Here is a 56,379-nt window from a genome sequence, read left to right on the forward strand (position 1 = left end):
GCGGTCATCGAGTTCTGGTTGTCCGTGACCGGCGCGCCGGCCGCGGTCGTCAACGGCTTCTGGTTGTTCTCGGGCAAAACTCGCTCCTGTTCGGGATCATTCGTCGCGTGCGAGGCAGGCCGGGCACCTTCCCCAGAAGGTCACCTCGGCCTCGTCGAGGTCGAAACCCCACGAGTCCTGGACGTCGAGGCACGCAGCCTCGCCGACCGCACTGCTGACGTCGGTGACGGCGCCACAGGCGCGGCACACCAAGTGGTGGTGGTGATCGCCCACGCGGGTCTCGAACCGGGCGGGCGAACCCGCCGGTTCGATGCGACGGACCAGGCCCGCTTCGGTGAGCGCGCGCAGCACGTCGTAGACCGCCTGGGTCGACACCGAACCCAGATCGCGGCGAACGGCCGTCGCGATGGTGTCGGTGTCCGAGTGGGGGTTGTCCGCGACCATCGCCAGCACCGCGACCCGCGGGCGCGTCACCCGCAGCTCGGCTTCCCGCAGGAGAGCGGTGGCGTCGATGGCCGACATGGCACGAGCCAAGCAGCTTTTCTGGAATTAGTCAAATTTAGGCGAGGCGTGGCATGGCGCGCCGAACCGCTCGCGGCGCTAGGTGGCGACCACGGTCGGGGACCCTTGTTTTCGCAGATCATAGCGCCATATCAAGATCATCTCGGGGTTGCCTCAGGCGCGGGAGATCGTCACCGATCGTTCGCCGCGCGTCCACCGAACGGGTGGGCTGGGGCTCAGCGGGCCAGGTAGGCGCTGCGGGTCCACAGGTGGAACACCCCGTAAGACCGGTACGGCGACCACGCGTGCGCGCGCTCGCGGGCCTCGGCGGCGGTGGCCGCGCCGAGAGCTCGCCGCAGGACCAGATCGCCTGCCGGGCACGCGTCCCGATCCCCGAAGGCGCGCAACGCCAAGTAGTCCACCGTCCACGGTCCGACTCCGGGCAGCGCCAGCAGCGCGCGCCGCTGCCGCTCGACGTCGCCGTCCGGGTGCAGCGCCAAGCCGCCGGCGAACGCCTCCGCGAGCGCGTGCAGCGTCCGCGCCCGAGCCCCCGTGATGCCGACGGCGGCGCGCAGCTCGTCGACCGCGACCCCCGCCAGCGCGTCCGGAGCGGGGAACTCGACCAGCCCGCACGACCGCGGCGTGCCGTAGGCGGCGAGCAGCCGGGACGTGAAGGTGCGGGCGGCGGCCAGGCTGACCTGCTGGCCGAGCACCGTGCTCAGCGCCGCCTCGAACCCGTCCGCGTAGCCGACGATCCGCAGTCCCGGCCGGGCGCGGACCAGCGGCCGCAGCGTCGGATCGGCGGCGAGGACGGCGTCGACCCGCTCCACGTCGGCGTCCAGGTCCAGCCACCGCCGCGTGATCGCCACCGCCTCGTGCTCGCCGCCGTCGAAGTCCGCGGTCAGCTCCACGTGCTCGGCGGTGAGCCGCGCGGTGACCCGGGTGGAGCCGCCGGGCAGCCGCAGCAGCCGGGTGACGGTCCGGGCGTCCCGGTCGACCTGCTCGACGCCGGGCACGGCGTGCGCCGCGAGCGCGGCCATCGCGGGCTCCACCGCGAACGGGCCGCCCGTGGCGAGCCGCAGCGCGGTCACGGCCGCTGCCAGATCCCGGAGGAACCGCGGCGGTGGCTGCCGACCAAGTGGGTGTCGACGATGCCGACGGCCTCCATCAGCGCGAACATCGTGGTCGGCCCGACGAACCGGAAACCCTTGCGGCGCAACGCCTTCGACAGCGCCACCGACTCCGGTGAGGTGGTCGGGACCTCTTCGGGGGTGCGCGGGCGCGGAGTCGTCTCCGGCTGGAACGACCACACGAACTCCGCCAGCCCGCCCTCCGCGCGAAGGTCCGCGGTGGCGCGGGCGTTGCTGATCGTGGCGCGGATCTTGGCCTGGTTGCGCACGATTCCCGCGTCCGCGAGCAGCCGGGCGACGTCGTGCTCGGTGTAGGCGGCCACCGCATCCGGGTCGAAGTGGTCGAACGCCGCCCGGAACGCGGGGCGCTTGCGCAGGATCGTCGCCCACGACAAACCCGCCTGGAACCCCTCCAGCGAGACCCGCTCGAACATCGCCTGCTCGCCGCGCACCGGCAGGCCCCACTCGGTGTCGTAGTACTCCCGCAGCAGCGGGTCGCGCGCCGCCCACGGCGTGCGGGCCAGGCCGTCCTCGCCGATGATCACGCCGTTGTCCGCAGGTACGTCGATGGGACTCACGCCCTCCATGATCCGGGGTCAGCCCAGGCCGGTGACCCGCAGGGTGATGTTGATGCGCCCGCTGCTCAACCCGGTCTCCGGGTCCGCGGTGCCGGGGCGGACGGCAGGCACGCCGTGGAACGCCAGCCGCGACGGGCCGCCGAAGACGAACAGATCACCCGAGCCCAGTTCCACATCGGTGTAGGGCTGCCCGCGCGACTCCGGATTGCCGAAGCGGAACACGCAGGTGTCGCCGATGCTCAACGACACCACCGGTTCCCGCGACCGCTCGTCCTTGTCCTGGTGCATGCCCATCTTCGCGTGCTCGTCGTAGAAGTTGATCAGCGCGGTGTCCGGGTCGTAGGCGTCGGCCGGTTCACCGGCGGCGGCCAGCGCCGCGCGGCCGAGCTCACCGAGCCACTCCGGGAACGGGGCCACCCGCGTCCCGTCCACGTCGTCGGCGGTGCGGCTGTAGGCGTACGGGTACCAGTGCCAGCCCAAGCACACCGTGCGCACCGACATCCGGTGCCCGCTGGGCAACCGCGCCGCCCGCATCGGAACCGGGCCGCGCGCCCAACCCCGGCAGGCGTCCACCAGCTCCCGCTGCCGCCCGACGTCCAACCACCCCGGCACGTGCACCGCGCCAGGGGCGACGGTTCGCGTGGGCAGGGGGAACAGGGGTGAGCTCATCGGCTCGATTCTCCTCCCCGCAGCCTTCGTTGCACCCGACTGCGCCGCACTGGGGAGCACCGCAGTGCCCGCCGAGGCGGAACTCCGATGCGAGTGAACGGACCGCTTGTCCAACGGGATTGGTCGAACGGTCCGTTCACTCTCGCGAAGTTGCCGGGCGGGCGGTAGAACGGCCGATCATCCGTGCCGGATGCTCTGTTTGCCGGAGTCGGGCGACACTGCGAGTGATCGAACCAGTACGGTGCGTCCTGTTGCGTCGCCTGGCGGGCAGGCGTTCCACATCTCGTGAACTGGAGCAGCGGTGCAGGACTTGGTCCCCTTCCTGGGGTGCGGAGGCATGGGGCTGATGCTCTGGGGTGCTTGGTACGGGTTCTTCCGTCGGGGCAAGGGAGATCCGGCCGTGCCGCGGAACTTCTGGATCCGCTTCGGCGTCGGCTACGCGTTGTTCGCCCTCGCGCTCACCGTTGACCCCGCGATTCCACTCGCCGACGCGTTGATCGGCCTGGTGTTCTTGACCGGAGTCGGAGTGCTGGGCTGGGGCGTCGCCTTCGGAGCGCGGCGGGTGGGCAGGCGGGGCCGTGGTGCGGCTCGCGGTTCTTTGACGAGGGCCGGGGTGGGGATCGCGCTGATGGCCCTCTCGTTCGCGCTCGTCCCGTTCGTGTCGACGGACGAACCGGAGGGCGGCTCGCGGCAAGCAGCGGCGGCGCCCGCGACGCCACTGCCGGACTCGCCCGCGCCCGTGCCGATTCCGCCCGAGTCGTCCCCGGTCGCCCCGGCCGGTGCGCCGCGCGATGCGCAGCAGGCCGTGGTGGTGTCGGTCGACGACGGTGACGAGCTCCAGTTGGCGGCGCACGCGGCCGGAACGATCCTCCCGAGCACCGACGCGGTCCGCGTGCGCTTGCTGAACATCGAAGCGACCGATCCCGGCGAGTGCTCGCACCAGGAATCCGTGGACCACCTGCGGGAGCTGGCTCCAGTGGGAAGCACGGTGTGGGTCCGGCATGATCAGCGGCCGCAGGACCAGGAAGGCCGGTTCTTGCTCCATGTCTGGAACGACTCCGGGGTGTTCACGAACAAGTCGATGGTCGCGGACGGGTTCGCGCAGGCCCAGGCCGACCACCCGAACACGACGCGCTGGTCCGAGATCGCGGCCGAGCAGCACTCGGCGCAGGCCCGGAGCGTCGGTGTCTGGGCCGAATGCCCGTACTTCGGTGCACCGGAATCGGGGGACCCGAGTCCGAAACCGCGCCCGAACCCGGAACCTGACCCGCGGCCGAGCCCGGAACCGAGCCCGGCCGAAACCTCGGACTCGGATTCGGCCGACGAAAGCGGCAGCGCGTATTACCGGAACTGCACGGCGGCGAAGAACGCCGGTGTCGCCCCGCTGCACCGAGGTGAACCTGGATACGGCTCGCACCTCGACCGGGACGGCGACGGCACCGCCTGCGAGAGCTAGCGGTTCGCGCGCGTGCACGAAACCGGCGCTCAGCAGTGGTAGTGGTTCGGATTGCACGGTCCGCCGAGGTCCCGCCTTACGCGGGCGTCTCGCTGCTCGCCGTCCGCTTCGACAACGACGCTGTCCGCTGCACGCGCTGCCGGCTCCGCTGGTCTGGGACGGTGTGTCCGGGATGACGCTGCTCGGCGACGCGGCGCACCTCATGTCGCAGTTCGGTGGTTTCGGCGTGAACCTGGCGCTGCTCGATGCCGTGGAACTCGCCCGCGCGCTCGCTGGATCATCCACAGTGGACTCGCCGATCTTCCGCTGCGAGAAGATCATGATGGTCCGATCCGACCCGCTCGCAGGGGGGCAACGAGGCTCTTGTCGACTTGTTCGCGCCCGAAGAGTGCGACCTGTCCGACATCCCCGACTGTGCGGAGGAGGAGCGTTGCTACAAGGAGTCCGTGGCCGAATATCGCCGCGCCCACGTGGAATCCGCGCCGCGCCCGATCGACCAGCTCCGCGCGCTGCTGTCCTGGCCCGGCATCACGGGTGCAGGTGGGATCGCTGGCCGTCGTGGTCGAGGATGGTGAGGATCTCCGCCGGGCCGCCGTGGGCGCCGAAGGCGTGCGGGGTCATCGTGGAGAACTGGGCGGCCTGACCGGTTTCGACGAGGATGGTCCGTTCGCCGAGCACCAGCAGCACCGTGCCGGACAGCACGGTGAACCAGTCCTTGCCGGGGTGCACGCCGAGCTTCCCGGAGTCGGGCGCCGGTGCCGGTTCGGTGAGGCGCATCTTGGCGACGGTCATCCCGTGCGGGCCCGAATCCTTGCTGAGCAGCCAGGTCGTGGCACCCCGGTTCTCGTCGTGCACGGGCCGGATCACCACGTCCTCGTCGGTCGCCGATTCGACGAGCTGGTCGAGCGTCGTGCCCAGCGCGCGCGCCAGCGGCGCGAGCTGGTCGAGGCTGATGCGCCGGTGCCCGGTCTCGATGCGGCTGAGCGTGGAGGTGCTCAGGTAGCAGCGCGTGGCCAGCTCGTCGAGCGACAGGCCGCGGGCCGTGCGCAGGCTCTTGATCCGCTGGCGGACCAGGGCGTCCAGATCTCCGTCTTGCTTCATGCGCAAAATGGTATGCCATCGGAGCAAAGCGCGGCTAGCTTGGAGGCATGGCACACCACGAACACCAGCACTCCACCGCGGCCGACGACGCGACGCAGCTCGAGATGCTCGACCTCGACGCGGAAGTCCTGCACGAACACCTCGCCGAGATCACCGCCTCGCTGCGTGAGCTCGCCGCACCACCCGTCCGCCGCGTCCTCGACCTCGGCAGCGGATCCGGCACGGGCACCTTCGCCCTGCTCGACGGTTTCGAGGCGGCCACCGCGATCGCCGTGGACGCCTCCGAGCCGATGCTGGCCCACCTCGCCGAGAAGGCCGCCGCGCGCGGCGTGGGCGACCGGGTCCGCACCGTGCAGGCCGACCTCGACGAATCGTTCCCGCGGCTCGACGGCCCCATCGACCTGGCGTGGGCCTCCGCGTCGATGCACCACCTGTCCGACCCCGCCCGCGTCCTGTCCGAGGTCTTCGCCGCCTTGCGCCCCGGCGGACTGCTCGCGGTGGCGGAACTGGAAGGCTTCCCGCGCTTCCTGCCCGACGACCTCGGCTTCGGGCGGCCCGGCTTCGAACAGCGCTGCCACGACCTGCTCGCCGCGAAGCGCGCCGAACACCTCCCGCACATCAGCGCCGACTGGCGGACGCTGCTGGCCGAAGCCGGATTCACCGTGGCGGCGGACCGGACCTTCGACATCCACCTGTCTGCGCCGCTACCCGCCGCGACCGCCCGCTACGCCGAGGTCACGCTGCGCCGCATGCACCCGTTCCTCGCCGCCCGCCTCGACGCCGACGACGTGGCCACCCTCGACACCCTGCTCGCCGACGGCCCCGGCGGAGTCCTCCACCGCGACGACCTCGCGGTCCGCACCACCCGAACCTTCCTGGCAGCCACCCGCCCGTGAAGCCGCATCCCTCCGAGGCGAGGTGACCGCCGAAAGCGATGTGGGGTGAACGGACCGTTCGTCCAATCCCGTTGGGCGAACGGGCCGTTCACTCGGTCCCGGAGCAGAGGCAGGTGGGTGCCCCGTCCGACCCATCCGGCGGCGACCGAGTTCGTGGATGGAGTGAACGGACTGTTCGTCCGATCTGGTTGGGCGAACGGTCCGTTCACTCGTCGCTGGGTGCAGCGTGCTGGGTCGGTGGGGGTGCAGCTCGTGGTGTGAGGCGGGCGGGTTCGCGGCTCGGAGTGAACGGACCGTTTGCCCAATGCCGTTGGGCGGACGGTCCGTTCACTCAACGGCGGGTGGGCGGCGGCGTGCTGCGGGTGAGTTCGCGGCTGGGGTGAGCGGACCGTTCGTCCAGTCTCGTTGGGCTAACGGTCCGTTCACTCCTCCCCTGTGGTCGGCGGCCGGGACGTGGGTGGGCTTCGGGTTGCTTCGGGGTGGGGAAGCGCACTCGGGAGCATCCTCGGCGGTCGCGGGACGTCTTCAGGGGTGAGAAGCGAGTCGAGCTTGGAGGACGACATGACCACGAAGTTCCGCCGCATCGCCGCCGCCACCGCCGTCGCGGGTGCCGCGTTCGGCATCACCGCGCTGACCGCGGGCCCGGCCGTGGCGAACCCCAGCGACGCGCTGTGCACGAGCGACGACGTCAACGTCACGGTGACGAAGGACCCCGAGCACGCCGCCGGGCACGAGGCGTTCCTCGTCGACTACACCGCGGCGAGCCCGACGACGAACTGCAAGCTCCAGGGCGTCCCGGCCGGGGTGAGCTTCCACGGCGGTGAGGCTCCGATCCCGGGCGTGACGGTGAACCCGGAGTCGAGTCCCGCCGCGCCGGTGAACCTGACCGCGTCGAAGCCCGCGTTCTCGCGGTTCGTGCAGCAGACCGGGGCGCCGGCGAATCCGACCGTGCCGGCCTCCGTCGAGTTCGACCTGGAGAACGGGCACGTGGCCGCCGTGTGGCCCGCCGGGGAGTCGATCAAGGGCGACGTCCTGACCGCGACGCCGATCGCGCAGCGCTGAAACCGCAGGTGGCCGCGCGCTCACGACGAGCTCGATCACCTCGGGCACCCGGCGATGTCGCGGGGTGAACGGACCGTTCGTCCGATCCGATTGGACGAACGGTCCGTTCACCCCACGACGCGTTTCCGCCTGGAGGCAAGGGATAACGCGCGCGTTCAGCCCTTCGGCTCGGCGGGTTCGAACGTCACCGGCAGGTCGCGCAGGCCGCGGTTGCGGAACGACGGGCGCCAGCGCAGTTCGTCGGGGCGCGCCGCCGGCGCCAGGCCGGGCAGCCGCCGCAGCGCGGTCTCGAAACCGACTTCGGCCTCCATCCGGGCCAGCGGCGCGCCCAGGCAGAAGTGCGCGCCGTGGCCGAAGGCGAGGTGCGGGTTGTCCGCGCGGGTCAGGTCCAGCGCGTCCGGGTCGGCGAACACCTCCGGGTCGTGCTGCGCCGACACCAGCGACAGCAGCACGGTCGCGCCCGCGGGCACCGTCACCCCGCCGATCTCGACGTCGGTGATGGGGAATCGGCGGATCGCCGTCTGCGGCGGCGGGTCGAAGCGCAGCAGCTCGTCCACCGCGGACCGCAGCAGCTCCGGTTCGGTGCGCATCGCGGTGAGCTGGTCGGGATGCGACAGCAGGGCGGCGAAGCCGTTGCCCAGCAGGTTCACCGTGTTCTCGTAGCCCGCGAACAGCATCAGGAACGCGGCGGAGGTCAGTTCGTCGGCGGAGAGCCGGTCGTGCTGGGCGAGCAGCGAGCTGATGAAGTCCTCGCCGGGATCGGTGCGCTTGGCGGCGACGAGTTCCAGCAGGAACCGGTGCAGCGAGCGCAACGCTTCGCCCGCGGACTCGCGGGAGGTGGGCGCGAGCATCTCGTCGGTCCACGCGCGGAAATCGGGCCGGTCGGCCTGCGGGACGCCGAGCAGCTCGGAGATCACCAGGATCGGCAGCGGTCCCGCGTAGGACGCGATCAGGTCTGCGGCGCCCGCCGGGGTGATCGCGTCGAGGAGTTCGTCGGCGATCTGCTGCACGCGGGGGCGCAGGTGGTGCACGCGGAACGCCTGCGCGGTGATCCGCCGCAGCCGGGTGTGGTCCGGGGCGTCCATGTTGAGCAGGTTCGCGTCGAGCTCCGGGGGCAGCGAGAACCCCCGGTAGCCGTCCCGCGCGTGCGCTTTGTCCAGCGACAGCCGCGGATCGGCCAATCCGGCGCGCACGTCCTCGTAGCGGGTCACCAGCCACACCTCGGTGCCGTCGGGGGTGATCGCCCGGTGCACCGAGCCCTGTTCCCGGAGCCGCGCGTACGTCGCCAGCGGCGCGGTCACGAACTCACCGCCGAGCTCAACTGCTCCCATGCGGCGAATCTACGACACGTCCTCGCCCGCCCGGCGGCGACAAGCGGTCAGGCCCGGGAGTTCTCCAGAGCGCGCCGGACGAGGACGCGGGCGAGGTGGCGGCGGTAGTCGGCGGAGGCTGCGGGCTCGTCGGCGGGGGAGGTGCCGTCGGCCGCGCGCTCCGCGGCCTCGGCGAGCGGGGCACCGGCGGCCAGCGCGGTTTCGACGGCGGTGGCGCGCAGCGGCGTCGCGCCCATGTTCACCAGCGCCACCGCGTCCCCGGCGACGGCGACGCCGACCACGGCCCAGTCGATGGCGCGGCGGGTGAACTTCTGGAAGTCCCATCCGGCGGTCTGCTTCGGCACCCGGACCTCGGTGATGATCTCGCCCGGTTCCAGCGCGGTTTCGAAGAAGTCCACGAAGAACTCCGCGGCGGGAACGTCCCGCGTCCCGTCGGGTCCGCGCAGCACCAGCACCGCGTCCAGCGCCAGCACCACCGCGGGCAGGTCGGCCGCCGCGTCGCCGTGCGCGAGCGATCCGCCGAGGGTGCCGCGGTGGCGGACCTGCGGGTCACCGATGGTGCCAGCGGCGTGCGCCAGCAGCGGCACCGCGCGGGCCAGCAGCGCCGAGTTCGCCAGGTCGTGGTGCCGGGTCAGCGCGCCGATCCGCACTTCGGGCCCCGCGTCCTCGACGAACGCGAGTTCGCGCAGCGCGGTCACGTCGACGAGCAGTTCGGGCACGGCGAGGCGCAGTTTCATCAGCGGCAGCAACGAATGCCCGCCTGCCAGCAGCTTCGCGTCGTCGCCGTGCTCGGCGAGCAGCCGCAGCGCGTCGTCCACGGATTCCGCGCGGTGGTAGGTGAACGCGGCGGGGATCACCGGGCGGTCTCCTCGCGCGAGGCGGTGAGCACCGAATCGACGATGTTCTGGTAGCCGGTGCAGCGGCAGAGGTTGCCCTCCAGGCCGTCGCGCACTTCCCGCTCGGTCGGTGAGGGGTTCTCCTGCAACAGCGACACCGAGGCCAGCACCATGCCGGGCGTGCAGAATCCGCACTGCAGGCCGTGGCACTCCTGGAAGGCCCGCTGCACCGGGTGCAGCCGCTCGTCGGTGGAGAGCCCTTCGATGGTCGTGACGTCGTGCCCGTCGGCCTGCGCGGCCAGGACGGTGCAGGACTTCACCGACTCACCGTCGAGCAGCACCGTGCACGCGCCGCACGAAGTGGTGTCGCAACCGGTGTTCGTGCCGGTCAGTCCGCAGGTCTCGCGCAGGAAGTGCACGAGCAGGGTGCGGTCCTCGACCTCGTGCCGTTGCTCGGTGTCGTTGACGGTGATCGTGACTCGCAACCGGTGCTCCCTCGCGAAGACTGGCCGCCACCCTACCGGGAAAACGGCGGATTTGATCAATTTTTCGTCCGTTGGCCATGCGTCGGAACGGCCCCGGCACATGCCTATACTGGTTATGACAGTCCGAGTGTCGTGATCCGCTGCGAGGTGTTCGATGTCTGATCGCCCCGGTGTCGATCCCGTCCGTCGAGGGTGGACGTGTTCCCGCGACGTCGCGGCGGTGGACTCCACGACCGGGCCGCTGGACATGCGGCTGTTGAACACCAGGAGCCCCAGCGTGGCGCGCTGCTTCGACGCGCTGCTCGGCGGCAAGGACAACTACGCGGTGGATCGCGCCGTCGTCGACGCCGCCCTGGAGGTGTCCCCCGGGCTGGTCACCGCCACCGTGGACCACCGGGAATGGCTGATGCGGGTGGTCCGCTACCTGGCGCAGAACGTGGGCATCGACCAGTTCTTGGACATCGGTTCGGGCCTGCCCGCGCCGGAGAACACCCACCAGGTGGCGCAGCGGGCCAATCCGGACGCCGTCGTGGTGTACGTGGACCACGACCCGATGGTGCACTCGCACGGCCAGGCGCTGCTCGCGGACAACGACCACACGCACTTCGCCTTCGCCGACCTGACCCGCCCCGCGGAACTGCTGGCGATGCCCGCCATCGCGCGCAACATCGACCTGTCCCGGCCGGTGGCGTTGCTGCAGGGCGCGACGTTGCAGCACGTGTCGGACGGGCAGCGTCCGCACCGCGTGATGGCGGAGTACGTGGCCGCGTTGGCGCCGGGTTCGTACGTGGCGGTGAGCCACCTGCACCGTCCGGAGGAGGCCGCGCACGCCGAAACGGCCGCACGGCTGGAAAAGCTGATGCTCGCCGAGCTCGGCACCGGCTGGTTCCGGGACCGCGAGGAGATCACCGCGCTGTTCGACGGCACCGAGATCACCGAGCCGGGCCTGACGCGGGCCGCGGACTGGTGGCCGGACGGCCCGCGGCTGCGTTCGCTGGTGCCCGCGCAGAACCTGCTGCTGTGCGGAGTCGGCCGCAAGCCCTGATACCGGGAACGGGACGGTCGACGCGGGAGCCGCCTCGCGGGCTCGGGACGGACTCCACCGGCCGGTTTCGGGGATCTGGCAGGATTTCGTCGTGGCGACCGCAGCGCAGAGAGGCTGAACCGTGTTCGTTCTCGGCATCGACAGTTCGACCCAGTCCACCAAGGCCGTGGTCGCCGACGCGGAAACCGGCCGGATCGTGGCCGAGGGGAAAGCGCACCACCCGGCGGGAACCGAAGTGGACCCGTGGGCGTGGTGGACGGCGGCGCAGGAAGCCGTCGCGCACGCCGCCGCCGGCGCTCCCGGCAAGATCGAAGCGGTGTCCGTCGCGGGCCAGCAGCACGGCATGGTCGCGTTGGACGGCGCGGGGAACCCGGTGCGGGACGCGTTGCTGTGGAACGACACCCGCTCCGCGCCGCAGGCCCGCGCGCTGATCGACGCGCACGGCGCGGCGACGCTCGCCGAGCGCACCGGGCTGGTGCCGGTCGCGAGCTTCACCCTCACGAAACTGGCGTGGCTGGCGCAGAACGAACCGCACCACGCCGACCGCGTCGACCGGGTGCTGCTCCCGCACGACTGGTTGACCTGGCTGTTCGCCGGTCGCCCCGAACGGGCCTGCACCGACCGCGGCGACGCTTCCGGCACCGGCTACTACGCGCCCGCGACGGGACGGTGGCTGCCGGACCTGCTCCGCGAGGCCATGGGCGGCCGGACCCCGCGGTTGCCGGACGTGCTGGGACCGGCCGAATCCGCCGGTCGCGCCTCCGGATTCGCCCCGCTGGAGGGCGCGCTGCTCGGCGCGGGCACCGGCGACAACATGGCCGGTGCGCTGGGGATCGGCGCGGGACCGGGCGATGTGGTCGTGTCGCTGGGGACCTCGGGCACGGCGTTCGCCGTCGCCGACCATCCCTGCGCCGACCCGTCGGGCCTCGTCGCGGGATTCTGCGACGCCACCGGCCGGTACCTGCCGCTGGTGTGCACGCTCAACGCGGCCAGGGTGCTCAGCGGCACGGCGAGCATGCTCGGCACGGACCTCGCAGGGCTGGACCGGCTCGCCCTGGAGGCGGCACCGGGCGCGGGCGGGCTCTCCCTGCTGCCCTACTTGGAGGGCGAGCGGACCCCGGACCTGCCGGACGCCACCGGCACCCTCACCGGCCTCCGCGGCACCAACATGACCCCGGAGAACCTGGCGCGGGCCGCGGTCGAAGGCATGCTGTGCGGCCTCGCCGACGGCGTCGAGGCGCTGCGCGCCGTCGGCGTGGAGGTCCGCAGGGTGCTGCTGATCGGCGGCGCGAGCGAATCCGCCGCGGTGCGCGCGGTCGCCCCCTCGCTGTTCGGGGTCCCGGTGGAGATCCCGGAGGCCACCGAGTACGTCGCGCTCGGCGCGGCGAAGCAGGCCGCGTGGGCGATCTCCGGTTCGACCACCCCGCCGGACTGGGAACTGCGCTCCCAGCCGTGCCCGGCGGCGAACATCTACCAGGGCGAAGCGGTCCGCCACACCTACCGCACCGCCCGCGAACAGATCCACGGCTTCTGAGCAGCCCGCTGCCGCCCGAGAGGTGAACGCGCGCAGCTGGTCGTGCCCGCTCGCGCCTGCTGGATCGGATCTCCGCGATGAGCGGAGGTGCGCGGGCACAGCGCAGCGGTGGAAACCGGAGGATTCCCCGATGAACTGGAGCCGGACGGTGTCCGCGCAGAGGTCGGAGCGGTCTTCGGCGGCGCTGCGGTTGATAGCTTCGGAAGACGTCCGCTCGTGCTCCCGCGAGCGGCTCTGCGCCCGAGACTACGGAGGTCGGTCGGCATGACCACAGCAGTGATAGCCATCGGGATCGTGGTCTTCCTGGTGGTGATCTTGTTCGGTCGGAACCGTTCATCGGGTGGCGCCGGAGGTGGCTACAGCGGTGACAGCGGTAGTGGCGACGGGGGCGGTGGCTGCTGATCGTCCCGACAGCGACAGCGGCAGGCGCGTTCAGGTCGGCACCACCGGCAGCTGACCGAAGCGGGCTGCCGGGTGCCGTAGGTCGGATTTCCGCTGCGGGACAAGGAGAACGGCGGCGATTTCACCGAACGAGGTGATAGGTTGCCGGATCACTCGCGCGCAACGGGTATCGGGCTCCGGCGTGCGAATGGTGTGCACCGAGCCCGAGATGGTGGGGGAGTGATCGTCGTGATCTCGGCGGTAGCGTTCGTCGTGCTCGCACTCGCAGTGGTGATCAGCATGGTCGCCCGGCGCCGTCCCCCGCGCCGTGGCGGCGACACGGTCGCGCCGTTCATCGGAGCCGGCGGCGCCCACCACTCCACGCACGGCCACTCCGTGCACGGCGGAGGATTCGACGGGGGCGGCGTCAGCGGCGGTGTCGACGGCGGCGGCTGCGGTGGCGACAGCGGTGACGGTGGCGGCGGCTGCTGATCAGCCCGAGAGCAACAGCAGCAGGCCCGTTCCGGTCAGCAGCACCATCGCCACCACCACCGGCAGCTGACCGAGGCGGGCCGCGCGCGCGTCGAACGAGCGCAACGCCTGGTCGTGGGCGGCGGCGGTGCTCGCGAGGTGGCCGAGCACGATCGCGTTGATCTGCACCATCGCGACCGCGCCGGGGGAGAGCACCGAGTAGTCCGGCGCGTCGCCCGCCGACCCGAACAGGTCCAGCCCGGTGCCGAACGGATCACCGGCCAGGATGAACGGCTGCTGGCCCTCGATCACGAAGAACGAGAAGTAGTGCGCCACGCCGTAGCCCACGGCGATCGGCAGCAGCGTCGCGGCGAACCGGGCGGCCAACGGCTCCGAGCTGCCCGAGACGACCGCGCTCAGCCGCATCGAACCGAAGTACAGCACCGAGATCCCCGCGATCGACACCACCAGGCCGCCGGTCGCCACGAGCACGTCCGGCAGGGGCGTCGCGTTCAGCAGCGCCTGCCACCAGCTGGTGCGGGTGAGCCCGTCGAACGCGGTCGACCCGATCAGCACGCACGCCAACCCGGCAAGACCGGGCACCGGGTCGGGACGCACCAGGCCCGCCAGCGGATTGCGCAGGATCAGCCGCCCGTCCGAGCGGCGTCCCAGCGGCGCGCACCGGGCCAGCAGCGTCGAGTACACCTCGAAACCGTCGCCGCGCTCGAACCACGCGGGGCCGTAGCGGGCGGCGGCGGCCAGGTTCAGCAGCGCGTAGCCGAGGATCAGCGCGGCGACCAGTCGCGGATCGGCGCGGTTCGGCGCGACCAGCTCCAGCCACACGAAACCCAGCAGCCAGGCCGTCGCCACCCGGTAGCCGAGCCACCCCGGCACCGGTCGCGGATCGCGCCCCAGCCGCAGCGCGCTCAGCACGGTGCGCAGCGGGTTCACCGCTCGCCACACGGGTCCCAGCAGCACGCTCGCGGGGATCAGCCCGACCCAGAACGTCACGAACAACGCCCACGGCGCCAGGTTCGCGTTCGTCTCCGCCGGGCCGAAGAAGCCGACGGCCACCACGAAGACCGCGAGCAGCAGCACCACGATCCGGGCGGCACCGCGCAGCCGGGCGGAGTTCACCGCGGCGAACCGCACCGGTCGACCGGCCTCCGGGTCCAGCCACGGCTTCGACCACAGCGCGAGCAGCGCGACGAACGACACGGCGACCGCCAGCGCCCCGCCGACGACCGCGGCGGCGCCGTTGAGCGGCAGGTCGGTGCGGCCGCCGAGGCCGTGCGCGAGGAACTCGGTGCTCACCGCACTTCCAGGCTGGGCAGCGAGAGCCCTGACTCGTGCAGTTCGGCCTCGTACACGCCGGGGAGGTCGGCGGTGAACTCGACGACGCCGACCTCGCCGGGGGTCAGCGGCGCCGACTCGTCGTAGCCGTGGATGTGCAGCTCGTCGGGGCGGTCGCTGCGCACCTGGTACCGGACCTGGCCGCCGAGCGGGACCGACACCCGCTCCGTGCCGGTGCGGACCTGCCCGCCCGCGACCTCCGCGTCGACGACCACCGGCGGCGCGTCCGGCGCGGCGGGCTCGGGCGGGGGAGCGCCGCAACCCGCGAGCAGCAGGGCCGAGGCGGTGAGCGCGCATCCGATGAGCGGCGCCGTCGTTGTCATCGCAGTGGTCCTCCTGGTCACGCCGAATGTTTACAACAATCAATGTCACATTGAGGGATGACATTGTCCAGTTTCTGGTGTTCCATGGCCCGCATGAACCAGACCGCCGCCGAGTGGCACCGGGCGCTGCTGATGCAAGAGGTGCGGCCCACGGGAGGCGCCGCGCTCGACCAGATCTTCATCGCCTCCGGTGGCGCGACCGTGCTGACCCTGCTGCTCCTGCTGCTCGGCTACGCGCACCGCACCGGCCGCACCCGGCTCCTCGAACGAGCCGCCGCGCTGTCCCAGCGCGTGCTGCCGCGCGGGCTGCCCGGCTGGGTCGCGCTGCCGCAGATCGTCGCGATGATCTCGCTGCTCACGGCGCTGCTCGGGATGTACTGGGACATCTCGCTGCACATCACCCAGGGCCGGGACGAAGGCCCGCTGGCCAACATCGCGCACTACCCGATCCTCATCGGCCTGTTCGGCCTGTTCACCGCGGGCATGTTGGCCGTCGTGCTGCCCAAGGACGAACCCGTCGGCGGCGCGGCCGTGCGCATCACCCGCGACTGGTACGCCCCGGTCAGCGGACTGCTGCTGGCCGGAGCCGGGTTCTACGCGCTGCTCGGGTTCCCGCTCGACGACGTGTGGCACCGCATCTTCGGCCAGGACGTGACGCTGTGGGGGCCGACGCACCTGATGCTCATCGGCGGCGCCGGTCTGTCCCTGGTCGCCGTCGCGCTGCTCGAACGCGAAGGCAGGCTCGCCCGCTCCGACCTCGGTGAACCGGGCGCGCTGCCGCGGTTCGCGCACCGCGGCATGGCGATCGGCGGCCTGCTCGTCGGCCTTTCGGTGTTCCAAGCGGAGTTCGACTTCGGCGTGCAGCAGTTCCGCATGGTGCACCAGCCGTTCCTGATCGCCGTGGCCGTCGGCTGCGCGCTGGTCGTCGCGCGGTTGTGGGCCGGGCGCGGCGCGGCGCTGTTCGTCGTCGGGTTCTACGTGCTGGTGCGCGGCGGCGTCGCCGTGCTCGTGGGCCCGGTGCTCGGGGAGCAGTTCGCCACCATCCCGCTGCACGTCGTGGAAGCGCTCTGCGTCGAAGCCGCCGCGCTGCTGCTGGCCCGCCGCGCGCTGGCGCTCGGCGTGGTGTCCGGCCTGCTCATCGGCACCGTCGGGTACGCGTCCGAGTACGCGTGGACCCAGCTCGCCTTCCCGTTGCCGTGGACCCCGGACATGGCCCTCGAAGGCGCCGCCATGGCGGTGGCCGGCGGTGTCGCGGGCGGTGTGCTCGGCGCGCTGCTCGCCGGTGCGCTGCGCGGTGCGCTGCCGCGCCGCCAGGTCTCGGTGCCGCTGTTCGGCGGCGCGCTCGTGGTGATCGCGCTCGCCGTGACCAACGCGCTCGTCGGCACCGCGCCCCCGGTGCAGGCCACCGTCACGCTCACCGACGTGCGGGGCGGGCCGCAGGACCGCACCGGCCACGCCGTCGTGCGGATGAGCCCGGCAGGCACCGGGCAGGACTCCACCTGGCTCACCATGACCGGCTGGCAAGGCGGTGACCTGCACGTCGACCGGCTCACCCCGATCGGCCCGGACACCTACCGCACCAACGAGCCGATGCCGCTGCACGGCACCTGGAAGACCATGATCCGGTTCCACGAAGGCCGCGCGATGGTCGCCGTCCCGGTCTACATGCCCGCCGACGAGGCGCTGGGCGTGCCCGCGGTGACCGCGGACCCGCAGTTCACCCGCGACTCGCAACCGGAGTGGCAGGTGCTGCAGCGCGAGACGAAGCAGGACATCCCGTCCTGGCTGTGGGTGACCTGCTCGCTGGTGGTGCTGGCGTGCTCGCTGGCCCTGGTGCTGTCGCTGGGCTGGGGCGCGCAGCGGATCGGGCGCGTCGGAGCCGGTGCGCCGGAGCCGTCGCCGGAGCCGGAGAGGACGGCGACGTGATCCTCGCGCAGGCGCAGGTCCTGGCCAGCCACCCCATCATCACGGCGGTGCCGTTCTTCGTGCCCACCTTCGCGGTCGTCGGCGTCGTCGCGGTGATCGTCTACCGGGACCGCCGACGTTCCCGGGACGACGCCGACGACGACTGAGCCCGGTCACCGCGGGTGGGCGGAACCCGGCCCGAACCGCTCGCGAGTCGGGTGAAATCCGGGCTCGGTCGAGGGAAATCCTGGAAGTCGACCGTGTGGCTCTTGTCACAATTGTGGGCTCGGGGCACTCTCGGAGAGGTCGATGCGACGACCCGTACGAGAGGTGTTCGCCCATGTCTTCGACGACTGAACTGACCGACGTGCAGCGCGTACTGGGGCAGCTGCGCAGCAGCGTCGGCATGCTCCGATCGCGCTACGGAAACGCTGCGGCCGTGCGCCGCCTGAGCAACGATGTGGAACGGCTCGAGATCGACCTGGCCGAACTGTCCGCACTGCCAGCCCCGCGCCGGGAGATGAACCGCGGCGACACGGTGATGGTGCCGGACACGCCCTACGACCCGTCGTTGTGGCGCGACGCCGACGACGAAGGAGTCGGTGGCAGGCAGCAGCACTGATCGAACCGGCGCGGTGGCTCCGGCAACGCCGCCGCGGCCCGCGCCGGCACGAGTGGACGACCCAGCACCGGCAAGAACGATCGAGCCACCCAGGCCGAACCGGACACCGACAACGAGGTCACCCATGTCCGCACTCCCCGGTATCGATCCGTCCAGCGCCGAACCCGCCCACCCGCCCGGTCGTGCCGACCCGCGCACGCGGCGCACCGACCGGTGGTGGCTCGGACCGCTGATCACGGTGGTCGGCCTGGGGCTGTTCCTGATCTACGGCCTGATCCGCACGTTCATGAACACCGCCTACTGGGTGCCCGAGTACCACTACCTGGCGCCGTTCTACTCGCCGTGCCTGAGCGCGGCGTGCGTACCGGGGGCGAGCCACTGGGGGCAGTGGCTCCCCGCGATGGGGCCGTTCCTGCCGCCCCCGGTGATCGTGCTGCCGTTCGTGTTCGGGTTCCGGCTGACCTGCTACTACTACCGCAAGGCCTACTACCGCTCGTTCTGGGCGGCGCCGCCGGCGTGCGCGGTCGCCGAACCGCACCGCCGCTACACCGGCGAGACGCGGTTCCCGCTGGTGATGCAGAACGTGCACCGGTACTTCTTCTACGTCGCGCTGCTGGTCGCGGCCGTGCTCACCTACGACACCGTGATCGCGTTCCGCGGCGCCGACGGCGGTTTCGGCGTCGGGCTCGGCTCGCTGCTCATGGTGGTCAACGCGGTGCTGCTGTGGACGTACACGGTGTCCTGCCACTCGTGCAGGCACCTCATCGGCGGTCGCATCAACCACTTCTCCAAGCACCCCGTGCGCTACTGGCTGTGGACCAAGGTGAGCGCGCTCAACGCGCGGCACATGCAGCTCGCCTGGGCCTCGCTGCTGTCGGTCGCGCTGGTCGACCTGTACGTGCTGCTCATCGCGGCCGGAGCCTTCCCCGATCCCCGACTGTTCAACTGAAAGGCCCTCGATGCGGATCGAGCAGCACGACTACGACGTCATCGTGATCGGCGCGGGCGGCGCGGGCCTGCGCGCGGCCATCGAGACCCGGCAGCGCGGACTGCGCACGGCGGTGGTGTGCAAGTCGTTGTTCGGCAAGGCCCACACGGTGATGGCCGAAGGCGGCATCGCGGCCTCCATGGGCAACGCCAACCCGCACGACGACTGGCAGGTGCACTTCCGCGACACCATGCGCGGCGGGAAGTTCCTGAACAACTGGCGGATGGCGGAGCTGCACGCGCGGGAGGCCCCGCAGCGGGTGTGGGAGCTGGAGACCTACGGTGCGCTGTTCGACCGCACCGCCGACGGCCGGATCAGCCAGCGCAACTTCGGCGGCCACGAGTACCCGCGGCTCGCGCACGTCGGCGACCGCACCGGGCTGGAGCTCATCCGCACCCTGCAGCAGAAGATCGTCTCGTTGCAGCAGGCCGACTTCGCCGAGCACGGTGAGCACGAGGCCCGGCTGAAGGTGTTCCAGGAGTGCACCGTCACCGAACTGCTCAAGGACGCTCCGGACGGACGGATCGCCGGGGCGTTCGCCTATTGGCGGGAGAGCGGGCGCTACGTGCTGTTCCGGGCTCCGGTGGTGATCCTCGCGACCGGTGGCATCGGCAAGTCGTTCAAGGTCACGTCGAACTCCTGGGAGTACACCGGTGACGGCCACGCGCTGGCGCTGCGCGCGGGGGCCGCGCTGATCAACATGGAGTTCGTGCAGTTCCACCCGACCGGCATGGTGTGGCCGCCGAGCGTGAAGGGCATCCTCGTCACCGAGTCCGTGCGCGGCGACGGGGGAGTGCTGCGCGACTCCGGCGGGCGCCGGTTCATGTTCGACTACATCCCCGACGTGTTCAAGGACAACTACGCCGACACCGAGGACGAGGCGGACCGCTGGTACGCCGACCCCGAGGCCAACCGCAGACCGCCGGAACTGCTGCCCCGCGACGAGGTGGCCCGTGCGATCAACAGCGAGATCAAGGCGGGCCGCGGCTCCGAGCACGGCGGGGTGTTCCTGGACATCGCGACCCGGCTGACCCCGGACGAGATCACCCGGCGGTTGCCGTCGATGCACCACCAGTTCCGCGAACTGGCCGACGTGGACATCACCGGGGAGATGATGGAGGTCGGCCCCACCTGCCACTACGTGATGGGCGGGGTGGAGGTCGACCCGGACACCGCGGCCTCCGGGGTGCCGGGGCTGTTCGCGGCCGGTGAGGTCGCGGGCGGGATGCACGGGTCCAACCGGCTGGGCGGGAATTCGCTGTCGGACCTGCTCGTGTTCGGCAGGCGGGCCGGGCTGGGCGCCGCGGAATACCTGGCGGCCGGGCACGGGCCGGAACCCCGTCAGTCCGATGTGGACGATGCGGCCGAGCGCGCGGAGCAACCGTTCGCGCCCGCCGCGAACGCGGAGAACCCGTACGCGCTGCACTCCGAGCTGCAGCAGGTGATGAACGACCTCGTCGGCATCATCCGCGTCGGCGAGCAGATGCAGGACGCGTTGCGGCGCCTGGACGAACTGCGCGAACGCGCCCGGAACCTGGTGGTCGAGGGCAACCGGCAGTTCAACCCCGGCTGGCACCTCGCCCTGGACCTGCGGAACATGCTCCTGGTCAGCGAATGCGTGGCGCGGGCGGCGGTGCTGCGCACCGAGAGCCGCGGCGGCCACACCCGCGACGACCACCCGGGCATGGCTCCCACGTGGCGGCGCACCCTGCTGGCCTGCTCGCTGAGCAGGGACGGCGTCCGCGTCGACGAGCAGCGCCAGCTCCCGGTGCGCCCGGACCTGCTGGAGCTGTTCGCGGCCGAGGAACTGCGCAAGTACTTCACCGACGAGGAACTCGCCGCCGCGGCGGGCTGAGGAGGCCGACGATGAGTTACCTGGCGCATCTTCGCGTGTGGCACGGCGACGCCGACGGCGGCGAGCTGCGGGACCACGTCGTCGAGGCGGCCGAGGGCGAGGTGGTGCTCGACCTCGTGCACCGCCTGCAGGCCACCGAATGCCCCGACCTCGCGGTGCGGTGGAACTGCAAGGCCGGCAAGTGCGGCTCCTGCTCGGCGGAGATCAACGGCAAGCCGAAGCTGATGTGCATGACGCGGATGTCGACGTTCGCCACCGACGAGGTCATCACGGTGACGCCGATGCGCACCTTCCCGGTGATCAAGGACCTGGTGTGCGACGTGTCGTTCAACTACGTCAAAGCCCGCGAGGTGCCCGCGTTCGAGCCGCCCGCCGACCTCGAACCCGGCGAGTACCGCATGCAGCAGGTGGACGTGCAGCGCTCGCAGGAGTTCCGCAAGTGCATCGAATGCTTCCTGTGCCAGGACGTCTGCCACGTGATCCGCGATCACGAGGACAACAAGGAGGCGTTCTCCGGGCCGAGGTTCCTGATGCGGGTGGCGGAACTGGAGATGCACCCGCTGGACGCGCGCGGCGAGACCCGCGCGGACCGGCCTGACGAGGCGCGCGAGGAGCACGGGCTCGGGCTGTGCAACATCACCCGGTGCTGCACCGACGTGTGCCCGGAGCACATCCAGATCACCGACAACGCGCTCATCCCGTTGAAGGAACGCGCCGCCGATCGGTACTACGACCCGCTGCTGCGGCTGTTCCGGCGCAAGCGGGACTGAGGTCGGCCACCGCCCGGACCGGAAAGGGCCACCGCGCGGGCTCGGGCGGTTCCACCTGGCAGGCCGGTCCGGGCCGGGTCAAGGAGTCGCGCGCATCGTTTCAAATGGCGGGAATCATTTACCGTGCGTGCCGAAGCCGCATGCGCACTGTTACTCAAATAGGAAAATCGGCCATTTCGGGCTCCCTCGGGATTGCTCGGCCGGGCGCGGCCGATCGGCGCGCGTCGCCATGGCCTCGCGCTGGGGCGGAAATCACTCCGATTTCGGGCGGGCCGCTCGACGTTCGGGCCGGCGGCTCGGCAAGTGTCCATGTCGTACGGTGCGTGAGCTGGGGCATCGCCAGGTTTACCGGCACTTCCTCCACGTTTTTCCCGCACTTTCCCGTGTTGAACAGTCACCGCGCATTGCGGCCGTGTGAATGATGGCAAAGTCCCATTGCGTGCGTCATCACACTCCCGCTCGGATCGCTCCCAATTCTCGGGAAAACACCAGCTAAGGCCTGTCAAGATGCAGATCTTGGAAGGTGTCGACGCACGTCGCGAAGGGGTGGCGGGTTCTAGCCATGCCTTTGTTTCCAGCTGGGCCCGGTAGCTACGTTTTCGGCATCCGAGTCAATTAGAGCAATCGACTCCAGTGCCGGGCGGTGCGTCCGCCGGAAACGTGTCGGTTCGTGACGGAGGTAATCCCGTGAAGAAAATGCTGTTCGGTGCCGGCGCCGGTCTCTCCGCCGCGGCACTCGTGGTCGCAGCGGTTCCCGCACTCGCCGCCGCCCCGCAGGCCGACCTCGCCCCGCTGACCATGCACACGGCCAACGCCGCCGGTGCCGGTGACTCCTTCGTGGTGAACCTGAAGGACGGCGCCAACGCCGCCGACGTCGCCAAGGAACTGGGCGTGCAGACCGAGCACGTCTACAACAGCACCCTCAACGGCTTCTCGGCCTCGCTGAGCCCGCAGCAGCTGCACGACGTGCGCGCCAGCCAGGCCGTCGAAGGCGTGTCGCAGAGCTTCCGCATCCAGGTCGAGGCGCCGCACGCCGCCGCCGTCGGCTCCTGGGGCCTGGACCGGCTGGACCAGCCGGAGCTGCCGCTGGACGACACCTACGCCCCGGCGCAGACCGGTGCGGGCGTCACCGCGTACGTCATCGACACCGGCCTCGCCGTCGACCACCCCGACTTCGAAGGCCGCGCCAAGTTCGGCTTCGACGCCACCGGTGGCGACGGCGGCGACGTCCAGGGCCACGGCACGCACACCGCGGGCACCATCGCCTCCAAGACCTACGGCGTGGCCCCCGGTGCCGAGCTGGTCGGCGTGAAGGTCCTCGGCGACGACGGAAGCGGCACCAGCGCCGACATCATCGCCGGCATGGACTGGGTCGCCCAGAACGCCAACGGCCCGTCCGTGGCGAACATGTCGCTCGGCGGCAGCAAGGACCCGGCGCTGGACGAGGCCGCCACCGGCCTGGTCGACGCGGGCGTGTTCCTGGCCGTCGCGGCCGGCAACGAGTCGCAGGACGCGGAGAACGTCTCCCCGGCCAGCGCGGAGGGCGTGTTCACCACGGCGGCCTCCGACATCAGCGACACCTCGGCCGAGTTCACCAACTTCGGCGCGACCGTCGAGGGCTACGCCCCCGGCGTGGACATCACCTCGACCGTCCCCGGTGGCGGCACCGAGGCGATGGACGGCACCTCGATGGCCAGCCCGCACGTGGCCGGTGCCGGTGCGCTGTTCCTCGAAGCCAACCAGGGCGCGGCTCCGGCTGACGTGATCAAGGGCCTGCAGGGCGGCGCCTCGGTCGGCGTCGTCCAGGGCGCCCCGCAGGGCACCATCGCCGACCTGCTCCAGGTCGACGCGGGCTGACGCTCCGCAAGAAACCGGTGTGGCCGGGTATCGACCCGCGAGGCGATGCCCGGCCACCTTCTTGACCCTCTTCTTGATCGGTCAATGCCGACCGCCGATTCCCACGCGCGATGAGCGCGGACAGGTGGTCGTCCGTGGTGCCCCGCACCGCGTGGAACCACCTGATGCAGACATTGGTTCGCGGTCCTGGCACTGACCAGAGGAAGTGCGGCTGAGGTGTATCAACTCTTTCTGGCGTTCGACGGCTTCGTCCCGGCGCTGACGGTCCTGTTCCCGCTCGCGGTGCTCGTCGCCGCCGTGTCCGGCACGGTGCGCAGCAACAACCTCCGATCGGTCTCCCCGCTGCACGATCCGCTGATCGACGCGGTGCTCGTGTTCGCGGTGATGTTCACCGCCTACCTGGTGTTCTACCCGCAGCCCGAGATCGCGGAGCGGGTCCGGATGGAGATCGGCAACGACCTGTACACGGCGCTGCGGGCGGCTCCCGGCGATGTGCGGCCCTGGGTGCAGCTGGCCGGGAACCTGGTGCTGCTGCTGCCGATGGCGACCCTGGTGCCGCTGCGGGTCCGCTGGTTCGACAACCTCGGCAAGATCGTCATCGGCGGGCTGATGACGGCGCTGACGATCGAGACCGTGCAGTTCTTCTTCATCCCCGGCCGGGTCGCCTCCACCGACGACGTCGTGCTCAACACGCTCGGCGCGTCCATGGGCGGCCTCGTGGTGTGCGCCCGCTGGTGGCGCGCTCAGGGCCAGCTCCCCGGCCCCAACCACCGCAGCGTCGAGCCGGACGAGGCGCAGACGACGGTGTGGCGGATCATCGAGAAGATCGAGCAGGAGCGCGTTCCCGGCGTGCGGCGCCCGGACACCGCCACGGTGCGCGTCGCGACCCGGCAGAGCCGCGAGCGCAACGCGGTGCCGGTGCGCCGGCCCGGCGCCCCGCTCCCGGCCGAGGCGCGCGGAACCGCCGCGCGCCGCCCGGCGGTGGCGAACGTCCCGGCTCCCGCGAAGGCCCCGGCCCAGGACGGGCGCATCCCCGCGAACGCGGCACCGCGCGAGGGACGGGTGCCGTCCCCCGCCGCCATCGAGCGGGCTTTCCCGGCCGCGGCGAACGCCTCGGGCGGGCGGCCCCGCCAGGGCGTGCCCGCCGGTCGCACTCCCGCGCGGCGTTCCTGACACCGGTGGCCGGGTGACCCGCGCCCGGCCACCCGGCCACCGGCACCACCCGGCCGGACGCGCCCTCGGCCGGATGGGGCTCAGCGGCGCCGCGCCTACTTCCCGCGCGGCGCCTGCTTCGGAGTTCCCTGCAAGGCCTGGTTGCGGGCGCTGAACGAGCGTCCGAGGGCGGCCACCTCCCGCTCCATCTCCGGCATGATCTTGCGCAGCGACGGGGCCATGATCCGCGCGACCAGCTTCGAGGCGGGCAGGTTGCGCAGCCAGTGCATCAGCATCACCGGGCGCGGCACGTACACCCGGCGGGAGCGGCGCTCCACGGCGTCGGCGAACGCGATGGCGCACTTCTCCACGGTCGTGGTGGCGTGCATCGGCCACGGCAGGCGCTTGCGCATCTCCCGGAAGCTCGGCAGGTCCGCCTTCGCGTCGCGCACCAGGTCGGTGTCGATCCACGACGGGTGCGCGCTGCCGACCGCGACGCCGAGGTGGGCGACCTCGGAGCTCAGCGCGCTGGCCAGGGCCTCCGCGCCCGCCTTGCTCGCGGTGTAGGCGGCCATGCCGCCCATCGGGGCGAACGCCGACAGCGAGGACACGACCAGGACGTAGCCGCGCTGCTCGATCACGTGCGGCAGCGCGAGGCGCGCGGTGTGGAAGACGCCGTTGATGTTCACGTCGATCGTCTTGGTGAACGCGTGCGGGTCGCCGTTCTGCACGGTGCCGAACGGCGCGATGCCCGCGTTGGCGATCACCACGTCGATCCGGCCGTGCGCGGCGACGGTGCCGTCGATGGCGGCCTGGAGGGAGTCGGGGTCGGTGACGTCGGCCTCGAACCAGGTGTGGCCGTCGCCGAGTTCGGCGGTGACGGCTTTGAGCTCATCGGGTTCGAGCCCGGTCAGCGAGAGCCGGGCGCCGCGACGGGCGAGCTCCCTGGCGGTCTGCGCACCGATGCCGCGCGCGGCACCGGTGATCAGGACGACTTTGCCGGACATCGTTGACGGCATGCGCACTCCCGGAACGTGGATCAGCGTCACCTACTCCGAGGTAGGCTACCGGCAGTAGCTTACTTTCGGTAGGTCCAGGCGCGCGGACTCCGCTCAGCCTGTGGATGAACGCCGAACCTGTGGACGACTCCCGCGATTTCGCGAGAGATCGAACGCCCCCGGCCACGTCCCCTGCGCAGCCTCACCTGCGTCGATGCCGCTGCTGGCCGGACTCGTGCGGCGCTCCGGGTTCTCGCGAGATCGCGACGGGACGGACCAGGTTCAGAGCGGTTCAGAGGGCGGTGAGGTCGGCTCGCTCGACGTCGCGGCCGTCCAGGATCCGCTCCGCCAGCGAGCGCATCTGGGTCGCCGAACCCTCCTCCAACTCCGCCTGGGCCAATTGCTCCCCGCCGTCGTAGAGACCGGCCATGGCCTCCTTGAACGGCCCCGTGAACTCCGGGCCGCGGGCCTGCCGCAGCCGGTCCACCAGCTCCGCGCTCGGCATCCCCGGCACCCGGGACTCCCCGGCGACGAGATCCTCGGGCGCGCTGCCGGACGGAACGTCCTCGGTGTCGGTGAGCCAGCGGGTCAGCTCGTCGGCCTGGGCCTGCCGGTCCCGCTGGATCCCCGCCGCGTAGGCGGCGACCTCGGGATCGCCGGAGTCGGCCGCCAGCTCGGTCAGCTCCAGCAGCTGCTGGTGGTGCGCCAGCAGCTGCCGGGCGAACTCCTGATCGGTGCTCGTGTGCGCCGCGTCCTCCTGCTCCTCGGTCTCCGGCGCGTCCGCGCCGGGCGGCTCCGAGGAGTCCGCGGCCGGTGGCGGGGCGGGCTGCTCCGCGGGGCCGCAGCCGGTGAGCGCCAGCCCGCAGGCCAGCGCCGCGCCGACCAGTAGCCGCGGCGCTCGCGCCCGGCCCCGGGCGGGGGAAACGCCTGGTCCGGCGGTCGTCGGGCCGCCGGGCGCGTATCGGCTCGGCGACCACGCGCGGCCGGGCGGTGCGGTCCGCGTTGGCCGGTGCCGGTGGAACGAGGCTCGCTGCACGTGCCGCCCTCTCCCAGGGTGGTGGTCGGGTCCGGCCGGGCCCGCAGGCATCGCCGACCGGGGCTGTCGCGCTCCAGGCTAACGATCGAGAAGCGCTCACCCGCCAGGGTGCGCCGCGCCGGTGGCCGACGCGAGGTGTCGCCTCGCTCTCACCACGGATGACCTTGCGCGAGTCGATGACTAGGGTGGCTACGGCCCGGCCGCAGGCACGTGCGGCGGTCGGACTACTATCCGCAGACGGCAGCGATCGTGCCGGGCGCAGGCCACCTGGTACCTGGGCGCGTCGCAGCCGACGCGCCGACCCGACCGGGTCGGGCGGTCCCGTTCGCGGGCCCGCGCAATCACGAGGAACAGTGCAGGAGGCACCGTGACGGCCGTCGCGCCACAGCCGATAGCCACGCGCCCCTATCCGGCGCGCCAAACGGTCAAGGGGTCGTTCCTGGCGCGGATGTTCCGCACCACCGACCACAAGCAGATCGGCATCCTCTACCTCGTCACCTCGATCGCCTTCTTCATCGTGGGCGGGTTGATGGCGATGCTGATCCGCGGGGAGCTGGCCGTTCCCGGGATGCAGTTCTTGTCCCAGGAGCAGTACAACCAGCTGTTCACGATGCACGGCACGATCATGCTGCTGCTGTACGCGACGCCGATCTTGTTCGGCTTCGCGAACTACATCCTGCCGCTGCAGATCGGTTCGCCGGACGTCGCGTTCCCGCGCCTGAACGCGTTCGGCTACTGGCTCTACCTGTTCGGTGGGCTCGTGGTCGTCAGCGGGTTCCTGCTGCCGGGCGGTGCCGCGGACTTCGGCTGGTTCGCCTACACCCCGCTCTCGGACGCCCTGCACTCGCCGGGCCACGGCGCGGACTTCTGGGTCGCCGGCCTGGCCGTCTCCGGTCTGGGCACGATCCTCGGTGCGGTCAACATGATCACCACCGTGGTCTGCCTGCGCGCACCGGGCATGACCATGTGGCGGATGCCGATCTTCACCTGGAACATCCTGGTGACGAGCGTGCTGATCCTGATGGCCTTCCCGATCCTCACCGCGGCCCTGATGGGTCTGCTGGCGGACCGGCAGCTCGGTGCCCACGTGTTCGACCCCGCCAACGGCGGCGTGATCCTCTGGCAGCACCTGTTCTGGTTCTTCGGACACCCCGAGGTCTACATCGTCGCGCTGCCGTTCTTCGGCATCGTCTCGGAGATCTTCCCGGTGTTCAGCCGCAAGCCGCTGTTCGGCTACACCGGCCTGGTGTACGCGACGCTGGGCATCGCGGCCCTGTCGGTCGTCGTGTGGGCGCACCACATGTACGCGACCGGCGCGGTGCTGCTGCCGTTCTTCTCGTTCACCACGTTCCTCATCGCCATCCCGACGGGCATGAAGTTCTTCAACTGGATCGGCACCATGTGGCGCGGCCAGCTGACGTTCGAGACGCCGATGCTGTTCAGCGTCGGGTTCCTGGCGACGTTCCTGTTCGGCGGTCTGACCGGCGTCCTGCTGGCCGCCCCGCCGATCGACTTCCACGTCTCCGACACGTACTTCGTGGTCGCGCACTTCCACTACGTGCTCTACGGCACGATCGTGTTCGCGACCTTCGCCGGCATCTACTTCTGGTTCCCGAAGATGACGGGCCGGATGATGGACGAGCGGCTCGGGAAGATCCACTTCTGGTTGACGTTCATCGGCTTCCACACCACGTTCCTGGTGCAGCACTGGCTGGGCAACGAGGGCATGGTCCGCCGGTACGCCGACTACCTGGAATCCGACGGCTTCACCGCGCTGAACACGCTGTCCACCGTGGGCGCGTTCATCCTCGGCGCGTCGATGCTGCCGTTCCTGTGGAACGTGTTCAAGAGCTACCGCTACGGCGAGATCGTGAACGTCGACGACCCGTGGGGCTACGGCAACTCCCTGGAGTGGGCCACGTCCTGCCCGCCGCCGCGGCACAACTTCACCGAGCTGCCCCGGATCCGCTCCGAGCGCCCGGCCTTCGAACTGCACTATCCGCACGTCGCGGACCGGATGCGCCTCGAAGCCCACGTCGGCCTCACCGGCAAGCCGCTCGCGCACGCCGCTCCCTCGGAGAAGGCGGCGCAGGCCGTGGTCCCGCCCGAGCAAGGCGGGGACCGCGACGCCACCGAGAAGTAACCGCTCACCGCGAGCGCAACGTGATGTGCGCGCTAGTGCCGCACCGCACGGCTGTGCCAAGGTGAGTCGGCTCTGAACGACGAGCCCCGGCAGACCCCGGTCTGCCGGGGTTTCTCGTGTTCCCGACCGGAAAGGAGTGCCCGCAGCCGTGAGCACGCCGAATCCCACCACCGTGCTGATCACCGTGACCGGACAGGACAAGCCGGGAGTCACCTCCGTGCTGTTCGCCGCCCTCACCGCGCACGGGGTGGACATCGTCGACGTCGAACAGGTCGTGATCCACGACCGGCTGGTGCTCGGTGTGCTCGTGTCGACCGACCGGGACCCGGAACACCTGCAGGAAGCCGTGGAGCAGGCGATGGCGACCGTCGGCATGGCCGTGGACGTGCTGATCGGCGCTCCCGACGGCGACCCGGCGAAGCTGGCGCCCACCCACGTGGTCGTCGTGCTGGGACACCCGGTCTCGGCGCGCAGCTTCACCGAGGTCGCGCGCAGGCTGGCCGCGATGAACGTCAACATCGACTCCATCCGCCGCGTCGCCGACTACCCGGTGACGGGACTGGAACTGCAGGTCACCGCCCCCGACTCCACCGAGGAGATGGGCGCGGCGCTGACCTCGGAGATGGGCGAGCTCTCCGCCGGGCTCGGCGTGGACGTGGCCGTCGAACGCGCCGGCCTGACCAGGCGGGCGAAGCGGCTGGTCGTCTTCGACGTGGACTCCACGCTCATCCAGGGCGAGGTCATCGAGATGCTCGCCGCGAAGGCCGGCTGCGAGGACGCCGTCCGCGAGGTCACCGAACGCGCCATGCGCGGCGAACTGGACTTCGCCGAGTCGCTGCGCGAGCGGGTCGCGGTCCTCGAAGGCCTGCCCGCGACGGTGCTCGACGAGGTGGCGGCCGACCTGGAACTCACCCCCGGCGCCCGCACCACGGTGCGCACGCTGCGCAGGCTCGGGTTCCACACCGGCGTCGTCTCCGGCGGCTTCACGCAGATCATCGACCACCTGGTGGCCGAGCTCGGACTCGACTTCAGCGCGGCCAACGAGCTGGAGATCGTCGACGGCAAGCTCACCGGCCGGGTCATCGGCGAGATCGTCGACCGCCCCGGCAAGGCGCACGCGCTGCGGCGGTTCGCCGAGGAGTTCGGGGTGCCCTCCGGGCAGTGCGTCGCCGTGGGCGACGGCGCGAACGACATCGACATGCTCTCCGCGGCCGGGCTCGGCATCGCGTTCAACGCGAAACCCGCGCTGCGCGAGGTCGCCGACACCGCGCTCTCGCACCCGTTCCTGGACGCGATCCTGTTCGTGCTGGGCGTGACGCGCGCCGAAGTGGAGCTCGCCGACGCCGAGGACGGCGTGGTGCGGCGGGTTCCGCTCGAAGCGTGACGCGCAACGTGGCCCCACCCGCGCTCGTTCTCCAGGCGGGCACATCGATCACGACAGGGCAAGGGGCGCGAGCATGACCGGGACCGAACTGGACGAGGTGTCGCTGCGCATCGAAGCGACGCCGGAACAGGTCTGGGACCTGCTCTCCGACATCACCCGGATGCCGGAGTGGAGCCCGAACCTGGCCCGCTGCACGTGGCGCGGACGCGTCCGCGAACCGGTGGCGGGGGCGCGGTTCATCGGGTTCAACAAGCCCGGCATCCCCACGCCGAACGTCGTGGAGCGGGCCGAGCGCGGGCGGGAATTCACCTTCCGCACCACGCTGCACAACACGGTGTGGCGCTACCTGCTCACCGAGGACGGCACCGGCACGCTGGTGACCGAGCAGCGGGACACGTCGCGGACGAAGCACGGGATGCTGGCGCCGCTGTACAAGCTCGTCGGCGGCCGCGAGAAGTTCGCCGAGAACTTCCGCACCGGCATGGAGCAGACCCTCCACCGCCTGAAGACGGCCGCGGAGTCCTAGCCGCGGGGCAGGTTTCGGAGTGAACGGACCGTCCGTCCAATCTCGTTGGACGAACGGTCCGTTCACTCATGCCAGGTGTCCTGCTCGGGCAGCCCTCCTGCGTGCCGCACCGCGCAACGGCACGGCGGTTTCTCGGAGTGAACGGACCGTCCGTCCAATCTCGTTGGGCAGACGGTCCGTTCACCCCGTGTCAGGTGTCCTGCCGAGCCCCGTGTGCGAGCAGCACTGGTACCGGGGCGTGACGGTTCCTGGAGTGAACGGACCGCTTGTCCAATCTGGTTGGGCAGACGGTCCGTTCACTCCGGTGCGTCAGGTCGTCGTCGGGTTCGGGATCGCGGGCAGGTCGACGTGGCCGTTGGAGATGAACGACGGGCGTTGCTCCAGTTCGGTGAACGCCGGGGTCAGGTCCGGGAAGCGGTCGAACAGCGCGGACAACCCGATGCGGGCTTCCAGCCGGGCCAGCTGGGAGCCGACGCAGAAGTGCACCCCGTGGCCGAAGCTGAGGTGCGCCGAATCGGAACGGGCCGGATCGAACAGCTCCCCGTCGGGGTAGTGCGCGGCGTGCCGGTTCGCCGCCAGCAGCCCGGCCACGATCGCCTCGCCCGCCCGGATCGCGTCGCCGCCGGGCAGTGCGATCTCCTCGACGGCGAAGCGCAGCGGCAGGTTCGCGAGCGGCGGCTGCCAGCGCAACGTCTCCTCGACGACCGCGTCCCAGCTCAGGTCGCCCGCTCGGACCGCGGCCAGGTGCCGGGGCTCGGTGAGCAGCTGCGCGATGGCGTGCCCGAGCAGGTTCACCGTCGTCTCGTGGCCCGCCGAGAACATCAGCATCAAGGTGTCGGTCAGCTCGCCGTCCGACAGGCGAGTCCCATCCTCGTCCCGCATCGCCAGCAGGTCGCTGGTCAGGTCGTCGCCCGGGGTCCGGCGGCGGGCGGCGACGTGGTCGCCGAACAACCGGTACAGGGTCTCCATCCCGGACACCATCTGCTCCGGGGTGGTCGTCGTGCTGAAGAAGGACTCCACCAGGCGGCGCATCTCGTCGAGGGCCGAGCGGTCGGTGATGCCGAGCAGTGAGCTGATCACCGCGACCGGCAACGGGTTCGCGAAGCGCTCGCGCAGGTCCACGGCCACACCCGGCGCGGCGGCGGCCACGTCGTCGAGCAGTTCGGTGGTGATCCGTTCGACGTGCGGCTGCAGCTCGCGGATGCGGCGGGCGGTGAACGCGGGTGCGATGAGAGCTCGGAGCCTGCGGTGCTCGGCGCCGTGCGAGTTGAACATGTTCCGCATCGAGACCCAGGTGTGCAGCGGCCAGTCCGGCGGCAGCTCGCGGTACGCGGGCCAGTGCCGGTGCGGATCCTTGGACACGCGGGGGTCGGCGAACAGGGACCGCAGCACGACCGGGTCGGTGACCAGCCACGCCTCCACCTCGCCGGGTAGCACCACGCGCGTCGCCGGACCTCGCCGGCTGAGGCGGGCCGCCTCGGCGTGCAGGTCGCTCCCGGTGGGGTCGAGCGGGTAGGGGCAGGTGGAAGGGTCCATCGATCGGCTCCGCGGTGTCGTCCTCGCACGTCGTGGATGACGCGAACCCAGCATGGGGCGATCAGGCTCCGCTCGGTGACCGTCGACGGGGTGAAGCTCCGTCGCCGTTCGGACGCATCGGTTCCACGCCCCGGCACGCCTGAACCCGTCCGAAGGCGGTGGACGGCGCCCGGGTGGGCGGGACTTCGCGGAGTGAACGGACCGTTCGTCCAATCCCGTTGGACGAACGGTCCGTTCACTCAGATCGGAGCCCCGCTGGCGGCCCCCGGGTGAGCCCAGATGCGGGTGGCGAGGTTTTCGAGTGAACGGACCGTTTGTCCAGTCACGTTGGTCGAACGGTCCGTTCACTCGGTTCGGAGCCCTGCTGACGGCTCGGGCGATCGGTGTGTTGCGGGGCGAGCGGGTGGTGAGCTTTGTGAGTGAACGGACCGTTTGCCCAGTCGCGTTGGTCGAACGGTCCGTTCACTCCGGTCGGGTGTGAGCGATCCCCTGTGGTCGGGGTGGGGTGGGCGCGGTCCGGGGTGGGGATAATCGGGGTGTGTTCGATGCCGCTGTGCTGAATCCCTTGCTGACCCGCTACGCGTCCTGGCTGGCGATGCCGACGGAGCTGACCGCGGACACCTCCGACGAGGATCCGGAGCAGGTCGTGCTGATGCCGATGGTGCTGCGAATCGAGCGCGCCGAGCCGCCGCGCCGCACCGCGCTGCTGGAGGCCGCGGCGTCGGCGGCGCTCGCGGTGTGCCTGGACGAGCGGGCCAAGCCCGGCGGTGAGTGGCACGAGCCGGTGCACCACTGGATCTCGGGCCGCATCCGCAAGGTGTCGCGGCGGGCGCGGGGCGCGCACTGGGCGGCGGTGCAGGAGTTGCCGGGGCGCACGGTGGAGGTGGACGGAGCCGAGGTGCGGGCGTTCCTGCCGTCGCGGGTCGCGGACATGCCGAAGGAGCTGACGCGGCTGCAGATCTCCGGCAGCGAGCTCGACGCGGACGAGCCCGGCCCGCCCGCGGTGGGGGAGCCGGTGCTGTGGTTGAACCCGGACGTGGCGATGAGCGCGGGGAAGTCCGCTGCCCAGGTCGGTCACGCCACGATGTTCCTGGCTGCGTTGCTGCACGGCGAGCACCGCGATGACGAGGTGGCGCGGTGGTCGGCGGCGGGGCTGCCGTGCTCGGTCCGGGTGGCCGACGGGGCGACTTGGCGGCGGTTGCTGCCGGGCGAGGACGCGGAGACCGCGTGGCGCCGCCACGGTGTCGCGGCGGTCCGTGACGCGGGTTTCACCGAGATCGATCCCGGCACGGTCACCGTCCTCGCCCAGTGGCCGCGGCCGTCCGCAACGGCCTGAGCGGCGGCGTTCAGGCCGTGGGGTGCGGGCTGCTCGCGCGGCGCGCGTTCAGGACGGCGTCGAGGAGGTCGAGGATCTGCCTGCGGAGTTCGGGCAGGTCGCCCAGCGCTTCGTCCTCGATGGCGACCAGCACTCGTTCGTTGACCGAGGCCAGCAGCGACTGCCATTGCGCGGCGGTGAACTCGGCGTCCGCGGAGTTGCGGGCGAGCATTTCGGCCCACTGCCGGTACGCGTCCCGGCGGCGCCGCATCCCTTCCTGCCCGACGCGGACGATCTCGACGAGCAGCACCCGGGCCAGCTCCGGGTCGTCGAGGACGACGCGCAGGTAGACGTCCATGCCGGTGAGCATCCGGTGCTGCCCGTAGGGCTGGTCGCGGACGGCTTCGCTGATCGCGTCGACCAGTTTCGACGTGGCGGCCTCGTAGGCGTCGAGGAAGCACTCCTGCTTGTCCGCGAAGTGCTCGTAGAACGTGCGCCGCGAGACCTGCGCTTCGCGGACGATGTCGGCGACCTTCGCGCCGTCGTAGCCGTTCGCGGCGACGGCGCGGACCGCGCCGATGCGCAGCTTCCTGCGGTGGTGGTCCCACGCCCCTTCGGTGCGGGGGCCGGGCGGTAGCCGCGGGCCGCGCTCGGGAAACAGCGGGTCGACCTCGGTCATGCCTTCAAAATAGCGCCCCGGCCGCGTCCGATACGCGGCATTCGGGCTCGGTGCGGGCGGGCTCACGCCCGAGGCCGCGCATGAGTCCGCCCGAGAGCGTCTGCGACATCTCGTCGCGAAGGTCTGGCGGCCTGGAAGTCGTCAAGGCCAAGTGCTCTCGGGCGGCTCATCCGGGTGATCCCGGCAACGCCGATGCTCCCGCGGCACGAGGTGGCGGGCCAGGGTCGAAAGTCCCAGTTCAGCGAGCGGGTTCGCAGACGACGACCGGGATCGTGCGGTCGGTCCAGGACTGGTACGAGTCGAAATCGGCGTAGAGCTCCAAGAGCTTCGCCCACAGCTCGGCCCGTTCCGGTCCTTCGGCGACCCGTGCCCGCAGCCGCTGCACGTCCTTGCCGATTTGCACCGTGACCTCGGGGTTCGCGGTGATGTTGTGGTACCAGGCGGGATGCTTGGGCAGGCCGCCCTGGGAGGCGACGAGCACCACCCGCTGCCCGTCGCGCAGGTACAGCAGCGGCGTGGTGCGGTCCTGCCCGCTCTTGCGCCCGGTCGTGGTCAGCAGGCAGGTCGGCACCCCGCGCCGCCAGGCGCTGCCGATGCGCCACCGGCCGCCGACGCGCCCGCCGGTGGCGCGGTACGCGCGCACGTGCGCCTGCGACATCACCCGCATCACCTTGGGCACCAGCGGGGAATCGAGCTGCCGCGGTCTGCGCATGGCGAGTCCTCCTGCTCCTCGGCCTGGACGGACCGAGCAGGTCCGTCGGTGGCAAGCGGTGCTTTCGGCTGTGCGGCGGGGAGTCCGCGTCCTTGGGTCTCGGCCAAACGCTTGCTAGGGTCATTGAAGCAGCTGCAGCAAGGCGCGTCGATCTCCATCCGGGCTCCGTCCACGCATCGCCGCCGCGGGCTCCGCCGAACCCCGGCGCGGAGAGGAAATTCCTTGCGACACGGCATCGTGCTGTTCACCAGTGATCGCGGGATCACGCCGGGACCGGCCGCGCAGGCGGCCGAGCAGGCCGGTTTCGACACGTTCTACGTCCCCGAGCACACCCACATCCCGATCAAGCGGACGGCCGCGCACCCCGGTACCGGTGGCGCCGACCTGCCCGACGACCGCTACCTGCGCACCTTGGACCCCTGGGTGAGCCTGAGCGCCGCGGCCGCGCTGACCTCGCGGATCCGGCTGGCCACGGCGGTGGCGCTGCCGGTCGAGTCCGATCCGATCACGCTCGCCAAGACGATCGCCTCGCTGGACTGGCTCTCCGGCGGGCGGGTCGTGCTCGGGGCGGGGTTCGGCTGGAACACCGATGAGCTAGCCGACCACCACGTGCCCGCGCACCGGCGGCGGGCCGCGCTGCGCGAGCACCTCGAGGCGATGCGCGCGCTGTGGACCGAGGAAGAGGCCTCCTACTCCGGCGAATTCGTCCACTTCGGACCGTCGTGGGCGTTCCCGAAGCCCGCGCGCATCCCCGTCCTGATCGGCGCGGGCGCGGGACCGAAGACGTTCGCCTGGATCGCCGCGCACGCCGACGGCTGGATCACGACGCCCGCCGACACCGACGTGGCCGCGAACGCGGAGCGGTTGCGCGCGGCGTGGACGGGGGCGGGGCGGACCGGTGCACCGGAGATCCACGTGCTGGCGACCCGCAAACCGACGCCGGACCTGCTCGCGGAATGGGCGGGCTGCGGCGTCACCGAAGCGATCTGGGGACTGCCGGACAAGTCCGCAGACGAGGTGCGGGCGTTCCTCCCCCGGCACGCCGAGCGGCTCGGCATCGGCCCTCCGGCACCGGGGGAGTGAGCGTGGTCCGTCAGTCGTCGCCGACGCCGCGGGCCGCGAGCGCCTCGCCCAGCTCGTCGGAGTGGCGCAAGGTGCGGACCAGGAACGGGACCGCGAACGCCGACAGCGATCGCTCGGCGTTGCGGGCGCGCTGCGCCTCGCGGGTCTCCGTCGCGATGCTCGACAGGGCCGTGACGGCCTGCAACGTCAGCCCCACCAGCAGGCCCACCCGCTCCGGGCGGACGCCGACCCGGCGCAGCGGCCCGAGCCCGCGCTCCACCGCGGTGACCAGGTCGTCCACCCGGGTGGTGAGGGTGAACAGGTTGGCGGCGCCGAGTGCGGCGACCAGCCGCAGCGCCACCACCGCGGCCTGGTCCGGACCGAGCATCCACCACTGCAGCAGGAAGATCACCGCGAGCAGCGGCAGCAGCAACCGGGAGGCCTGCCAGCACCGGCGCGGCGGGATCCGGGCGAGCGCGTAGCCCGCGACCACGACCGCCGCCACCACGGCCAGCGGCAGCGCCGAACCGAGCAGGAAGATCAGCACCGCGAAGCCGAGCAGCAGCACGAACTTCACCCCGGCAGGCGTCCGGTGCACCGGGCTGGACCCGGGTTCGTACAGGCCGAGGGGGCTCACCCGATCAGCTCCCGGTAGTGCGACAGCGCGGCCTCCGGGACGTCGTCGGCGACGATCCGCCCCTGGTCGAGCACCACGACCCGGTCGAAACCGTCCAGCAGGTGCAGGTCGTGGGTCACCAGCACCACCTGCTGCGGCAGCTCCCGCAGCAGCTCCATGAAGTGGCGCTTGTTGCGCAGGTCCAGCAGCGTCGTCGGCTCGTCGCAGACCAGCACGTCCGGTTCCAGCACCAGCATCGAGCACAGCGCCAGCAGCTGCTTCTGCCCGCCGGAGAGCTGGTGCGCGGGGTGCTCGGCGTAGCCCGCGAGGCCGTGCCGGGCCAGCACCTCGGCGGCCCGGCGTTCCCGCTCGACTTTCGGGATGCCGTGCCTGCGCAATGAGAACGCCACGTCCTCACCGGCGGTCGGCATCACGATCTGGCTGTCCGGATTGGTGAACACGAAACCGACGCGCTTGCGCACCGCGCGCCCGTCGCGCGCCGGGTCGAGCCCGTCGACCAGCACCCGGCCGCTCGTCGGCGCCACCAGGCCGTTGATCATGCGGGCCAGCGTGGACTTGCCGGAGCCGTTCGCTCCGACGAACGCCACCCGCTTCTCGCCCAGCCGCAGATCGACGCCCTCCAGCACCGAGTGCTCGCCGTAGGCGTGCGCGATGTTCTCGAACTCGATCAATCCACTCGCTCCCACACCGTCGCCACGCCCAGCCCTCCGCCGGAGGACAAGGCCGCCACCCCGGTGCGCGGCCCGTTCTCGCGCACCATGCGGCTGAACAATCGCACCACCAGGACCGCGCCCGACGCTCCCCAGGGGTGGCCGAGCGCGATGGCGCCGCCGTCCGGGCTCACGACGCGCTCGTCGATGCCTGCCGCGTCCGCGCAGGCCAGCACCTGCCCGGCGAAGGCCTCCGTGAACTCGACGAGCTCCGGAACCGGACGATCCCGCAGCACGTGGCGCAGCGCGGGCACCGCGCCCAGGCCGAGGCGGTTCGGATCCACGCCCGACGTGCGCTCGGCGACCAGGCGCAGCCCCGGCACGCCCAGGCGGCGGCGTTCCCGCTCGGTGGTGAGCAGCACGGCCGCGGCCCCGTCGCTGACGCCGCAGGAGTTCGCGGCGGTCGCGGTGCCGTCGGGGGTGAACGCGGGCCGGAACCGCGCCAGCCGCTGCGGGACGAACCCGCGCCGGGGCCGTTCGTCGCGCCCACCGCCCACGTCGACCAGTTCCGCGTCGAACCGGCCCGCGTCCTGCGCGGCGACCGCGCGGGCGTGGCTGCGCGCCGCGAACTCGTCCTGCCGCTCGCGGGAGATCCCGGCCTCGGCCGCGACCACGTCCGCCGCCGGACCCATGTCCGGATCGCCGAGATCGGCGGGCGCGAACGGGGCGCGCGAGTAGAACCGCGGCGGTTCCCCAGCGGACCGCGGCCGGTGCGCCCGCCACGGCGCGGTCGACGCGCTCTCCACCCCGCCCGCCAGGTAGTGCTCACCGGCGCCGCCGCGCAGCATCGCGGCGGCCGTGAGGATCGAGCTGAGGCCGCTGGCGCACTGCCGGTCCACCGTCATGCCGGGGACGCCGACCCCGAACCCGGCGCGCAACGCCGCCACCCGCGCCGGATTGCCGCCCGGCCCCATCACGTTGCCGAGCAGCACGTCGTCCACCGACTCCAAGCCCGCATCGTGCAGGGCGGCGGTGAGCACGGGCGCGGCGAGCCGTTCCGCGGTCAGGTTCCGCAGCACGCCGCCCACCTCGCCGATGGGGCTGCGCCGAGCGGCGATCACCACCGGGTCGCGATCGTTCACCGCAGCTCCTCCGCGTCGAGAGCGCTCTCGCGCAGCGCCTCGGCGATGTCGGCGCGCGCCGGTTTGCCGGAGCCGGTGCGGGGCAGGGCGGACATCGCGAGCCAGCGCCTCGGCCGCTTCGCGGGTTCCAGGTGGCGCGTCCCGGCGCGCAGCTCGGCGCGCGTCGGCGCGGCGAGCGGGTCAACCTCCAGCACGGCCGTGACCAGCGCGCCGAGCCGCCGGTGCGGCGTGCCCGCCACCACCACGTCCCGCACGCCGCCGCAGGCGCGCAGCGCCGACTCGACCTCTTCGGCGACGACGAGGGAGCCGCCGGTGCTGATCGTGGAACCGGTCCGGCCCAGCACGCTCACCGTGCCGTCCTCGTGGCGCACCGCGCGGTCGCCGACGCTGGACCAGCCCGGTTCCGCCGCGTCGAGCACGCCGCGGCGCAGGTGGCCGACGAAGGTCAGCTCCGAGCGGACCCACAGCACGCCGCCGGTCTCCGCGGGCAGCGAATTCCCCGCCGCGTCCCGGACGTCGACGTCCACCAGCGGGCGCAACCGCGGCGCACCGCGGCGCGCGGCGATCAGCGAATGCTCCGCGGAGCCGTAGTACTCCAGCAGCTCGCAGCCCGGCAGCAGCCGCCGCAGCCGCTGCTCCAGCACGCCGTCCACCCCGGCGCCGCCGCAGACGATCAACCGCAGCGCGCATGCCGCGCGCAGCTCCGGGCGGCGCTCCCACACCGACAGCAGCGCGGCGAGCATCGCCGGAACCAGGTGAACCACGGTGGCGTCCCGGCACTGCTCGGCGGCGGCGGTCGCCGACCACTTCGGCAGCAGCCGCACCTCGCGGTCCTGGTGCAGGGAGTGCAGCGCCCCGAACAGGAACAACGAGGAGCTCAGCGGTCCGGGCACCAGCACCACGTCGTCGCGGCGCAGCGCCACGTCCAGCGCCGCGAAGCTCGCCAGCCACGACGCGCGGGTGCGGACCAGCACCTTCGGCGAGCCGCTGCTGCCGGAGGTCGTGGGCAGGTAGAACTGCGTGCGCTCATCACCGCGCGCCGCGACGGGCTCCGCCTCCGCAGGAGCGCCCGACACGACCGCACCGGGACTCGCGTCGGCCAGCACCGACTCCGGACGCGACCACTCCGGGCCCACGACCAGCGTCGCCGCGCCCGCCAAGTCCGCGCCCAGCAGCCAGCACAGGCGGTGCACCGGATTCGGCTCGTCCACCGCGATCCGCGCCACCCCGTCCAGCCGCCGCGCGGCGCCGTGCGCGCGGCGCAGCAGCTCCGCGCCGGTGAGCGCGGTCCCCGGCGACGACACCCCCGCCGTGAGCGGGCCGGTGCCCAGGATCGGCGGGATCATTCAGCTCCCGGCCGGGCGGGACGTCGCGACCGGCAGCGCGCGGTGCACAGCCGCCGCCACCAGCGACACCAGCACCAGCTTCACCGTGTCGCCCGGCAGGAACACCAGCGACTGCACCGCGGCGGCACCGAGATCACCCGTGAACGCCGCCCAGTACGGGATGCCCACCAGGTAGTCCACCGCGATGCCCGCGAAGTTCGCCACCAGCAGCAGCGGCAGACCCGGGCGCGGCAGCCCGCGCTGGACGATCAACCCCACCACGACCGCCGACAGCAGCCAGCCCAGCACGAACCCGCCGCTCGGGCCCGCGAACGGGGCGATGCCGCCGCGCCCGCCCGACAGCAGCGGCAGGCCGATCGCCACCAGGGCCAAGAACAGCAGCACCGACGCGCCGGCGCGCCGGGCGCCGAGGATGCTGCCCGCCAGCAGCGGCCCCATGTTCTGCAGCACCACCGGTACCGCGGCGCCCGCGATGAACAGACCGGGGAACAGTCCGAGCACGGCGATGAACGCCGCGAACACCACTGTCCTGGCCAGGTCAGCGGCCGGTTGGGCGGTGCGTTGTCCAGGCACGACGACTCCTCACGCCGATCACGGGTCGATGCGAACGTACCCGGCTCACCACTGGGAACAGAAAAGTTCCGACCACATTGTGGACGCCCCACACCCCGCCCCCGCCCACCCGGAGACCCAGCCCACACCAGCCCCACCCGCGATCGGAGTGAACGGACCGTTCGTCCAATCCCCTTGGACGAACGGTCCGTTCACCCCACGTCGAGCACGGCCTCCGCACCGTCGGCTCCCGCTGCGATCCGGAGGCCGGATTGAGTGAACGGACTGTTCGTCCAATCCCGTTGGACAAGCGGTCCGTTCACTCCGAGAAGCTCCGCCGATCGGTGAGCGCTGCCGGAGTGGGGGCCGGGTTGAGTGAACGGACTGTTCGACCGATGCCGTTGGACAAGCGGTCCGGTCGCTGCGCGAAGCTCCGCGCCGATCAGTGAGCGTGGCCGTGGCCGGTTGAGTGAACGGACTGTTCGTCCAATGCCGTTGGACGAACAGTCCGTTCACTCGCATCGGCGTTCCGTCGCTGTGGCGCTGCGGTGTGCCGGGGACGGTGGGGTTTTGAGTGAACGGACCGTTTGCCTGATCTCGTTGGTCGAATGGTCCGTTCACTCCGGGGGAGCGAGGCGTGGCGCGGGCAGGGTGGGCGGACCGTTCGTCCAGTGCCGTTGGACGAGCGGTCCGTTCACTCCGGGGAGCGGGCGTCAGGTGGTGGCGTTGAGGCGGGTGAGGGCGCCGCGGACGACCTGCGGGTCGTAGGTGGTCCAGAACGGCGGCAGCGACGCGCGCAGGAATCCGCCGTAGCGGGCGGTGGCCAGCCTCGGGTCGAGCACGGCGATCACGCCGCGGTCGTTCGAGGACCGCAGCAGCCGCCCGGCGCCTTGGGCGAGCAGCAGCGCGGCGTGGGTGCCCGCGACGGTGAGGAAGCCGTTGCCGCCGTGCGCCGACACGGCCTTCTGCCGCGCCGAGGCCAGCGGATCGTCGGGCCGCGGGAACGGGATCCGATCCATGATCACGAGTTGCAGCGATTCGCCGGGCACGTCCACGCCCTGCCACAGCGACAGCGTCCCGAACAGCGAGGTCTCCGGGTCGGCCGCGAACTTGGCGACGAGCTGCGCCGTGTTGTCCTCGCCTTGGCACAGCACGGGGGTCTTGAGCCGTTCCCGCAGTTCCTCCGCGGCCTGCCGCGCGGCGCGCATCGAGGAGAACAGCCCGAGGGTGCGCCCACCGGCGGATTCGACGAGTTCGGTGAGCTCGTCGAGGTATTCCGGCGGCAGCCCGTCCCGTCCCGGCTGCGGCAGGTGCCGGGCGATGTAGAGGATGCCGCTGCGCTGGTGCTCGAACGGTGAGCCGACGTCGAGCCCGGTCCACTTCGGCCCGCCGGTGTCCGACGGGGGTTCCTTGCCGCTGGCCATGTCGGCGGCGGGCGCCGCCTTGCGCTCCGGCGGCAGCCCCCATTGCCGGGCGAGGGTGTCGAAGGAGCCCCCGAGCGCCAGCGTCGCCGAGGTCAGCACCGTGGTGCGCTGCCCGAACAGCCGCTCGCGCAGCAGTCCGCCGACGCCGAGCGGCGCGACCTTCATCGTCGGCGGCCGGTTCGGTTCGCTGCTGATCCACACCACGTCGCGGCGCTGCCCTTCGGGCTCGTCGAACGCGTCGAGCAGCCGCACGGCGTTGTCGTGGAGTTCTTCGGTGAGCGCGAGGGCGAGCTTGCGGGCGCTGCTGCCTTCGGGATCTTCCTTGCGCTCCGGCCCGAGCGCGGTCATGCACGCGGCGGACGCGTCGCGCAGCGCGGTGAGCGAGCCGCCGAGCGCCTGCGGCATCTCCTCGAGCCGTTGCGGGCGGGCGTCCTGGAGGACGAGTTCGATGCCTTCGGCGGCCTCGTCGAGGCGGTCGGCGATGCTCTGGTCGATGGCCCGGCCGCAACGCCGCGCGGCGAGCTTCGCCTGGTTCGCGGACAGCTCCCCGGTGGCGGCGGAGGTGACCCGGTCGACTAGGTCGTGCGCCTCGTCGATCATGACCACGTCGTGCTCGGGCAGCACGGGCCGGTCGTCGAGGGCGTCGATGGCGAGCAGCGCGTGGTTGGTGACGACGACGTCGGCCCGGCCCGCTTCGCCGCGGGCGCGTTCGGCGAAGCAGTCGGTGCCGATGGGGCAGCGGTGCACGCCGAGGCATTCCTTCGCGGTCACCGACAGCTGCCGCCACGCCTGGTCGGTGACACCGGGCACGAGCTCGTCGCGGTCCCCGGTGTCGGTTTCGGTGGACCACTCGCGGATCCGCTTGATCTGGCGTTCCAGCGCGGAAGCGGCGAACGGGTCGAACAGCGCGCCCTCTTCGGGTTCTTCGGGGGCGCCGCCGTGGATCCGGTTGAGGCACAGGTAGTTGCGGCGGCCCTTGAGGATCGCGAACGTCGGCGGCCGTCCGAGCGCGTCGGCGAGCGCCTTCGACAGCCGGGGCAGGTCGCGGTCGACGAGCTGGCGCTGCAGCGCGATGGTCGCCGTGGAGATGACGACGGTGGTCGCTTCGACCACGGCGTGCCGGATGGCGGGCACCAGGTAGGCGAGCGATTTCCCGGTGCCGGTCCCGGCTTGCACCGCGAGGTGCTCACCGGAGCCGATGGAGTGCTCCACGGCCGCCGCCATCCGCGACTGCCCTTCGCGCTCGGAGCCGCCGACGGACCCCACGGCGATCCCGAGCAGCGTCGCCAGGTCGGGGATCTGCTCCGGTGGTTTCGCGGTGATCGGCTCGTCGCGGCGGCGCTTCTTGTCGCCGGGAGCTCCCTTCAGCGCCAGGTCGGCGGCGATCTCAGGGGGGAGCTCGTCGGTCTCGTCGAGCTCGAACACATCCGGATCGGACCACTGCGGAACAGAACCTGGCACGCCCTGGGACGCTACCGCCCACCCCTGTCAACCCCCCGCCCGCATCCCCTGGCGAGTCCGCCCGCGATCGACGACGCGGGGCCGCTCAGACGACGATCGGGGTGCCCGTGGTCGTCACGCCCGCGGCGCGCAGGTCGGTCAGCGCCGACTCGACGGTGGCGCGGGAGACGCCCGCGGTCAGGTCCAGCAGGACCGAGGTGGTGAACCCGGCCTTCGCCGCGTCCAGCGCGGTCGCGCGCACGCAGTGGTCCATGGCGATGCCGACCACGTCGACGTCGGTGACCTCGTGCGCGTTGAGCCACTCCGTGAGGGTGTGCTCGGTGCCGTCGACGCCTTCGAACCCCGAGTAGCCGTCGCTGTACTGGCCCTTGAAGAACACCTCGTGGAGCGGGCCGACCTCCAACCGCGGGTGGAACTCGGCGCCCGCAGTGCCCGCCACGCAGTGCACCGGCCAGGACCGCACGAAATCCGGCTTCGAGCTGAAGTGGGCCCCCGGATCGATGTGGTGGTCGCGCGTCGCCACCACGTGCGCGTAACCGGATTCCGCCACGTGCCGGGAGATCGCCCCCGCCACCTCGGCCCCACCGGCCACGGCCAGCGCGCCGCCCTCGCAGAAGTCGACCTGCACGTCCACGATCACCAGCGCCTTGCGCACCTCTGAGCTCATATCGACTCCTCAGCGTGGAAGACCGTCGAGATCGCCGGTTCTCCGCTGGACAACTTCAGGCCCTCCCACGGCAGGCTCACCAGGGCGTGCCGCAGGCGCTGCCGATTGTCCTCCAACGACGGCAGGTCATCGACCCGCTTCCCGCCGCGGACCAGCGGGATCGGCACCACCCGGTCGTGAGGGCCCGCCTTCGGCTCCGCGAAGCCGGGGCCGGTGCGGTGCACGACCTCCTCCAGCGCGGTGCCGGTGTCCTTGTGCCTGCGCAGCGCGGACTTGGTGCCGCCGCGGGACCCCTTGCGGGTGCTGCGCTTGGCCACCGGGCGGCCCTCCACCTCGGTGAGCTTGTAGACCATGCCCGCCGTCGGCGCCCCGGAACCCGTCACCAGCGAGGTGCCCACGCCGTAGCCGTCGACGGGTTCCGCGCGCAGCGAAGCGATCGCGTACTCGTCCAGATCACCCGACACGACGATGCGGGTGCCGGTGGCACCCAGCGAATCCAGCTGCTCCCGCGCCTGCCGCGCCAGCACGCCGACGTCGCCCGAGTCGATGCGCACCGCGCCCAGGCCGGTCCCGGCGACCTCCACCGCCGTGGCGATGCCCCGCGAAATGTCGTAGGTGTCCACCAGCAGTGTCGTGTCCGCGCCAAGTGCGGCGATCTGCGACTCGAACGCGGCACGCTCGGAATCGTGCAGCAACGTGAACGAATGCGCCGACGTGCCCGTGGTGGGGATGCGGTAGCGGCGGCCCGCCTCCAGGTTCGACGTCGCGGTGAAACCGGCCAGGTAGGCGGCGCGGGCCGCGGCGACGGCGGACTCCTCGTGAGTGCGCCGCGAACCCATCTCGATGATCCGGCGGCCGTTGGCGGCCGAGACCATCCGGGCCGCGGCGGCGGCGATCGCGCTGTCGTGATTCATGATCGACAGCAGTACGGTCTCCAGCAGGACCGCTTCGGCGAACGTGCCGCGCACCGTCAGCAGCGGCGAACCGGGGAAGTAGAGCTCACCTTCGGGGTAACCGTCCACGTCGCCGCGGAACCTGTAGTCGCGCAGCCACGCCAAGGTGGTCTCATCGACCACATGATCCTCGGCAAGGCGCTCCAGCTCGGATTCGTCGAAGCGGAAGTTCTCGATCGCCTCCAGCACCCGCTCGGTGCCACCGACCACGCCGTAGCGGCGGCCGTCCGGCAACCGCCGGGTGAACGCCTCGAACACGCACCGGCGCTCCGCGGTCCCATCCCGCAAGGCGCTGGCCAGCATGGTCAGCTCGTAATGATCTGTGCGCAACGCGGTACTGGCAGCGGCCGTCATGGATCAGAGGTTACGTGCCCGCGACGGCCCGTCTCGCCCGCAGGTCGTGCCCGATTTGGCCGTGCGGTCGTCACCGCCCCCGTGCCCACGTGCGAACATGGGGACATGACCTCGCCCGCTGAACTGGAGCGCGCGCAACTGGAACCGGCTGAACTCGGAGACGAGGACAAGCCGTGGGTCACCGTCGTCTGGAACGACCCGGTGAACCTGATGTCCTACGTGACCTACGTTCTGCAGAAGATCTTCGGTTACAGCCGGGACCACGCGACCAAGCTGATGCTCGACGTCCACAACAAGGGCCGGGCCGCCGTGTCCTCGGGCGCGAAGGAGAAGGTCGAGGGCGACGTCGCGAAACTGCACGCCGCAGGCCTGTGGGCCACGATGCAGAAAGACTCGTGATCACGTGAACGGCTGGACTCGCAAGAACGGGCACGTGGTCGCCGAGCTGTCCCAGCAGGAAGCGGCCGTGATCCGCGGGCTCGTCGGCCAGATCAAGGACATGCTCACGGCACGCGCCGAGGAGACGCCGCAGGACGAACTGGCCGAACTCACCGGAATTCGCACCGGCCCGTCCACGCCGCCCGAAGATCGGGTGCTCGGACGGCTGCTGCCCGACTTCTACCGGCGCGACCCCGACACCGGCGAGACCGACGAGGAGCAGCCCGAGGCCGCCGGCGCGATGCGCTCCCTGTACGAGCCGGAACTGCTCGACACCAAGACCGGCGTCGCCTCCGTCGTCCTCGACACCTGCCCCCGCGAAGGCGGGCGGGTCGTGCTCAGCGGCGAACAGGCCGACAACTGGATGGCCGCGCTCAACGACGTCCGGCTCGCGCTCGGGACCGCCCTCGACGTGCAGGACGAGATGCCGGAAGAACCCCCGGAAGACGACCTCCGGCGCGAACATCTCGGCGTGTACCAGTGGCTCACCTGGGTCCAAGACAGCTTGGTCGACGCGGTTTCTTCTTGAGGTTGCCCGCCCGGTCGGTTTGCTTTGGTGGTCGGGTGGCGGAACCTCAGCGTCCTTCTCACTGCGGGATCTTTTTCCCGAGTGGCTCCGCCACGAGGGAAAAAGCCGTCCTCGCGAGAAGGAAGCTGAGAACCCGCGGGTGGTCGGCTTTGTGACGTGGGCTATTCGCTTCGCGAATACAGGCACGGCCTTCGGCCGCCGAGCAGGTTTTGCTTCGCCGCCCACTGCACGGCTTCGCCGCGAAGGCACGGCCTTCGGCCGCAAGGCAGGTGTGGCTTCGCCTTCCCTAGTGCGCGGCTTCGTTGCTAGGTGCGGGATTCGGGTGTTGGGGAGGCTTGGTTCGCCGCCCAGGGCGTGGCGTTTGGTCGTAGGGCGCGGGTTCGCTGTTCAGGGTGCCGCTTCGCTTTGATGTGCGGGGTTCGGTTGGGCTGGGTTGGCTTCGTCTCTGGCTGAGCGGGGGCGGTGGGGGTTCGTCTTGTGCCGGGGAGGATGGGGGCATGGGGTTCGGGGTGCGGGATTCGATCGTGGACGTCGCGGGGGTGCTCGTCGGGCATCACCAGCGGCTGGACGAGCAGTGGGCCACGGGGACCAGCGTGGTGCTGGTGCCGCGCGGGGCGGTGGCCGCGGTCGATGTGCGGGGTGGTGGGCCCGGTACGCGGGAGACCGATGTGCTGGAGCCGACGCACCTGGTCTCGCAGGCGCACGGCGTGGTCCTCACCGGTGGCAGCGCCTACGGGCTCGCCGCCGCCGACGGCGCGATGCGGTGGCTGGCGGAACGCGGGCACGGGCTCCAGGTGGGCGCCCAAGCCCACGAAGTGGTGCCGGTCGTGCCCGCCGCCGTGCTGTTCGACCTGCCGATGAGCGACTGGGGCAACCGGCCCGACGCCGAGTTCGGCCGCCTCGCCTGCGAGGCCGCGACCGCGCACGAGACCCGCGAGGGCAACGTCGGCGCGGGCACCGGGGCCGTGGCGGGTGCGGTCAAGGGCGGCATCGGCACCGCGAGCGCCGTGTTCCGCAGCGCCGCGCTCGGCGTCGACGTCACCGTGGGCGCGCTGTTCGCGGTCAACTCGCTCGGCTCCGTGATCGACCCGGAGACGGGTCTGCCGTGGGAACCCGAACCCGGCCTGCGCGCTCCGGCGGACGCGGAGATCGCCGCCGCCCGAGGCCGCCACGACCCCGCCGCCGGCCGGCCCGGCCGGCACGGCACCGCGTCCCGCCCCTTGAACACCACCATCGGCACCGTCGCCGTCGACCTGGCGCTGACCAAGGCGCACTGCCGCCGGATCGCGGTCGCCGCCCACGACGGCCTGGCCAGGGCGATCCGCCCGGCGCACACGATGCTCGACGGGGACACCGCGTTCGTCCTCGCCACCGGTGACCGGGAACCCGGTGCGCAGTGGGTTCCGGTGCTCGACGAGGTGTGCGCGGTGGCCGCGCGGGTCGTGCGGCGGGCCGTCGTGCGGGCCGTGCTCGCGGCCGAACCCGTCGGCGAGGTGACGTCCTACACGCGCCTCTACCCCTCGGCGCGGGAATGAACCATTGTGGGCGAACGTTGATCCCGCAAACGGCACCGGACAGCGAAGTTCCGCATGTTGGACACCGGTGCCTCACATAGTAGGATGGTGCCTGTGCTGGTGATTCGACGTGACCTCGTGGACGCGATGGTCGCGCACGCTCGACGGGACCACCCGGACGAGGCGTGCGGCGTCATTGCCGGTCCCGACGGGTCGGACCGCCCCGAGCGGCTCATCGAAATGATCAATGCGGAGCGCTCGCCGACGTTCTACCGGTTCGACTCGGGTGAGCAGCTCAAGGTGTGGCGCGGGATGGACGAGGCCGACGAAGAGCCGATCGTCATCTACCACTCGCACACCGCTACCGAGGCGTACCCGTCGCGGACCGACGTGGCCTACGCCTCGGAGCCGAACGCGCACTACGTTCTCGTGTCCACCAGGGACCCGGAGACCCACGAGCTGCGCTCGTACCGCATCCTCGACGGCGTGGTGACCGAGGAGCCGGTGGAGATCGTGGAGTCGTACATGTTCGCCCACACCGGCACCGACGAGGTGCCCGACCAGGGCTGATCCGCACCTGCCGCCCCGCACGCGGCGGGTTTCGGCGTGCGAAAGTTCCGTTCAGAAGTCCTTGTGGACAGGGAGGTTCCTCAACATGGCAATCAAGGTCTCGATCCCCACCATCCTGCGCACCCACACCGACGGGCAGAAGTCCGTCGAAGCCAGTGGCAGCACCGTCGCCGAGGTCATCAACGACCTCGACAACAAGCACAACGGCCTCAAGGACCGCCTGGTCAAGGAAGGCTCGCTGCACCGCTTCGTCAACATCTACGTCAACGACGAGGACGTGCGCTTCTCCGGCGGCCTGGAGGCCAGCGTCGCCGACGGTGACAACGTCACCATCCTGCCCGCCGTCGCCGGCGGCATGCGCTGAGTCCGACCGGCTGAGACTGGAGGCACGTCGTGGCCCGCTACGACTCGCTGCTCGACGCACTCGGTGACACCCCGCTGGTGGGGCTGCCGAACCTCTCGCCGGCCCCCGACGTGCGGTTGTGGGCGAAGCTGGAGGACCGGAACCCGACCGGTTCGATCAAGGACCGCGCCGCGCTGTCCATGATCGAGGCGGCGGAGAAGGAAGGCAGGCTCACCACCGGCTGCACCATCCTGGAACCGACCTCCGGCAACACCGGCATCTCGTTGGCGATGGCCGCGAAGCTCAAGGGCTACGGCCTGGTCTGCGTGATGCCGGAGAACACCTCCGAGGAGCGCAGGCAGATCCTGCAGGCGTTCGGCGCCCGCATCGTCTCCTCGCCCGCGGCGGGCGGGTCCAACCAGGCGGTCGCGGTCGCGAAGGAACTGGCCCAGCAGAACCCGGACTGGGTGATGCTCTACCAGTACGGCAACTCGGCGAACGCCGACGCGCACTACCGGGGGACCGGGCCGGAGATCCTGCGGGACATGCCGGGCATCACGCACTTCGTCGCGGGTCTGGGCACCACCGGCACCCTCGTCGGCGTGGGCCGGTACCTGCGGGAGCAGAAGCCGGGCGTGCAGATCGTGGCGGCCGAACCGCGCTACGGCGAGCTGGTGTACGGGCTGCGCAACCTCGACGAGGGCTTCGTGCCGGAGCTCTACGACCCGGACGTGCTGTCCCGGCGGTTCTCCGTCGGTTCGTACGACGCGCTGCGCCGCACCCGGCAGCTGCTGGAGTCGGAGGGCATCTTCGCGGGGATCTCGACGGGCGGCGTGGTGCACGCGGCGTTGACCATCGGCGAGAAGGTCGCCGCCGCCGGGGAGTCGGCGGACATCGTGTTCGTGGTGGCCGACGCGGGCTGGAAGTACCTGTCGACGGGCGCCTACGGCGGCACCCTCGACGAAGCGGCCCAACGCCTCGACGGCCAACTCTGGGCCTGAGCTCGGGCTTGTGCGGTCGTTTTGCTCGGGTGTCCGGGTGGCGGAACCTCAGTTGGTCTCTCGCTGCGGGATCTTTTTCCCTAGTGGCTCCGCCACGAGGGAAAAGCCGTCCTCGCGAGAGACCGACTGAGAACCCGCTGGTGACCGGTTTTTCGACGTGGGCTATTCGCTGCGCGAATACAGGCACGGCCTTCGGCCGCAAGGCAGGCTTCGCTTCGTCGTTGACGAGAGAAGGCTCAAAATCTCCTCGGGTGAGCGAGGAGTTCGGCGACACGGCGGCCGGGAACATCGCGATTCCCGCGAGGTGGCTCGCGGCCGCGACCTCAGCGGTGGGTGAGGCCCGCTTCGTAGGCGATCAGCCCCGCCTGGACGCGGTTGGTGCAGTCGAGCTTCACCAGGGTCCGGGAGACGTAGCCCTTCACCGTGGCCTCCGACAGGTAGAGGCGTTCGCCGATCTGCGCGTTGGACAGGCCCTCGCCGATGCCGGTGAGCACTTCCCGTTCGCGTTCGGTGAGCTCGCGGATCGAGGCCAGCGCGCGCTGCCTGCCGGTCTGCTGCCCGGAGGACGCGGTGATCAGCCGCTTCGCCGCCTCCGGCGACAGCACGGTGTGCCCGTCCGCGGCGACCCGCACCAGCCCGATCAGATCTTCCGGCGGCGTCGACTTCACCAGGAACCCGGAAGCCCCGGCCCGCAACGCCCGCAGCACGTACTGGTCGGCGTCGAACGTCGTCAGCGCGACCACCGCGGGCGGGTTCGGCAGCTCGCTGATCCGCTCCGTCGCGGTCAGCCCGTCCACGCCCGGCATCCGCAGGTCCATCAGCACCACGTGCGGCCGGTGCCGGACCACGGCCTCCACGGCCGCGGCGCCGTCCTGGGCGTCGTCGACGACCTCGATGTCCGGCGCCGAACCGAGGATGGTGCGCAGGTGCGCGCACACCATCGGCTCGTCGTCGACCAGCACGACGCGGATCGGTTCGCTCACCCCAGAGTCCCCGTTCGGCAAGGCACTAGCCGGAAACGGCTTCGGCCGTGGGCACGTACCCCGGAAGTATGGCACTCACCTCGAACCCGCCATCGCCGGTCGGACCGGAGTGGAAGGTGCCGCCGACGAGTTCCACCCGCTGCCGCAGCCCGAGCAGGCCCGCGCCCGCGCCGTGCCCCGCTAGTTCCCCGGTCGATTCCGGTCGCGTGTTGCGCACCGCCAGCCGCACCCGGTCCGGGCCGTACTCCACGTGCACCTCGACGGAGGTGCCGGGAGCGTGCTTGTGCACGTTCGTCAACGCTTCCTGCACGACGCGGTAAGCGGCGCGGCCCACCGACGGGGAGACCTGGGTGGTGCTGCCGAGCTCGGTGAGCCGGACCGGGACGCCCACCGCCTCCGTCTCGGCGACCAGCCCGGCCAGGTCCGGAGCCGGGGCGCTCGAAGTCCGATCGACCCGCTCGTCCCCGGAGCGCAGCACGCCGAGGAAGTCGCGCAGCTCGTCCAGCGCCTGGCAGCCGCCGGTGCGAAGCTCCTCGGCGGCGGTCCGGGTCGCGGCGTCCCGGGCGGTCACGCCCAGCGCGCCCGCCTGCAGCACCATCAGGCTCACCCGGTGGGTCACCACGTCGTGCATCTCGGTGGCCATCTTCGCCCGCTCGTCCGCGCGGGCCTGCTCGGTCAGCAGGTGCTGTTCTCGTTCCGCGCGGTCGGCCCGGTCGCGCAGCGCGGCGACGAGCCGCCGCCGCGCACCGATCCACAACCCGAGCACCGCGGGGAACACGGTGATCCAGAAAGCGTTGCTGAGCGTTTCGCCGTCCGGGTGCGTCCACGGCCGCAGCGCGGTGAACACGATGACGGCGACCAGTATCCAGCCGAGGACCCGCCACCGGTGGCGGGTTTCGTACGCGGCGAACGCGTAGACGGCGAACATCAGGTCCGCGGGCATCCACGGGTCGGTCCGCATGTTCATCACCAGGAACGCACCGATGCCCGCCGACAACGTGATCACGTGGACGAGCATCGACGCCGTTCCGACGGCCAGCAGCACCACCGAGAAGCGACGGCGCACCAGCAGGCTCACCGTGAACAGGTTCACCAGCACGACCGCGACCCACCGGCCGCCCATCCAGCCGTAGTCCTGCGGCGGCAGGTCCGACCGGTACAGCGAAGCGAGGATCGGGCCGAGCGGCAGCAGGACGGCGACCAGCACCACGTCGAACACCGCGGCCCGCGGCGTGTCCCACAGGTGTCGCCATAGCGGGCGTTGCACAACGCACACGGTAGCCGCGTCACGGGCCCGTTCGGCCCGCATCCGCACCGGTCGGCGGCGATGAACCTACGAAAGTCGCACGTCGGCACGACTTCGGTGCGGCCGGAACCAGACCGAACGCCGTCGCGGTGATCCCCGCCGCTGCCGTGGAATGGACATCGTCCACGGCAGTCCTGGGGGAGAACATGCACACAGCGGTGCCCACCACCACGAGCCCACCGTCCAGAACCGAATCCCCGCCGGTGTTCGCGAGCAGGCCGCTCCTGCTCATCGCCGCGGTGTTCACGGCGGCTCACCTGAGCGTCAGCGCGTTCGGCGGGTACTGGATCGACGAGGTCTACATGCTGGCCATCGGCCGGTACCACCCGGACTGGGGGTACGTGGACCAGCCGCCGCTGGCGCCGCTGCTGGCCGGCGCGATGGAGTGGCTCGCGCCGAACTCCATGCTGCTGCTGCGGTTGCCCGCGACGCTGATCTCGGCGAGCGGGATCTTCCTCGCCGGGCTGCTGGCGAAGGAGCTCGGCGGCGACCGGCGCAGCCAGGTGATCACGGGGCTGGCGTTCGCGACCGGGTTGTGGACGTCGCTGATCGCGCACTGGATCACGCCGTACACCCTGGAAGTGCCGCTGTGGATGCTGCTGTGCCAGCTGCTGGTGCGCTGGTGCAGGCAGCACGCGGAGGGTCGCGCCGACGACCGGTTGCTGCTCGCGCTCGGCGTCGTCATCGGTGTGGCGATGCAGACGAAGGTCCACGTCGCCGTGCTGTGCGCGGCGTTGCTGGGATGCCTGCTGGTGTTCGGTCCGCGTGATCTGCTGCGACGCCCGATGTTCTGGGGGTGCGCCGGGATCGCGCTGGTCATCGCGGCACCGACGTTGACCTGGCAGGCGTTGCACGGGTGGCCGCAGCTCGCGATGCGAGAGGTGGTCGTGTCGGAGACGCCGACGCTCAGCGGTGGCCGTTCGGGGGAGGCCGTCCAGATGATCCTCTTCGCGGGCGTGCTCGGCACCGTCCTGTGCCTGTACGGCACGGCGCGGCTGCTGTCCGCAGCCGAGTTCCGCCCGTACCGGTTCATCGGGGCTGCGGCCCTCGTGCAGTACGCGTTCTACATCGCCACCAGCGGGCGACCGTACTACGTCATCGGCATGTACGGCGTGCTGATGGCGGCGGGCGCGGTGGCCTTCCAGCGCAGGCGCGAAGCGCGGGTCGCGTCGGAGCGCCGCGGCCTGAGCTGGGTGGTCTGGCCCGCCACCGCGCTGTCGGTGCTCGCGGCGGGCGGCGTGGTGGCGATGTCGACGCTGCTGACCTCGGCGTTCGGGGTGCCCGCGGACCGGACGCTCGCGCAGGACGTGTCGGCGGCCTACCGGCGGCTGCCCGCCGACGTCCGCGAGCACACCGCCGTGGTCGGGGAGAGCTACATCCTGGCGGCGATGCTCGACGCGCGGTCCGACGAGTACGGGCTGCCGCTGGCGCACAGCCCGCACCGCGGCTACGGGTACTTCGGCCCACCGGATCCGTCCGCCGAGAACGTGCTGATCGTCGGCAACGATCCGGCGAAGTGGCGGCCGTACTTCGCGGAGATGCGGCAGGTCGGCCACGGCGGCATCCCGGTGTGGCTGCTGACCGATCGGCAGGAACCGTGGCCGCGGCTGTGGGAACAGGTCCGCGAGCTGTAGCGGACCGCGGCTCTCGCGTGCGGGGGCTCGCGGTGGGCGGGAAGCCGACCGGCCCGCGCGCGAAAGCTGACACCATGGCCACCACCACCTCACCAGCGGATCGGAGACCGCGAAGTGTCCACAGCAGACAGTCCGGCGAGCTCGGCGGTGCGGTTGCGCCCGCCTCGCCACCGCATCGAACGCAGAGCCATCGGCTGGTGGTCCGCGCAGGCCGCGACGCTGGTGTTACCGCCGCTGATCGCCCTCGCGGTGCTCGCCGCGCTGATCGCACCCGCCCGGCCCTGGTTGTTGCTGGGACTGGCCGCGGTGGCCGTGCTCGGCGTGCCCTACCTGGTCGTGATGCCGCAATGGCGCTACCGGGTGCACCGCTGGGAGAACACCGACGACGCCGTCTACACGGCCGCCGGCTGGTTGCGGCAGGAGTGGCGGGTGGCGCCGATGTCGCGGATCCAGACCGTGGACACCGTGCGCGGCCCGCTGCAGCGGATGTTCGGGCTCTCCAGCGTCACCGTCACCACGGCCTCGGCGGCCGGGCCGCTGCGCATCGACGGGCTCGACCACCGGGTGGCCGCCGAACTCGTCGACGTGCTCACCGCCACCACGCAGGCCGCGCGCGGGGACGCGACATGACGGCGGCGACCGACTGGCGGCGGCTCGACGCCAAGATCGTGCTGGTGCTGCTGATCCTGGTGCTGGCACCGCTGATCCCGACCGCGGGCGTGATGCTCATCGCGGGGGCGAACCCGGTGGTGGTCGCCTCGATGTCCGGGATCTGGGCGGGCGCCGCCGCCGTGCTCACCGGGATGGCCGCGCTGGACTGGTGGTTCACCACCTACCGGATCAGCGACGAACGGGTGGAGCTGCGCAAGGGGGCGCTCTCGCGCAGCCACCGGTCGCTGCCCCGGGATCGCGTGCGCAGCGTCGACCTCACCGCCGACCCGGTGCACCGGCTGCTCGGGCTGTCCGTCGTGAAGATCGGCACCGGGGCCCAGGCGGACGGTGAGCTCAAGCTCGACGGCATCGCCCGGCCGGACGCGGAGCGGATCCGGGCGGCCCTGCTGCTGCGCGAGTCCACTTCGGACCCGGAAGCGGCGGACGGGGCGCTGGCCCGGTTGCGCCCGGTGTGGCTGCTCTACTCCGGCGTGACGATGTCGCTGATCCTGGCCGTGTGGGGCGCGATCGCCTCGGCGTTCGGCTCGTTCTCCGAGCTGTTCGTGAAATTCGGGCTGTACCGGGCGATCGGGGAGGAGTTCCGCGCGGTGCCGCTGTGGCTGGGCATCGGCGTTCCCGCGCTGGGGGCGGTGCTGATCGGGGTGCTCGGGTCGTTCCTGCTGTCGCTGGAGCTGTGGTGGAACTTCACGCTCACCCGGGAGTCCTCCGGGACGCTGCGGGTGCGGCGCGGACTGCTCACCAAGCGGTCGATCTCGCTGGAGGAGAAGCGGCTGCGCGGTGTCGAGGTGTCCGAACCGCTGCTGCTGCGCTGGACCCGCGGTGCCCGCACCAACGCGGTCGCCACCGGCCTCAGCGACACCAAGGACGGCAGCCAGCCGGACGCGAAGACGCTGCTGCCGCCCGCTCCGCGCGCCGAAGCGCGGCGGGTCGCCGCCGAAGTCCTAGGGGAGGACCGGTTCCCTTCCGAGGGCTTCACCGGGCATCCGGTCGCGGCGCTGCGCAGGCGGATCACCTGGGCGCTGCTGTCGGCGCTGCCGTTCGCGGCGGCGGCGATCACCTGCGCGGTGCTCGGCTGGATCCCCGCCGGACCGGCCGTGGCGGTGGTGGTGCTCAGCGCGCTGATCGCGGTGGCGTTCGGCGTCGACGCCTACCGGAACCTGGGGCACCGGCTGCACGGGCGGTACCTGCTCAGCAGGCGCGGTACCGCGGTGCGGCGGACCGTCGCGCTGCAGCGCGCCGGGATCATCGGCTGGCGGTTCGAGCAGTCGGTGTTCCAGCGCCGGTCCGGGCTGATGGACGTCGTCGCCACCACCGCCGCGGGTTCGGGGCGCTACGCGGTGCCGGACGTGCGCACCGGGGACGGTCTCGCGTTCGCCGACGAAGCGGTGCCGGAGTTGCTCGCGCCATTCCTCGAACCCGTTCCCGACGATTAATACCGGAAGCAGGTAGGACCATTCGGGTGAGATGTGTTTCGCATTGAACCGGAACCAGCCAGGAAGCGGGCGGAAAGCAACCCGATCAGGAGATCAACTGCAGGATTAATCCGACTTGAAGAATCGGAGCCGAGCGGGTGCGGATCGTGCCACCCGCTCGGTTCTTCAGTTGGTTCCCGCGACGCGGCCGGTGCGGCCCGCGGACGCGGTCAAGCCAGGGTCAGCGGTCGAACTCGCCGCGCTTGAGGACTCCGAGGAAGTCCCCCCACCGCGCGGGGTCGACGGCGAAGTAGCCACCCGGTCGGTCCTTCGTATCGCGCACGCCGACGCGCCCGCTCCCGAAGCCGACCTCCACGCATTGCCCTTGGTGCGTGCTACGGGTGCTGGTCCGCCAACCCGTGAGGTATTCCATCTACAGCTCTCCTATGCGCTCGTGAATCACTTGAATAGACCCTTCCGGGTCGATCGCGTGTGCGCGTAGATGGTCCATCATCGTCACGTATTTGGACAGCTCGTTATCTCGTTCGAGGTATAACCCGCCCACGTGGGTTTCCAGATAGACGACATCCGGATCCACGTGATTGGAGTAGCGCAGGATGACGAATGGACCTGCCTGCGCGGGATGCGCGCCCGCGTCCAGCGGCATGACCTGCAACGTCACGTTCGGCAGTTCCGCCAAAGTGAGCAAGTGCTCCAATTGGCGGCGCAGTACGGCCGAACCGCCCACGCCGCGCCGCAACGCCGTCTCGCCGATCACCGCCCACAGGTCCAAGGGCTGAGAGCCGGTGATCCGGTCCTGGCGCTGCATCCGCAGCTCCACGCGGCGCCCGATCTCCGGTTCGTTGGCCCGGATCAAGGTGGACTTGGTGATGGCGTAGGCGTATTCCGCGGTCTGCAGCAGGCCGGGGACGGCCTCCGACTCCCAGGTGTGCATGGACGAGGCCTCGGCCTCCAGCCCCACGTACGTCTCGTACCACTCGGGCAGCACGTCGCTGTAGGAATGCCACCAGCCGCGCTTGCGCGCGTCCCTGGCCAGGTTGATCAATTGCTCGCGTTCGGCGCCGTTGACGGCGTAGAA

Annotated in this window: 57 protein-coding genes (2 of these 57 only partly in view); 29 read left to right on the plus strand and 28 right to left on the minus strand. The window is 71.4% G+C overall.

The features are described 5' to 3' along the window. From BJ969_RS03275 to BJ969_RS03295, 5 genes are all read right to left on the minus strand, one after another. Positions 1-77, minus strand: partial view of a catalase gene (locus BJ969_RS03275; RefSeq protein ID WP_184477169.1) — the start only. It extends 1,387 nt beyond the left edge of the window; 77 of the gene's 1,464 nt are visible here — the first part of the coding sequence; it begins with the start codon at positions 75-77; its stop codon lies beyond the left edge, outside the window. Positions 78-96: 19 nt separating this feature from the next. Then, positions 97-522, minus strand: a complete 426-nt coding sequence (locus BJ969_RS03280) for a Fur family transcriptional regulator (RefSeq protein ID WP_184477171.1) — start codon at positions 520-522, stop codon at positions 97-99. Between the two features lie 215 nt (positions 523-737). Beyond that, a complete protein-coding gene (locus BJ969_RS03285) occupies positions 738-1,592 on the minus strand; it encodes an AlkA N-terminal domain-containing protein (protein WP_221315698.1) in 855 nt (284 codons plus the stop codon). Continuing rightward, a complete protein-coding gene (locus tag BJ969_RS03290; protein WP_343071197.1) occupies positions 1,589-2,209 on the minus strand; it encodes a DNA-3-methyladenine glycosylase I in 621 nt (206 codons plus the stop codon). The genes BJ969_RS03285 and BJ969_RS03290 overlap by 4 nt, the downstream gene beginning before the upstream one ends. Before the next feature lie 18 nt (positions 2,210-2,227). Then, positions 2,228-2,878, minus strand: a complete 651-nt coding sequence (locus BJ969_RS03295) for an alpha-ketoglutarate-dependent dioxygenase AlkB family protein (protein WP_184477173.1) — start codon at positions 2,876-2,878, stop codon at positions 2,228-2,230. Between the two features lie 337 nt (positions 2,879-3,215). Between BJ969_RS03295 and BJ969_RS29960 the strand changes: the two genes are divergently transcribed. Continuing rightward, the gene (locus BJ969_RS29960; protein WP_246456667.1) at positions 3,216-4,334 is read left to right on the plus strand and encodes a thermonuclease family protein; all 1,119 of its coding nucleotides are present in this window, start codon (positions 3,216-3,218) and stop codon (positions 4,332-4,334) included. Positions 4,335-4,506: 172 nt separating this feature from the next. Continuing rightward, positions 4,507-4,977, plus strand: a complete 471-nt coding sequence (locus BJ969_RS30955) for an FAD-dependent oxidoreductase (RefSeq protein WP_184477175.1) — start codon at positions 4,507-4,509, stop codon at positions 4,975-4,977. Here BJ969_RS30955 and BJ969_RS03310 read toward each other — a convergent pair. Beyond that, positions 4,863-5,435 carry a helix-turn-helix domain-containing protein gene (locus BJ969_RS03310; protein ID WP_184477177.1) on the minus strand — a complete coding sequence of 191 codons (573 nt, stop codon included), beginning with the start codon at positions 5,433-5,435 and terminating at the stop codon, positions 4,863-4,865. The genes BJ969_RS30955 and BJ969_RS03310 overlap by 115 nt on opposite strands. Before the next feature lie 47 nt (positions 5,436-5,482). Between BJ969_RS03310 and BJ969_RS03315 the strand changes: the two genes are divergently transcribed. Together BJ969_RS03315 and BJ969_RS03320 are read left to right on the plus strand one after the other, a co-directional pair. Continuing rightward, positions 5,483-6,331, plus strand: coding sequence for a class I SAM-dependent methyltransferase (locus BJ969_RS03315; protein ID WP_184477179.1), 849 nt, complete (start codon positions 5,483-5,485; stop codon positions 6,329-6,331). A 561-nt stretch (positions 6,332-6,892) separates the two neighbouring features. Beyond that, positions 6,893-7,393 carry a DUF4232 domain-containing protein gene (locus BJ969_RS03320; protein WP_184477181.1) on the plus strand — a complete coding sequence of 167 codons (501 nt, stop codon included), beginning with the start codon at positions 6,893-6,895 and terminating at the stop codon, positions 7,391-7,393. A 155-nt stretch (positions 7,394-7,548) separates the two neighbouring features. On the opposite strand, the gene BJ969_RS03325 is transcribed toward BJ969_RS03320, so the two are convergent. From BJ969_RS03325 to BJ969_RS03335, 3 genes are read right to left on the minus strand one after another with little or no spacing between them, the layout of a single operon-like run. Continuing rightward, entirely contained in the window at positions 7,549-8,724 is a 1,176-nt protein-coding gene (locus tag BJ969_RS03325) for a cytochrome P450 family protein (RefSeq protein ID WP_184477183.1), read from the minus strand. A 47-nt stretch (positions 8,725-8,771) separates the two neighbouring features. Beyond that, positions 8,772-9,581 carry an FAD binding domain-containing protein gene (locus tag BJ969_RS03330; protein ID WP_184477185.1) on the minus strand — a complete coding sequence of 270 codons (810 nt, stop codon included), beginning with the start codon at positions 9,579-9,581 and terminating at the stop codon, positions 8,772-8,774. Next, on the minus strand, positions 9,578-10,045 hold the full coding sequence (locus tag BJ969_RS03335; RefSeq protein ID WP_246456668.1) for a (2Fe-2S)-binding protein: 468 nt from the start codon (positions 10,043-10,045) through the stop codon (positions 9,578-9,580). Before BJ969_RS03335 ends, BJ969_RS03330 begins: the two co-directional genes overlap by 4 nt. A 154-nt stretch (positions 10,046-10,199) precedes the next feature. Between BJ969_RS03335 and BJ969_RS03340 the strand changes: the two genes are divergently transcribed. From BJ969_RS03340 to BJ969_RS03350, 3 genes are all read left to right on the plus strand, one after another. Beyond that, positions 10,200-11,090: an SAM-dependent methyltransferase gene (locus tag BJ969_RS03340; protein WP_246456669.1), complete on the plus strand. Its 891-nt coding sequence runs from the start codon at positions 10,200-10,202 to the stop codon at positions 11,088-11,090. A 121-nt stretch (positions 11,091-11,211) separates the two neighbouring features. Further along, positions 11,212-12,624 (plus strand): xylulokinase, encoded by a 1,413-nt coding sequence (xylB, locus tag BJ969_RS03345; protein WP_184477190.1) that lies wholly within the window; start codon positions 11,212-11,214, stop codon positions 12,622-12,624. Positions 12,625-13,254: 630 nt separating this feature from the next. Next, positions 13,255-13,497 (plus strand): hypothetical protein, encoded by a 243-nt coding sequence (locus tag BJ969_RS03350; RefSeq protein WP_184477192.1) that lies wholly within the window; start codon positions 13,255-13,257, stop codon positions 13,495-13,497. Here BJ969_RS03350 and BJ969_RS03355 read toward each other — a convergent pair whose 3' ends face one another. Then, positions 13,498-14,790 (minus strand): hypothetical protein, encoded by a 1,293-nt coding sequence (locus tag BJ969_RS03355; protein ID WP_184477194.1) that lies wholly within the window; start codon positions 14,788-14,790, stop codon positions 13,498-13,500. Further along, the gene (locus BJ969_RS03360) at positions 14,787-15,152 is read right to left on the minus strand and encodes a cupredoxin domain-containing protein (RefSeq protein WP_184477196.1); all 366 of its coding nucleotides are present in this window, start codon (positions 15,150-15,152) and stop codon (positions 14,787-14,789) included. The genes BJ969_RS03355 and BJ969_RS03360 overlap by 4 nt, the downstream gene beginning before the upstream one ends. Positions 15,153-15,245: 93 nt before the next feature. Between BJ969_RS03360 and BJ969_RS03365 the strand changes: the two genes are divergently transcribed. The 8 genes from BJ969_RS03365 (at position 15,246) to BJ969_RS03400 (ending at position 24,322) form a co-directional block, all read left to right on the plus strand. After that, positions 15,246-17,078 (plus strand): hypothetical protein, encoded by a 1,833-nt coding sequence (locus BJ969_RS03365; protein ID WP_184477198.1) that lies wholly within the window; start codon positions 15,246-15,248, stop codon positions 17,076-17,078. Beyond that, positions 17,075-17,224 carry a hypothetical protein gene (locus BJ969_RS03370; RefSeq protein ID WP_184477199.1) on the plus strand — a complete coding sequence of 50 codons (150 nt, stop codon included), beginning with the start codon at positions 17,075-17,077 and terminating at the stop codon, positions 17,222-17,224. Before BJ969_RS03365 ends, BJ969_RS03370 begins: the two co-directional genes overlap by 4 nt. Before the next feature lie 173 nt (positions 17,225-17,397). After that, positions 17,398-17,679, plus strand: a complete 282-nt coding sequence (locus tag BJ969_RS03375) for a hypothetical protein (RefSeq protein WP_184477201.1) — start codon at positions 17,398-17,400, stop codon at positions 17,677-17,679. A 124-nt stretch (positions 17,680-17,803) separates the two neighbouring features. Further along, entirely contained in the window at positions 17,804-18,628 is an 825-nt protein-coding gene (locus BJ969_RS03380; protein ID WP_184477203.1) for a hypothetical protein, read from the plus strand. 10 nt (positions 18,629-18,638) lie between these two features. Next, positions 18,639-20,522 (plus strand): fumarate reductase/succinate dehydrogenase flavoprotein subunit, encoded by a 1,884-nt coding sequence (locus BJ969_RS03385; RefSeq protein ID WP_184477205.1) that lies wholly within the window; start codon positions 18,639-18,641, stop codon positions 20,520-20,522. Between the two features lie 11 nt (positions 20,523-20,533). Continuing rightward, on the plus strand, positions 20,534-21,292 hold the full coding sequence (locus tag BJ969_RS03390) for a succinate dehydrogenase/fumarate reductase iron-sulfur subunit (RefSeq protein ID WP_184477207.1): 759 nt from the start codon (positions 20,534-20,536) through the stop codon (positions 21,290-21,292). 696 nt (positions 21,293-21,988) lie between these two features. Then, entirely contained in the window at positions 21,989-23,149 is a 1,161-nt protein-coding gene (locus BJ969_RS03395) for a S8 family peptidase (RefSeq protein ID WP_184484730.1), read from the plus strand. 216 nt (positions 23,150-23,365) lie between these two features. Beyond that, complete coding sequence (locus BJ969_RS03400) at positions 23,366-24,322, plus strand: VanZ family protein (protein ID WP_184477209.1); 957 nt, start codon at positions 23,366-23,368, stop codon at positions 24,320-24,322. 95 nt (positions 24,323-24,417) lie between these two features. Here the strand turns inward: BJ969_RS03400 and BJ969_RS03405 are convergent, their stop codons facing one another. Then, a complete protein-coding gene (locus BJ969_RS03405) occupies positions 24,418-25,320 on the minus strand; it encodes an SDR family oxidoreductase (RefSeq protein WP_184477211.1) in 903 nt (300 codons plus the stop codon). A 271-nt stretch (positions 25,321-25,591) separates the two neighbouring features. After that, on the minus strand, positions 25,592-26,335 hold the full coding sequence (locus tag BJ969_RS03410) for a DUF305 domain-containing protein (RefSeq protein ID WP_184477213.1): 744 nt from the start codon (positions 26,333-26,335) through the stop codon (positions 25,592-25,594). A gap of 367 nt (positions 26,336-26,702) precedes the next feature. On the opposite strand from BJ969_RS03410, the gene ctaD reads away from it, so the two are divergent. The 3 genes from ctaD to BJ969_RS03425 all read left to right on the plus strand — a co-directional run bounded on the left by ctaD (position 26,703) and on the right by BJ969_RS03425 (position 30,388). After that, positions 26,703-28,478, plus strand: coding sequence for an aa3-type cytochrome oxidase subunit I (gene ctaD, locus BJ969_RS03415; RefSeq protein ID WP_184477215.1), 1,776 nt, complete (start codon positions 26,703-26,705; stop codon positions 28,476-28,478). A gap of 148 nt (positions 28,479-28,626) precedes the next feature. Next, positions 28,627-29,862 (plus strand): phosphoserine phosphatase SerB, encoded by a 1,236-nt coding sequence (gene serB, locus BJ969_RS03420; protein ID WP_184477218.1) that lies wholly within the window; start codon positions 28,627-28,629, stop codon positions 29,860-29,862. Between the two features lie 73 nt (positions 29,863-29,935). Next, positions 29,936-30,388, plus strand: coding sequence for an SRPBCC family protein (locus BJ969_RS03425; protein ID WP_184477220.1), 453 nt, complete (start codon positions 29,936-29,938; stop codon positions 30,386-30,388). Positions 30,389-30,697: 309 nt separating this feature from the next. Here BJ969_RS03425 and BJ969_RS03430 read toward each other — a convergent pair whose 3' ends face one another. Further along, positions 30,698-31,924, minus strand: coding sequence for a cytochrome P450 family protein (locus tag BJ969_RS03430; RefSeq protein ID WP_184477222.1), 1,227 nt, complete (start codon positions 31,922-31,924; stop codon positions 30,698-30,700). Between the two features lie 595 nt (positions 31,925-32,519). Between BJ969_RS03430 and BJ969_RS03435 the strand changes: the two genes are divergently transcribed. Further along, entirely contained in the window at positions 32,520-33,260 is a 741-nt protein-coding gene (locus BJ969_RS03435; RefSeq protein WP_184484732.1) for an aminoacyl-tRNA hydrolase, read from the plus strand. Positions 33,261-33,270: 10 nt separating this feature from the next. Here BJ969_RS03435 and BJ969_RS03440 read toward each other — a convergent pair whose 3' ends face one another. Beyond that, a complete protein-coding gene (locus BJ969_RS03440) occupies positions 33,271-33,918 on the minus strand; it encodes a TetR/AcrR family transcriptional regulator (RefSeq protein ID WP_184477224.1) in 648 nt (215 codons plus the stop codon). A gap of 238 nt (positions 33,919-34,156) precedes the next feature. Further along, positions 34,157-34,630, minus strand: coding sequence for a nitroreductase family deazaflavin-dependent oxidoreductase (locus tag BJ969_RS03445; RefSeq protein WP_184477226.1), 474 nt, complete (start codon positions 34,628-34,630; stop codon positions 34,157-34,159). A gap of 222 nt (positions 34,631-34,852) precedes the next feature. Between BJ969_RS03445 and BJ969_RS03450 the strand changes: the two genes are divergently transcribed. Beyond that, entirely contained in the window at positions 34,853-35,713 is an 861-nt protein-coding gene (locus BJ969_RS03450; RefSeq protein ID WP_184477228.1) for an LLM class F420-dependent oxidoreductase, read from the plus strand. A gap of 10 nt (positions 35,714-35,723) precedes the next feature. Here the strand turns inward: BJ969_RS03450 and BJ969_RS03455 are convergent, their stop codons facing one another. The 8 genes from BJ969_RS03455 to BJ969_RS03490 form a co-directional block, all read right to left on the minus strand. After that, on the minus strand, positions 35,724-36,329 hold the full coding sequence (locus tag BJ969_RS03455; protein WP_184477229.1) for a CbiQ family ECF transporter T component: 606 nt from the start codon (positions 36,327-36,329) through the stop codon (positions 35,724-35,726). After that, positions 36,326-37,000 carry an energy-coupling factor ABC transporter ATP-binding protein gene (locus BJ969_RS03460; RefSeq protein ID WP_184477231.1) on the minus strand — a complete coding sequence of 225 codons (675 nt, stop codon included), beginning with the start codon at positions 36,998-37,000 and terminating at the stop codon, positions 36,326-36,328. The genes BJ969_RS03455 and BJ969_RS03460 overlap by 4 nt, the downstream gene beginning before the upstream one ends. Then, complete coding sequence (locus BJ969_RS03465; RefSeq protein WP_343071198.1) at positions 36,997-38,121, minus strand: thiolase family protein; 1,125 nt, start codon at positions 38,119-38,121, stop codon at positions 36,997-36,999. The genes BJ969_RS03460 and BJ969_RS03465 overlap by 4 nt, the downstream gene beginning before the upstream one ends. Continuing rightward, positions 38,118-39,467: a class I adenylate-forming enzyme family protein gene (locus BJ969_RS03470; protein ID WP_184477233.1), complete on the minus strand. Its 1,350-nt coding sequence runs from the start codon at positions 39,465-39,467 to the stop codon at positions 38,118-38,120. The genes BJ969_RS03465 and BJ969_RS03470 overlap by 4 nt, the downstream gene beginning before the upstream one ends. Beyond that, positions 39,468-40,040, minus strand: coding sequence for a biotin transporter BioY (locus BJ969_RS03475; RefSeq protein WP_184477235.1), 573 nt, complete (start codon positions 40,038-40,040; stop codon positions 39,468-39,470). Between the two features lie 692 nt (positions 40,041-40,732). Continuing rightward, a complete protein-coding gene (locus BJ969_RS03480) occupies positions 40,733-42,904 on the minus strand; it encodes an ATP-dependent DNA helicase (RefSeq protein WP_425503518.1) in 2,172 nt (723 codons plus the stop codon). A gap of 85 nt (positions 42,905-42,989) precedes the next feature. Continuing rightward, positions 42,990-43,559: an isochorismatase family protein gene (locus tag BJ969_RS03485; RefSeq protein WP_343071684.1), complete on the minus strand. Its 570-nt coding sequence runs from the start codon at positions 43,557-43,559 to the stop codon at positions 42,990-42,992. Positions 43,560-43,567: 8 nt separating this feature from the next. Beyond that, entirely contained in the window at positions 43,568-44,878 is a 1,311-nt protein-coding gene (locus BJ969_RS03490) for a nicotinate phosphoribosyltransferase (protein ID WP_184477239.1), read from the minus strand. 105 nt (positions 44,879-44,983) lie between these two features. On the opposite strand from BJ969_RS03490, the gene clpS reads away from it, so the two are divergent. From clpS to BJ969_RS03520, 6 genes are all read left to right on the plus strand, one after another. After that, the gene (gene clpS, locus BJ969_RS03495; RefSeq protein ID WP_184477241.1) at positions 44,984-45,277 is read left to right on the plus strand and encodes an ATP-dependent Clp protease adapter ClpS; all 294 of its coding nucleotides are present in this window, start codon (positions 44,984-44,986) and stop codon (positions 45,275-45,277) included. Positions 45,278-45,281: 4 nt separating this feature from the next. Then, positions 45,282-45,845, plus strand: a complete 564-nt coding sequence (locus tag BJ969_RS03500) for a DUF2017 domain-containing protein (RefSeq protein ID WP_184477243.1) — start codon at positions 45,282-45,284, stop codon at positions 45,843-45,845. Between the two features lie 497 nt (positions 45,846-46,342). Further along, positions 46,343-47,380: a P1 family peptidase gene (locus BJ969_RS03505; protein ID WP_184477245.1), complete on the plus strand. Its 1,038-nt coding sequence runs from the start codon at positions 46,343-46,345 to the stop codon at positions 47,378-47,380. A gap of 93 nt (positions 47,381-47,473) precedes the next feature. Continuing rightward, complete coding sequence (locus tag BJ969_RS03510) at positions 47,474-47,929, plus strand: M67 family metallopeptidase (RefSeq protein ID WP_343071685.1); 456 nt, start codon at positions 47,474-47,476, stop codon at positions 47,927-47,929. Positions 47,930-48,014: 85 nt separating this feature from the next. Beyond that, positions 48,015-48,293 (plus strand): MoaD/ThiS family protein, encoded by a 279-nt coding sequence (locus tag BJ969_RS03515; protein ID WP_184477249.1) that lies wholly within the window; start codon positions 48,015-48,017, stop codon positions 48,291-48,293. Positions 48,294-48,322: 29 nt separating this feature from the next. After that, positions 48,323-49,273, plus strand: a complete 951-nt coding sequence (locus BJ969_RS03520; protein ID WP_184477251.1) for a PLP-dependent cysteine synthase family protein — start codon at positions 48,323-48,325, stop codon at positions 49,271-49,273. A 323-nt stretch (positions 49,274-49,596) separates the two neighbouring features. Here the strand turns inward: BJ969_RS03520 and BJ969_RS03525 are convergent, their stop codons facing one another. Together BJ969_RS03525 and BJ969_RS03530 are read right to left on the minus strand one after the other, a co-directional pair. Continuing rightward, a complete protein-coding gene (locus tag BJ969_RS03525) occupies positions 49,597-50,256 on the minus strand; it encodes a response regulator (RefSeq protein ID WP_184477253.1) in 660 nt (219 codons plus the stop codon). 25 nt (positions 50,257-50,281) lie between these two features. Beyond that, complete coding sequence (locus BJ969_RS03530) at positions 50,282-51,523, minus strand: sensor histidine kinase (RefSeq protein WP_343071199.1); 1,242 nt, start codon at positions 51,521-51,523, stop codon at positions 50,282-50,284. A 185-nt stretch (positions 51,524-51,708) separates the two neighbouring features. On the opposite strand from BJ969_RS03530, the gene BJ969_RS03535 reads away from it, so the two are divergent. The 3 genes from BJ969_RS03535 (at position 51,709) to BJ969_RS03545 (ending at position 55,301) form a co-directional block, all read left to right on the plus strand. Next, on the plus strand, positions 51,709-53,196 hold the full coding sequence (locus tag BJ969_RS03535) for an ArnT family glycosyltransferase (protein WP_184477256.1): 1,488 nt from the start codon (positions 51,709-51,711) through the stop codon (positions 53,194-53,196). Between the two features lie 114 nt (positions 53,197-53,310). After that, positions 53,311-53,826 carry a PH domain-containing protein gene (locus BJ969_RS03540; protein ID WP_184477258.1) on the plus strand — a complete coding sequence of 172 codons (516 nt, stop codon included), beginning with the start codon at positions 53,311-53,313 and terminating at the stop codon, positions 53,824-53,826. Further along, a complete protein-coding gene (locus BJ969_RS03545; RefSeq protein WP_184477260.1) occupies positions 53,823-55,301 on the plus strand; it encodes a PH domain-containing protein in 1,479 nt (492 codons plus the stop codon). Before BJ969_RS03540 ends, BJ969_RS03545 begins: the two co-directional genes overlap by 4 nt. Before the next feature lie 220 nt (positions 55,302-55,521). Here the strand turns inward: BJ969_RS03545 and BJ969_RS03550 are convergent, their stop codons facing one another. Then, positions 55,522-55,713 carry a DUF397 domain-containing protein gene (locus tag BJ969_RS03550; RefSeq protein WP_184477262.1) on the minus strand — a complete coding sequence of 64 codons (192 nt, stop codon included), beginning with the start codon at positions 55,711-55,713 and terminating at the stop codon, positions 55,522-55,524. Further along, positions 55,714-56,379: the 3' portion of a helix-turn-helix domain-containing protein gene (locus tag BJ969_RS03555; protein WP_184477264.1), read on the minus strand. 183 nt of this gene lie beyond the right edge of the window; only the last 666 of its 849 coding nucleotides appear in the window; the start codon falls outside the window, past its right edge — the gene reads right to left on this strand; its stop codon occupies positions 55,714-55,716.

The organism is Saccharopolyspora gloriosae (assembly GCF_014203325.1).
GTDB lineage: Bacteria > Actinomycetota > Actinomycetes > Mycobacteriales > Pseudonocardiaceae > Saccharopolyspora_C > Saccharopolyspora_C gloriosae.

What these genes read in the sequence shown, in the direction of transcription:
- BJ969_RS03515 (WP_184477249.1), top strand. Translation starts at nt 48,015, where the DNA reads ATGGCAATCAAGGTCTCGATCCCCACCATCCTGCGCACCCACACCGAC.
- BJ969_RS03535 (WP_184477256.1), top strand. Translation starts at nt 51,709, where the DNA reads ATGCACACAGCGGTGCCCACCACCACGAGCCCACCGTCCAGAACCGAA.
- BJ969_RS03365 (WP_184477198.1), top strand. Translation starts at nt 15,246, where the DNA reads ATGAACCAGACCGCCGCCGAGTGGCACCGGGCGCTGCTGATGCAAGAG.
- clpS (WP_184477241.1), top strand. Translation starts at nt 44,984, where the DNA reads ATGACCTCGCCCGCTGAACTGGAGCGCGCGCAACTGGAACCGGCTGAA.
- BJ969_RS03490 (WP_184477239.1), bottom strand. Translation starts at nt 44,878, where the DNA reads ATGACGGCCGCTGCCAGTACCGCGTTGCGCACAGATCATTACGAGCTG.
- BJ969_RS03445 (WP_184477226.1), bottom strand. Translation starts at nt 34,630, where the DNA reads ATGCGCAGACCGCGGCAGCTCGATTCCCCGCTGGTGCCCAAGGTGATG.
- BJ969_RS03395 (WP_184484730.1), top strand. Translation starts at nt 21,989, where the DNA reads ATGCTGTTCGGTGCCGGCGCCGGTCTCTCCGCCGCGGCACTCGTGGTC.
- BJ969_RS03295 (WP_184477173.1), bottom strand. Translation starts at nt 2,878, where the DNA reads ATGAGCTCACCCCTGTTCCCCCTGCCCACGCGAACCGTCGCCCCTGGC.
- BJ969_RS03310 (WP_184477177.1), bottom strand. Translation starts at nt 5,435, where the DNA reads ATGAAGCAAGACGGAGATCTGGACGCCCTGGTCCGCCAGCGGATCAAG.
- BJ969_RS03430 (WP_184477222.1), bottom strand. Translation starts at nt 31,924, where the DNA reads ATGGACCCTTCCACCTGCCCCTACCCGCTCGACCCCACCGGGAGCGAC.
- BJ969_RS03325 (WP_184477183.1), bottom strand. Translation starts at nt 8,724, where the DNA reads ATGGGAGCAGTTGAGCTCGGCGGTGAGTTCGTGACCGCGCCGCTGGCG.
- BJ969_RS03550 (WP_184477262.1), bottom strand. Translation starts at nt 55,713, where the DNA reads ATGGAATACCTCACGGGTTGGCGGACCAGCACCCGTAGCACGCACCAA.
- BJ969_RS03405 (WP_184477211.1), bottom strand. Translation starts at nt 25,320, where the DNA reads ATGCCGTCAACGATGTCCGGCAAAGTCGTCCTGATCACCGGTGCCGCG.
- BJ969_RS03360 (WP_184477196.1), bottom strand. Translation starts at nt 15,152, where the DNA reads ATGACAACGACGGCGCCGCTCATCGGATGCGCGCTCACCGCCTCGGCC.
- BJ969_RS03435 (WP_184484732.1), top strand. Translation starts at nt 32,520, where the DNA reads ATGCCGACGGAGCTGACCGCGGACACCTCCGACGAGGATCCGGAGCAG.
- BJ969_RS03280 (WP_184477171.1), bottom strand. Translation starts at nt 522, where the DNA reads ATGTCGGCCATCGACGCCACCGCTCTCCTGCGGGAAGCCGAGCTGCGG.
- BJ969_RS03505 (WP_184477245.1), top strand. Translation starts at nt 46,343, where the DNA reads ATGGGGTTCGGGGTGCGGGATTCGATCGTGGACGTCGCGGGGGTGCTC.
- BJ969_RS03375 (WP_184477201.1), top strand. Translation starts at nt 17,398, where the DNA reads ATGTCTTCGACGACTGAACTGACCGACGTGCAGCGCGTACTGGGGCAG.
- BJ969_RS03440 (WP_184477224.1), bottom strand. Translation starts at nt 33,918, where the DNA reads ATGACCGAGGTCGACCCGCTGTTTCCCGAGCGCGGCCCGCGGCTACCG.
- BJ969_RS03320 (WP_184477181.1), top strand. Translation starts at nt 6,893, where the DNA reads ATGACCACGAAGTTCCGCCGCATCGCCGCCGCCACCGCCGTCGCGGGT.
- BJ969_RS30955 (WP_184477175.1), top strand. Translation starts at nt 4,507, where the DNA reads ATGACGCTGCTCGGCGACGCGGCGCACCTCATGTCGCAGTTCGGTGGT.
- BJ969_RS03390 (WP_184477207.1), top strand. Translation starts at nt 20,534, where the DNA reads ATGAGTTACCTGGCGCATCTTCGCGTGTGGCACGGCGACGCCGACGGC.
- BJ969_RS03470 (WP_184477233.1), bottom strand. Translation starts at nt 39,467, where the DNA reads ATGATCCCGCCGATCCTGGGCACCGGCCCGCTCACGGCGGGGGTGTCG.
- BJ969_RS03385 (WP_184477205.1), top strand. Translation starts at nt 18,639, where the DNA reads ATGCGGATCGAGCAGCACGACTACGACGTCATCGTGATCGGCGCGGGC.
- BJ969_RS03425 (WP_184477220.1), top strand. Translation starts at nt 29,936, where the DNA reads ATGACCGGGACCGAACTGGACGAGGTGTCGCTGCGCATCGAAGCGACG.
- BJ969_RS03380 (WP_184477203.1), top strand. Translation starts at nt 17,804, where the DNA reads ATGTCCGCACTCCCCGGTATCGATCCGTCCAGCGCCGAACCCGCCCAC.
- BJ969_RS03315 (WP_184477179.1), top strand. Translation starts at nt 5,483, where the DNA reads ATGGCACACCACGAACACCAGCACTCCACCGCGGCCGACGACGCGACG.
- BJ969_RS03340 (WP_246456669.1), top strand. Translation starts at nt 10,200, where the DNA reads ATGTCTGATCGCCCCGGTGTCGATCCCGTCCGTCGAGGGTGGACGTGT.
- BJ969_RS29960 (WP_246456667.1), top strand. Translation starts at nt 3,216, where the DNA reads ATGGGGCTGATGCTCTGGGGTGCTTGGTACGGGTTCTTCCGTCGGGGC.
- BJ969_RS03545 (WP_184477260.1), top strand. Translation starts at nt 53,823, where the DNA reads ATGACGGCGGCGACCGACTGGCGGCGGCTCGACGCCAAGATCGTGCTG.